A 54,273-nucleotide genomic window follows, 5' to 3' on the forward strand; every position below is an offset into this window, starting at 1 on the left:
CGGAAGATGGCCATCCGCGACCTCCTCGTGGCGATCGCCATCTTCGTCAATGGTGTCAAAGGTCATAGCGCCCTGCAACTGTCCCGCGATCTCGATTGCCAATACAAGACTGCCTTTGTCCTGGCCCACAAGCTGCGCGAGGCCTTGGGCGCCGAAACCAAGGAGCGGCAGGCTACTGGAACGGTGGAAATCGACGGCGCCTATTTCGGCGGCTACGTGAAGCCCTCCAACTATGTCGAGAACCGCCGCGACCGACGCCTAGCCCGCAACCAGACCGGCAAGCGCCAGGTGGTGGCCGTCATGCGGGAACGTGGAGGAAGGACACTTCCTTTCGTGGTGCCCAAGGAGTCCCTATCGGTCCCGATCATGGAGAAGCGGATCAGGCTGGACAGCATCATCCATGCCGACGAGGCTTATGGCTGGGATCCGTTGCACCTCTTCTACGAGGTCAAGCGTATCAATCACCAAGAGGCCTATTCGCATGACGGTGCTTCGACCAACCAGGCCGAGAGCTTTTTCTCGCGCATTCGGCGGGCCGAGATCGGCATGCACCACCACATCGCCGGCCCATATCTGGAGTCCTATGCCCTGGAGATGGCCTGGCGCGAGGACACCCGGCAGATCAATAACGGCGAGCAGTTCCTGCTGATGATCCTCGCCAGCCTCTCCCACCCTGTCTCCAGGGTCTGGAAGGGCTACTGGGAGCGTCGGAAAGTATCGTCGCCGGGTCAGGAAGCGCCAGCCTAACATCATCCACCTTGAATTTTTCGATTATTTCAGTTATTTCAGATGAAGCGAAAAACAGAGGAGCTGATCATGAGCACTTCGCAGGTCAAGTTCGACAGTTTCGACGAGCCTACGCGCAACCAGGCGATGGCGGCGTTAAAGGTGTTGAACGCCAACGACGGACATGACGTCAAGCTGCCCGTGGGCAGTAGTTTGGCCCAGATACTTCGCCGGTTCGTGCAAGTGGCGCTGGATGCCGGTGGCGTTGCCTATGGCCCGCTCTCGTCCGATCTGTCGCCGGAACAGGCGGGGAAGATCCTGGGCATCTCCCGACCTCTCGTCGTCCAACGCATGGAGGATGGTCGCCTACCGTTCCACTATGTAGGGGCGCATCGCCGTTGCTCCTTGAAGGATGTTCTCGAGCTGAAAGCCGTCGAGGAAAAGCAGAACCAGATCATGCACCAACTCTACGATGAACTCGATGCCCTTGAACCCGACCACAAGCCGTGAGCGCATAACGGTCCTGGCCGATGCCAACGTTCTCTATTCCAACGACCAGCGGAACATCCTGATGACCTTCGGCGTCGAAGGGGTGATCCGTCTGCGCTGGACGGACGAAATCGAGGACGAGTGGGTAAAGAATCTCGTCCGGAACAATCCTGGGGTTCTTCGGGAAAACATCGAGCGCACCTGCCGGCTCATGCGCAATGCGATATCGGACTATGACGTTTCAGGGTACGCAACCCTAACGGCGGCAACTGGCGACACGGACGCCAAAGACAGGCTGCCGCGGCCATAGCTTGCAAACCATCTACATTGATCACTTGGAACATTAAGGACTTCGACAAGCGGACTTTGTCGAATGAAGGAGTCAGTGTCGAAACACCTGACCATCTCCTCTGCCGTGTGTTCGATGGCAATCCCGCCTTAGTTCATGCTGCCGCCGAGAAGGCCTACGGGTTTGTGAGGAAGAATGGTGGGAAACCCAGTTGGCCGGATTATCTCGATATTCTTGCAACAAGGGGAGCGCCGTCGTCGCTGAGGGAATTTGCGAAAAGGTTGCGCACATTCATTCCCGAAGATGTGCCTGAGCAGATATCCACCAGCGAGATGGATATCGATTTAGTCGAAGTGGAAGAAGTCGTCGAGCCGCCCGCCGGTGGCCCCAAAGGAGGTAAGTGACCTCATTCGTGATCCTGGCCCGCCAAGGCACCTTGATGGTGGCGTTGTCCTGTATGATCGGCAAGCTTCCACACTACCACGTTCGACACCTTGCCGATCCGCTGGATACGACCGCCTCGCTTCTCCTGCAGTCTCAGTGCCTGAACGACGCGGAACGCGACTGACGTCTTCAGATGTCGGTCGGGATTGGGAAATTCCTTCCTGTCGATGATCCAGTCAGACAGCTGGCGTGTATCCAGCGGACCAGCCTGCAGCGCCTCTGTGCAGTAACTCACGATCTCTCGGCGCTTGAAGAGCTGCGCCATGTTGTAATGCGTCGGGAATTCTTCTCCGGCCCGTGGAGGCTGGAACATGTGCATCGTCGCCAGGACGTGCGACAGGGCGGCCTTCGTCTGCTCCAACTCGCGTTCTAGACGTACGATATGGCTCCTCAGATCGTCAGCCTTCGTATTCAGCGTATTGATGACCTGTAGTTCGGGCATTGGGGACTCCTGACCGTGACGCCGGAATGCTGCCATGCTCGAGAGGACACCTGAATATCAGACTACATGCGTTTCCTACATAATGCCGCACATTTGCCGGTGCCGTCGCCTACGTTGAGTTTACCACCCGCGATCTGCTGCCCAAGCAATAAGCTGGCACGCCGCCAAGCCTTACCGAAACGTCATGTTGTGGGGCTTGCACGCGTGACGCGGGAGGTCCATGTCGAGGAGCAGTGAACCTCCTCGGGATCGACCATGACCACCCCGCCACCCGCCCGACGCCGCGCCCTCATGCTGGTCAATCCCAACGCCCGGCGGGGGACCGAGGCGCTTGAGGGGGTAGTCGAGCGCCTGCGCAACGGTGGGGTGGATGCGGTCATCGAACGCTTCGCCACGCCCGACGAGGTCTCTGCCGACATCGCCCGCCGCCGCCATGAGGCCGATCTGGTGATCGTTTGCGGCGGCGACGGCACCATCAATTCGGCCGCTAAGGGCGTGCTCGAAACCGGCTTGCCCATCGGGATCATGCCCATGGGCACCGCCAACGATCTGGCGCGAACTCTGGGCATCCCCGATGATCTCGGTCGCGCCGCGGATGTCGTCATCGCCGGGCATACCAGCCGCATCGATCTGGGCGAGGTCAATGGCCACCCCTTCTTCAACGTCGCCAGCATGGGCGTCGGTGCCGATCTCGCCCGCGGTCTCACGCCCGAGGTGAAACGCCGTTGGGGCAAGCTGGGCTATAGCCTTGCCGCGCTCAAGGTGATGCTCAAGGCGCGCCCCTTCACTGCCGAAATCTTCAGCGATGCCGGTCGGGTGACGGTCAAGACCTTGCAGATCGCCGTGGGCAATGGCGTCCACTATGGCGGCGGCTCGGTCATCCACTCCGATGCCACCATCGAGGATGGGCACCTCGATCTCTATAGCCTCGAGCTCAAGAATGTCTGGAAGTTCGTCCTCATGCTCGGCGCTTTCCGTCGCGGTGAGCATGGCCTCTGGGATGAGGTCCGCACCAACAAAAGCACCGAGTTCGACATCCGCACTCGCCAACCCAAGCCTATCAACACCGACGGGGATATCGTCACCCACACCCCCGCACACTTCGTCATTCGCCCCAAGGCCATCGAAGTCTTCGCGCCTGTCGGGAAGTAATCTCTACCCTTCCTCACGCGTCCGTGAAAAACCGTCTTGGCAAAGCCGCGTCAACTCTTTACAAAACCTCTACCGCTTCAGATCGAACCAAGGGGAGGCGTTGTATGGCAGCATTCATCGAGCTTCCCGCAGGCAACCCTCGCGGTTGACCACCTGCCTTAGGCAGCACGCCATTTAGGCCTGCCGCCCAGCGGTTTCCCTCCACGACCATCTCGATCTTGCGGGATCATTTACTCTCCCGCTCCGGTTGTGGCTTTTTCAATCTCTCCTTTTCGAGGGCCGGTTTGCCGGAGAACGGCACCGGGCTGACATATGAGTCGCAAGAAGCTCGATTTCCGCGCCGACGCGTTCCGCGATGTGCTCGGGTTCACGTTCCGCCATTGGCGCCAGCAACGCTGGCTCGTCGTCCTCATTGCCATCCTGGTGATGGGCGCCACTATTGCCGAAGTGCTGACGCCGCTCTTTGCCGGACAATTGGTTGACGCCATCGCCAGTGGTGGTTCGGCCGACGACACCGTCCGGGGCAGTGCCGTTACGGCGTTAAGCGTCATCATCTTGTTGGGCATCACCTCGGTGGTGCTGCGGCAGTTCACCTTTCTGGGGATCATCCGGCTGACCCTGGTGATGATGAGCCGCATCGCCGGCAACTCCTTTCACCGCGTGCAGCGGTTCTCCACCGATTGGCATGCCAACAGCTTCGCCGGCTCCACCGTCCGCAAGATCACCCGCGGCATGTGGGCGCTCGACCTGCTCAACGACACGCTGCTGGTGGCACTCTTGCCCAGCTTCGTCATGCTGGTGGGGGCAACGCTCCTGCTCGGCTGGCAGTGGCCGGTCATGGGTCTGGTGGTGGGTCTGGGTTCCATCATCTACATCGCTGTCACCGTTGCGGTCTCCATGGGCTTTGTCGCCCCGGCCGCGACGCTCGCCAATGCTTGGGACACCAAGCTGGGTGGAGCGCTGGCCGATGCGGTGAGCTGCAATTCCGTCGTCAAGGCTTTCGGTGCCGAGTCGCGCGAGGAAGACCGGCTTACCCGTGTCGTCGACAAGTGGCGCCACCGCACGCGCCGGCTTTGGCGTCGCGGCACGCTCAATGGCGGCCTGCAAGGTCTGATGATGATCATGATGCAGGCCGGCATCCTGGGAACGGGATTGATCCTCTGGCAGCAGGGCGCCGCCAGCGCGGGTGACATTACCTTCGTGCTGTCGATGTTCTTTGTCCTGCAGGGCCATCTGCGCGATGTTGGCATGCACATCCGCAACCTCCAGCGCTCGGTCAACGACATGGAGGAATTGGTGGGGCTCGAAAGCCAGTCCCTGGGTGTCGACGATCAACCCGGTGCCAGGCCGATCCGCATCACGCAAGGCGAGATCGCCTTCGACCACGTCACCTTCCGCTATGGCGCGCACCAGACGCCGCTTTATCGGGATTTCTCGGTGCGGATCGCGCCTGGCGAGCGGGTTGGCTTGGTAGGCCATTCGGGGTCGGGTAAGACCACTTTCGTGAAGCTGATCCAGCGGCTCTATGACGTCACCGATGGGCGTATCCTTATCGATGGGCAGAACATCGCGGAGGTGCAACAGGCCGCTTTGCGCAGCCAGATCGCCATTGTCCAGCAGGAGCCGATCCTGTTTCATCGAACGCTGGCCGAGAACATCGCCTATGCTCGTCCATCCGCCTCCCGCGCCGAGATCGAGGAAGCCGCTTTTCAGGCCAACGCCCACGACTTCATCCTTGGTCTGCCCAAGGGCTACGAGACCCTGGTGGGTGAGCGCGGCGTGAAGCTCTCGGGTGGCGAACGCCAGCGGGTTGCGATCGCCCGCGCATTCCTCGCCAACGCACCAATCCTCATCCTGGATGAGGCGACCTCCAGCCTCGACAGCGAGAGCGAGGTGCAGATTCAGGAGGCGATGGAGCGGCTGATGGTCGGCCGCACTACCCTGGTCGTCGCGCATCGGCTCTCGACGGTTCGTGCCCTCGATCGCCTGCTGGTTTTCGACAAGGGCAAGATTGTCGAGGAGGGCGATCATGCCGCGCTGATCACCCTCAAGGGTGGCATTTATCGCCGCCTCTTCGAACGTCAGGCGCTGGAGCTGACCAAGGGGCTCGTCGCTTGAGATAAAAGTTGACCTCCCCCTCACGAGGGGGAGGTCGTTGAAGGCATCAACCCTCGATCATCTCGCGGATGCGACTCGCCAGCGTTTCCATGGGGAAAGGTTTGGTGATCATTTGCATGCCCGGCTCGAGGAAACCCGATGCCAAGGTCGCGTTCTCGGCATAGCCGGTCATGAACAGGATCCTGAGCTCGGGGCGCTGCTGCCGCGCCGCATCCGCTACCTGCCTTCCGTTGAGACCGGGCAAGCCGATATCGGTGATCAACAGGTCGATCTTGCGCTTGGATTGGAGGATGGCGAGCCCGGAAGGCCCTTCGCTGGCTTCGATGGCCGTGTAGCCAAGTTCGGTCAGCACCTCGACCACGAGGTCGCGCACCACGGACTCGTCCTCGATCACCAGCACGGTTTCCCCGGCATGCGACTGGTGCTCCTCGGTCAGGAGCGGCAGGTCCTCGGCATCCTCGCCTTCGCCATAAAAGCGCGGCAGATAGAGCTTTACGGTCGTGCCGGTGCCGACCTCGCTATAGATCTTGGCATAGCCCTCGGACTGGCGCGCAAAGCCATAGATCATCGACAGCCCCAGACCAGTGCCCTGGCCGATTGGCTTGGTGGTGAAGAACGGCTCGAACGCCTTGGCAATTGTATCGGCCGACATGCCGGTGCCCGTATCAGTGACGCAGATGCACACATACTGCCCCGGCTTTACCTCACGATCCCGCGCCGCATAGGCATTGTCGAGATGGGCATTGCAGGTCTCGATGGTGAGCTTGCCACCCATCGGCATGGCGTCCCGCGCATTGATGGCGAGGTTGAGAATGGCGCTCTCGAGTTGGTGCGGGTCGCAGCGTGTGGTCCAGAGCCCACCCGCCAACACCATTTCGAGCTCGATATTCTCCCCCATGGTGCGGCGCAGCAAATCTTCCATCTGGCTGACGAGATGGTTAGATTTCACCGGCCTTGGATCCAGCGGCTGCCGGCGCGAAAAGGCCAGGAGCCGGTGCGTCAATGCAGCGGCGCGATTGGCCGTCGTCGTGGCGGCGCTGAGGAAACGGTCGACCTCGCCGGTGCGGCCCTGCGCAATCCGGCGCTGCGCAATGTCGAGCGAGCCGACGATACCCTGCAGCAAATTATTGAAATCGTGCGCAATGCCGCCCGTCAGCTGCCCCACCGCTTCCATCTTCTGCGCCTGGCGCAAGGCCTCTTCGGTCTGTCTCAAGGCTTCGCGCGCGTCTTTTTCATCGGTGACATCGCGCGCCACGGCATGGATGTGCTCTTCATAGGGCACGGCAGTCCAGCTCAGCGTGCGATAGCTGCCGTCGCGGTGGCGATAGCGGTTCTCGAAGGCGAGGGTGGTCTGCCCCTGGCCGAGCTTTCCCACCTCTGCAGCGGTGCTGGCGATGTCTTCAGGGTGGATGAACTCTGCGATGGATCGCCCCACCATCTCGTGCTCGTCCCAGTTCAGCAGGCGCTTGGCGGTCGGATTAACCGAGGTGATGATGCCCTCGTAATCGGCCACCAGCATCAGCTCCTGCGAGATGCGCCACAGCCGGTCGTGGTCGCGGGTGCGGGCCTGCACATTGGCGTGGAGTTCCCGATTGGCGTCTTCGAGCGCCGACCGCGAGCGCGATAGTTCCTCGCGTGCAGCCACCATGTCGTTGATGTCGGCGTTGAGCCCGAGCCAGCTGACCTGGCCGTCGACTTCGCTGACGATGGGCTGGGCCCGGATCAGGAACCAGCGGTAGCTGCCGTCTCGGCGGCGCAAACGCGCCTCGATCTCATAGAGGTCTCCCCGCTGTCGTGCATTATTCCAGGTGGCGAGGAGGGCATCCCGGTCTTCGGGATGGATGATCTCGATCCACCCATCCGGCAGTGCTTCATCCAAGGCTTGCCCCGAAAATTCAGACCAGCGCTCGTTGATATAGCTCAGCGTGCCATCCTGATTGCCGAACCATACAATCGCCGGCGACAACTCGGTCAGTTTGCGAAAGCGGTCCTCGCTCTGTCGCAGTGCATCTTCCGTACGCTTGCGGTCGGAAATGTCTTGCACGACTGCATAAAAACCATCGACCTCCCCCTCCTCATTGCGGTGTGGGATGTGGAGGATGGTCGTATGCACCGCTCCTTCGGGACGGGGCATGTCGATGTCGTAGTGCACCGTTTCCCCGGCCAGTGCGCGCTCGACATATGGACGGCGCGCCGAAAACACTTCCTCCCCCATGACGTCGACCAGCCTCGCCCCGAGCAATTGCTCGCGCGGGCGGTTGAACCAGGTTTCATAAGGCTTGTTGACGAACCGGAAGCGCTGCTCGGCGTCGACATAGGAGAGCAGGATAGGCACGGCATCGGTGATGTCCCGCAGTCGTTCCTCGGAGGCGCGGAGCGCATCGCGGACGGCGCGTTGCTGGGTAATATCGCGGTAGAAGAGGGCCAGCCCGTCGGTGGCGGGATAGGCACGAATTTCGAACCAAGCCATGCGCCCGTCCGGCCATTCATAGCAATGCTCTAGGCTGGCCGGCTGCTGGCTCGCAAAGGCTTGCTTATAGGCGCGGCCAAGTTCGGTCTCTTCTGATCCAGGCCACACTTCCCAGTGCGAGCGTCCGAGAACCTCACCGCGCGAGCGGCCATCGCTGCGCAGCCCTTCCGGGTTGATTTCAACGATCCTGAAGTCCGCATCCAGCAGCAGGAAAGCCTCGCCCATGCTTTCCAGAACGTCGGCTATGCGCTGCTCAGCCGATTTCTGCGCAGCCTGGGCGCGGGCACGCTCCACCGCCGACCAGGTACGCTCGGCCACGTCCTGCACCAGTTTGACTTGTTCGTCGCTCCAGTTGCGCGGCCGATGATCATGCACATAAAGCGCCGCAATCATGCGCTCGTTCTTGATCAGGCTCGCCGTGATGGCTGTCGCCATCTCGATCGCACTGAAGGCGGCGATGATCTCCGGCGTCGCGGTGCGGGGGTCGGTCGTGACGTCTCGAACCACCAGGGCGTCGCCGCGCTTGAGCGCAGCATGAACTTCAGGGCCGAACCCGGCAAGGTCATGCGTGCCATTGTGGTGGCCGACGCTGCCATTGGTCCAGTTGTTGGCGGTGGTGAAATAGCGCTCGCTCTCTTCCACCTCGCCATAGCCGACCCGGCTCACCTGCAGGTACTCTCCCAGCGCCCGCTGCGCCGTGGCTATGATGTCGGCGGGGTCGCTGAGTTCGCGCAGCTGCGCTTCAAGGTCCAAATGGAACTGATGCGTCCGTGCCGCCAGCACTGTTTCGGTGGTTTCCGTTGCCGCGCAGATCATGCCGACGATCTCGGAACCATCGTAGATGGGCGTGTAGGAAAAGCTGAACCAGGCTTCCTCCAGATAGCCCTTGCGCTGCATGGGGATCAGCAGGTTCTCGTACCAGCTTCCCTCTCCGGCCAGCGTGCGCTCCACGATGGGTCCGATCTGTTCCCAGATGTCGCTCCACACGTGGGGAAAGGGACGCCCCATGGCGGCGGGATGCTTCTTGCCCAGAATGGGAGCATAGGCATCGTTGTAGAGAAAGGTGAGATGCGGTCCCCACGCAATGAACATGGGCTGCCGGGCCGCTAGAATAAGATGGAGATAGCTCTGGAGCGTTATCGGCCAATCGGCAGGGTCGCCCAGATCATGGGTCGCCCAGTCTATGCTGTACAGAAGCGCCTTTGCCCCTGCACCCGCGGCGGCCAATGGCCCGCCGGCCGATCCGTCGATGGATTCTGACACCTAGTTCGCTACCCTTTATTTCGTCGGCTACCCGCCTGCTGCGATGTACTGATAGAGGTCTGTCGCAGCAAGTTCTTCTCCCGGTCCGGTGGAACTATGTGGCCGCGCTTTTGTTCCTGCGGGACGAAACTGGACGCAGGGCAGATGGGGACAGAATGCGAGCATCCTTAATGATCCTGGCAGCCGCCATTGGTGCCGGCGCTTTCGCACTGGTTCGTACGCAGCAGCAGCGCAGCCAGACAAAGTCGCCGCGTCACCATACAGCGATTGCCCACGATGATCCGGCCGCCGAGGTGCGAGCAAACGTCTATGGCACCGTCCGCAATGCCGGGCCCGCAAGCATGCAGGATGGCGAGGACCTCGATTGGGATAAGGTCGATGAAGCCTCCGACGAGTCGTTCCCAGCCAGCGATCCGCCGTCCTATTCTCCCAGCCGTGTGTAGCCGTTCGTTAAAGCTTTAGCGATCCACGCAAGCCTTCATTGACCGGTCAGGCGTAGGCTAAGTGCCGAGTGACAGGGGATGCGAATGCGAGCACCGTCAGAGCGTCGAGCGGCTGCACGGCGGAGAGTTGATCTTTCAGCGACCGCCGTCTTCGACGAGGGCTGCGCCCGCGTTTCCGCTCACGTCCGCAACGTGTCCGAGAGCGGCGCCAAGGTCGACATATCCCCCGATCACAAGCTCCCCGAGACGTTCTACATGCTGATGCCACAGCACCAGCTGCAACCCTGCCGAGTAGTATGGCGTCGCGATGGCGCCCTCGGCCTGGCTTTCCTCCCTTAGCGCCACGTCAACTTTTTTCGTTGCGCTCGATTTCGTGATCGAAACGACGGGAACGAGCTCCTTAACAGCGAGTTAATCGTGAACAGGTTTGCCCCTGTGACCTCCAAAGACTTTTGCCCCGGTCGATGCACACGGCCGGGGCTTTTCTTTGCCCGCTCTTCGTTGCCGAATGCCGACCAGTGCGTCCGCTGAGTTCTGCTAGGCCCCGTCACTGCTCGATACTACCTTTGCACCAGTTGGCGCGGTTCGTTGAGAAATCCGTCGCCCTTTCGGGACAATGCCTCATGATCGACGCCAGTGTGCAAACCGACATCCGCTCGCAGCCCCTGCTGCCGCTGACCACCACGCTGGGCCCGGTGCGTTTGGCGGTGACCGACCGCGTCCGCGCCCTCTCCATCTGGCAGGATGTCGTGGGTTTGGAGCTTTTAAATGAGCGAGGAGGCGAGCTGGTCCTGGGCGCTGGTGGCAAGCCGCTGATCGTGCTCGAGACGGGTGCGACGCGTCCGGTGGTGCCGGGCAGCATCGGCCTCTATCACCTGGCGATCCATGTGCCGCATCGCGCCGATCTGGCGCAGATGGCCGTACGGGCCCTCCAGCGCAATGTACGCATTGCGCCGACCGATCATCTGGTTTCCGAAGCAATCTATCTCTGGGATTTCGATGGCAATGGCATCGAGATCACCTTCGAAACGCCCTGGCGCGGCACGCTCGGCGACCCCGACAAGGGCTTCTACGCCATCACGGCCGGTGGGCAGCCCCATTCCGGCCGCGATCCCATCGACCTTGATGGCCTGCTTGCCGAACTCGGTCCCCAGCCCGTGCTCGCGGCCCACATGCCGGCGGGCACGCGCATCGGTCACGTGCATCTGCATGTCACCGACCTTGCCGGCGCCATGACCTTTTATCGGGACGTGGTCGGCTTTGCGGGATTCCTTTTGATCCACTCCTTCGGCATGGGCGATGTGGGGCTCGACTACATGCCGCACACCATTGCCTTCAACATCTGGTCGGGTACCTCAGCGAGCCTGCCACCTGCTGGTTCTGCCGGATTGCGCTGGTTTACGTTGGTCTTGCCCGACGCCGAGGGCCTAGCGGCCGTGCGCCAACGCCTCTCAGGCGCCGGTGCGCCCCTAAGTGAGGTCACGGGTGGCTTCGAAACCGAGGACCCGTTCGGCAACCGGCTGCGCCTCCTGCTCGCCTGAAGCATCGACCAGCGCCGGCTTTATGGGTTAGCGTGCTTGCAGGCGAAAGGACAATGACATGCACAGTGCCGAGGACGTCATCCATTTCTGGTTCCAACAGCACGGGCCGGACGATTGGTTTGCCGGCAAGCCCGAGTTCGACGCCAAGATCGCCGAGCGTTTCGCCGAAACCCACACCCATGTCGCCAAGGGCGAAGCCTGGGAATGGCGGCGTACGCCGGCGGGTCGCCTTGCGGAAATCATCGTCCTAGACCAATTCTCGCGGCAGCTGTTCCGCCAGTCACCACGCGCCTTCGCGCAGGACGGCATGGCCCTGGTGTTGGCGCAGGAGGCGATTGCCGACGACGCCGACCACCATGTCGATGCCGCCTGGCGCGGCTTTTTCTATCTACCCTATATGCATGCCGAGTCCCTCGTAATCCAGCGTGAGGGCGTGCGCCTCTACCAGGGCCTGGGGGATGCCGAGCAGCTCGACTATATGCTCAAGCACCTCCACGCCATCGAGCGCTTCGGCCGCTTCCCCTTCCGCAATGCGGCACTCGGACGGCAGTCGACTGCCGAAGAGGAGGCCTATATGGCCGACGCGGGCGATCGGGCCTTCTGATCGCAACCATGACCTTTCCTTTCCCGTTGAACCGGAAAGGAGACTACAGCATGGAAACCATCGCCGGACCGAGCCTTTGGCTCATTCTCTTAACTGTTGGCGTTGTCGTGCTCGGATTGGCAGCCGTTTTCGGCATCATGCGCAACCGCAAGCTCACCCGCGGTGAACATGCCGCCAGGGATGCCGGAACGGTCAGGGAATATAAGGTCGAGGACCGCGACCCCGAGCGGCCTAGGTAAGCAGCTTAGGCTCAATCAACGCGCCCTTGTGCTCGATGACGATGCCGGCGACGCGATGTCCCGCCTCCGCAGCCTCGACGAGCGACTTGCCGGCGAGCCGCGCCGAGAGGTAGCCTCCATTGAAGCTGTCGCCCGCCCCCGTCGCATCGACCACGCTGCGGGCTGGCGTCGGCGCGACCCGCACCCGGTCCGTCGCAGTAGCGATCAGCGCTTCGCCCGGGCCATCTTTGACCACCACTTCCTCGACACCCAGTTCCAGATACCGATCGGCCGTATTGTCGATCGAGCGATCGCCGAACAGGGGCGCCTCGTCGGTATGGGTGGGCAGCACGATGTCGCAAAGACTGGCTGCGGCCGTAAGGACCGAGGCCATAACCCGCGGACTGCTCCACAGGGCCGGCCGCAAATTGGTGTCGAACGCGATCCGGGCGCCATTGTCGCGCGCTTTGACGATGGACCCGAGCAGCCGGCCACGGGCCCGCGGCGCCAGGATTGCCAGCGTAATCCCCGAGAAATACACCATCGCCGCGCCTTCCACGGCTGCATGAAGGGCGTTCTTGTCCTCGGCAAGCAGCTTGGCCGCGGAAGTGTCGCGCCAATAGGTGAAGTGCCGGTCGCCACCCTCTTGATGGATCATGTAGAGGCCGGGCCGCCGCTCGGGCACGGTGCGGATATGACGCGTACCGATGCGGTTGGCTTCGAGAAAGGCGCGGATATCGCCGGAATAGCGATCTTGGCCCAACCCGGTGAAATAGTCGACGGACCAATCCTCGCCCAGCAGGGCACGCATATACCAGGCGGTGTTGAGCGTATCGCCAGCGTAGCCCAACCGGTAGAGGCGGTCTTCGCCCCCACTCATCTCGATCATGCATTCCCCGATGCTGACGAAACGCTGTGCCACTCTGGTTGCCCCCGCTTGCTTGCCGAAGGCTTATGCCGGTAAAGCCAAGCCACTCGCAAGCCCTCTGCTGCATCTTCCATACAAGTTCAGGAGGCATTATGGTGCCCCCGATTTGCTCGGAGACTTTCTGCCCATGATGCGCCTCAGCGCCACCATCCTCGCCCAGCCCCATTCAGGTCTTGCCCTTCCTGCCTATGATCGCAGCAAGATCACCCCCGGCATCGTCCATCTGGGCATCGGCGCTTTCCATCGCGCGCACATGGCTGTTTACGTCGACGACCTCCTGGGAGAGCACTCCGACTGGGCTATTGTCGGGGCCAGCCTCCGCCGCCCCGACACCAAGGAGGCCCTTGCGCCACAGGAAGGGCTCTATACGGTCGCCGTCCGCGATGCTGCCGGCACCCACCCCCGCATCATCGGCTCCATCCTCGATGTGCTCGATGCCAATACTGAGCGCGAGGACCTGCTGGCCCTTCTGGCCGACCCTCAGATCCGCATCGTCTCGCTGACGGTCACTGAAAAGGGCTACTGCCATGACCCCGCAACCGGCGAGCTTGACGAAAATCATCCCGACATCGTCCACGACCTCGCCAACCCGAGTGCGCCCAGTTCGGCACCCGGCATGCTGGTCGAAGCCCTCACGCGCCGGCGCAACAACGGAATTGCCCCCTTCGCGGTGATGAGTTGTGACAATTTGCCGTCCAACGGTGCAACAGTCCGTCGCATCGTTTCGCGGTTTGCGCTGCTGCGCGAGGAGGCTCTGGGCGCCTGGGTTGCCGAGGAAGTGGCCTTTCCCGGCACCATGGTGGACCGCATCGTCCCCTCCACGACCGACGCCGACCGCGCCGCTGTTGCCGAGCTCATCGGGGCCGAAGACGCCTGGCCGATCATGACCGAGCCCTTCACCCAATGGGTGATCGAGGACAATTTTCCCCAGGGCCGCCCGCCTTTCGAGACAGTCGGCGCCCAGCTGGTCAACGATGTCGAGCCGTTCGAACGCATGAAGCTGCGCATGCTCAATGGCAGCCATTCGAGCATGGCATATCTCGGCTATCTCGCTGGTTACGAATACATTTCTGACGTTATGGGCGACGACAACTACGTCAAGCTCATCCATGGCCTGATGACCGAAGAGGTCATGCCTACCCTCCACATGGAAGGGGTGGACCTGGGCTCCTATCGGGACCAGCTGCTTGACCGCTTCCGCAATCCGGCCCTCCAGCACCGCACCTGGCAGATCGCCATGGATGGCAGCCAGAAGCTGCCGCAGCGCCTGCTCGGCACCATTCGCGACCGGCTCGCGGCCAATCAGCCCATCGACCGGCTGGGCCTCGGCGTCGCCGCCTGGATGCGCTATGTGACCGGCGTTGACGAAAAGGGCGAGAACATCGACGTGCGCGATCCGCTCGCTATGCGCATGCTCGCCATTGCGGCCGACGCCGGTGACGACCCCAAGGCTCTATTCACCGGGCTCGTGGCACTGACGGAGATCTTCGGCAGCGATTTGGCCGACAACGAAGTCTTCGCGTCCACCGTCACCCGCCATCTCGAGAGTCTATTTGACCAGGGCGCCGCCGAGACGGTGGCGCAGCTTGTGAGCTAGCCGAACCGCTCGCTACGGCGCGCCTGCCGCGCCGTCTGCAAACATGTTGCGATCCGGCCGGACCAGAAGTTGACGCCGGTCGGATCGAGGATTTCGTCGTGCCTGATCTCGATCATGGTGGCCTCGAGCCCGCGTCCATCGCCATGCCGTTCCAGGGTGAGCGTGATGCCCTGCAATGCGGCGTACGGCAGGTTCCAGCCCACATTCATGGCGGGGTCCTCCGCCTGGAGGGCATCGAAGAAGGCTTGCGTGAAGCGGATGTCTACTCCGTGGATGACGCCAATTGGCCATGGACGCGCCACGCCGTGGTAAACCGGCGTGAAGGAGTGCATACACACAAGAATGGTCTCCTGCCCCGCATGCCTTCGTGCCTCCAGCAGCGTTTCGATAGACGCATGGTAAGGCCGGTGGAAGTGATCGATCCGGAACTGCCGTTCTTCGGCCGAGATGTTCTCGTTACCCGGAATGCGGGTTGCCTCCGACAGGGTCCAGATCAGGTCCGGCGCTTCCAGGGAGCGGTTGGGATCGACGATCAGCCGAGAAAAGGTCGACTGCACCAGCGGCGCGTCCAGCATTTCCGAGAGGTGACGACTGACGGCGAGGGCCCCGGGATCCCAGGCGATGTGACTGAGCCGTTGGCTCGGAGTCAGGCCGAGATCGCCATATTGCGCCGGGAGGTGGTTGGAGGCGTGGTCGCACACAATGACGAAAGGGGAGGGCCCCCGTGCGTTCGAGACCAGCACCGATTTTTCTGCCAGCACGTCGAGTGAATTCCAGAGCGAGAAGGGTGACGAGGGCTTGCTAGTCCCCTGTCATGTTGAGTGTCAACGCTGCTCCGCCGCTATTGTTCACCGGGCCTAAGCTGGGTGAAGCCGCTAGCACTGAGCACGATGTTGCGGTCGATATGCCCCACCGCTTCTTCGTCCTTGCCAGCATAGTCCAGACGCGACAGGACACTGCGAATGAGATTGAGCCGGGCGCGTTTCTTATCGTTGGACCTGATGATCGTCCAGGGTGCATGCGGGCAGTCGGCCCGGCGCAGCATCTCGTCGCGCGCTTCAGAATAGGCGTCCCACTTGGACAGTGCCTCGAGGTCGATCGGCGACAGCTTCCACTGCTTGAGCGGATCGTGGCGGCGATCGTGGAAGCGCTGGAGCTGCATCTCGCGCCCGATCGACAGCCAGAACTTGAATAGATGAATGCCGTCTTTGGTAATCCGCTTCTCGAACTCGGGCGCCTCTTCGAGAAAGTGGTCGACCTCCTCGGGAGTGGCAAAGCCCATAACCCGCTCGACGCCAGCCCGATTATACCAGGAGCGGTCAAACAGCACCGTTTCCCCTGCTGCCGGCATCCAGTCGACATAACGCTGGAAGTACCACTGCGTTCGCTCCCGATCGTTGGGCTTGGGCAGAGCGGCGATGGTGGTGTAGCGTGGGTTTAGGTTTTCGAGATAGCGCTTGATGGTTCCGCCTTTGCCGGCGGCATCGCGTCCCTCGAAGACAATCATGATGCGTTCGCCGCTTTGCGCCAGATGCGCCTGAAGCCGCACAAGCTGCACCTGCAGAGCATACATCTCCGCCTCATAGGTCTTCTTGTCGAGCTTGTCCGCGTAGGGGTAGCCGCCCGAAGTCAGTGCCTCGTCCTTGATGAAGGCTGGCAGCTCGGGGTTCTCGATGTCGAATTGCTCGAAAGGGTCACTCACGCCTGTTGCTCCGTTGTCATATTTACCGTGCTATACGATTAGCCTCGTCCGCAAGGGGCGCGGCACCACCCCGATCTGCAAAGTGAACATGGACGAGCCCAGTTCAAGCCAGCCATCCCATCGCCTGTCGACGCTAGCCGCCCGCATGGTCGCGCAGGCGGGGCTGGTTGCCGGGCTGGGCGGCATCTTCTTCGCTTTGGCGCTGTTTGGAGATCTCAGCGTAGGCGGCGCCGTTGTCGGCTTCATCGCTTCGGCCGCAGCAATCGCCGTCATTCCCTCTGGCATCGTCACCATCACCCGCACCATCGAACGGCAGCGCGAACAGCAGCCGCAGCAGCCTGCCATTACCGATTTCGCCGATGCGCTCACCGAACCCTGCATGATCCTTGATCGTCGTGCCGTTGTCGTTCACGCCAATGCCGCAGCCGTGCGCCAGTTCCCAGCCGTGACGCGTGCCATCCCCATAACGCTCTTTCTGCGCAATCCCGAACTGCTGCAGGCGATCGAAGCCGTTGTCCGCAACGGCGAAACGCGCTCGGTGGAACTTCATGAAACGGTACCCTCCGAAACCTGGGACAAGGTCATGGTGGCGCCGCTCCGCCGGGCAGGCGTGGAGTGGCTCAACGACGACAACCGCCAACTGGTCATCACGGTGCAAAGCCTAACCGAACTCAAGCGGGTCGATGCGCTGCGGACCGACTTCATCGCCAATGCCAGCCATGAGCTGCGCACCCCGCTGGCTTCCCTCTTGGGCTTCATCGATACGCTGCTGGGGCCGGCCGCCAAGGACGCAGTCGCCCGTGAGAAATTCCTTGGCATCATGCGGGGCCAGGCGGAGCGGATGAGCAAGCTCATCGATGATCTCCTATCGCTGTCGCGCATCGAGATGCATCAGCACGTCAGACCCACAGCCACCATTGACCTAGCAGGCCTGCTGCGCGAAGTCCGGGAGGGCCTTTCGATCCAGGCCAAGGCCTCGGACGTGGAAATCCGACTGACTCTGTTCGAGGGCCCCACCACCACGACCGGTGATCGGGGGCAGCTCTATGAAGTCTTTGAGAACCTGCTCGAAAACGCCATCAAATACGGCGGAGAGGGCAAGCCTGTCGAAATCAGCCTGGAACCCGCCGGTAAGCCCGGCTTTCAGCATCAGGTGACGGTGATCGATCATGGGCCCGGCGTCGAGCCGGAGCATGTACCGCGCCTCACCGAACGCTTCTACCGCATCGACGCAGATGCCAGCCGCAAGAAAAAGGGCACCGGGCTGGGCCTCGCCATCGTCAAGCACATCGTTCAGCGCCACCGCGGGCAGCTAACCATCAAGAGCAAGCCCGGCGAGGGCCTGCGCGTCGAAGTCTTACTGCCTTGAGGAAGCCTCCGCGGGTGCAGGCGCCCGGCCTTTCAGCCACCAGCTTCTGGCAGAACCGCCGTCTCCGGGCCTCACCGGCTCGTGCGGCGACTTGAACCAGTGGAACGGCCGCACCACCAATTCATGCAGCGCGCGTATTGTCGCTAGCGACATCAGAAGCCAGTAAACCGGCAGCAGCATCTGCTGCGCGACCAGGTGGAGGCGCTTGCGGCGGGCGAGCCCGGCGCTCGTTATGGCGAGCGCACTGCCATAGCCGATCATCAGCACCGCCACAAAGAACGCCGACCAGAGGTCGGGGCTGATCAGCGCCTGTCCTGTCACCAGCCGCGCCAGCACCACCATCGCCAAGCCGGTGTGGAGGATGGGCGCCAGGATCATGCCCAGCACCATCACTTCGAAGCAAACCATGGCGGGTAGGCCCATCTCGGCCAGCAGCTTCCCCGGATCGCGATTGTGCACGATAAAGGTTTGCATCCAGCCCTTCATCCAGCGCGTCCGCTGCCCGATCCAGGGTAGGAGCCGGAACGGTGCCGTTTCGTGGGTGGTGGAGTCCAGCAAGTCCACCAGCATGCGACGCCGCGCCATGCGCATGCCCAGATCGGCATCCTCGGTGACGTTGAAGGCGTCCCAGCCGCCCAGCTCCCGCAGTGTCGCCAGGCGGAAATGGTTGGAGGTGCCGCCCAGCGGCATCGGCATACGCCAGTGAGCCAGTGCCGGCAACAGCACGCCGAAGAGCCCGGCATATTCTCCGGCGAAGAGCGCCGTTAGCCAGTTCTGACGGCCATTGTCGATCTCCAGCCGGGCTTGGAGGCATTCCAGATCCGGCGCGTCACGGAAGCGCGCGGCTGCTTTCCACAACTGGTCAGGATCGGGAATATCCTCGGCGTCATACACCACCACAAACTCGCCGCGACAGAGCGGCAAGACATAGTCGAGCGCCTTGGGCTTGGTGCGCGGCATGGCGTCGGGCACCGCCACCAGCGAGAAGCGGATATCGTCCGGCTCGGCCGCTGCCGCTACCAGGGTCTCCGGCGACGTCGCTTCCACCACGAATTTGATGTCGAGCTTGTCGGCGGGATAATCGCGGCATTATGTAGGAAACGCATGTAGTCTGATATTCAGGTGTCCTCTCGAGCATGGCAGCATTCCGGCGTCACGGTCAGGAGTCCCCAATGCCCGAACTACAGGTCATCAATACGCTGAATACGAAGGCTGACGATCTGAGGAGCCATATCGTACGTCTAGAACGCGAGTTGGAGCAGACGAAGGCCGCCCTGTCGCACGTCCTGGCGACGATGCACATGTTCCAGCCTCCACGGGCCGGAGAAGAATTCCCGACGCATTACAACATGGCGCAGCTCTTCAAGCGCCGAGAGATCGTGAGTTACTGCACAGAGGCGCTGCAGGCTGGTCCGCTGGATACACGCCAGCTGTCTGACTGGATCATCGACAGGAAGGAATTTCCCAATCCCGACCGACATCTGAAGACGTCAGTCGCGTTCCGCGTCGTTCAGGCACTGAGACTGCAGGAGAAGCGAGGCGGTCGTATCCAGCGGATCGGCAAGGTGTCGAACGTGGTAGTGTGGAAGCTTGCCGATCATACAGGACAACGCCACCATCAAGGTGCCTTGGCGGGCCAGGATCACGAATGAGGTCACTTACCTCCTTTGGGGCCACCGGCGGGCGGCTCGACGACTTCTTCCACTTCGACTAAATCGATATCCATCTCGCTGGTGGATATCTGCTCAGGCACATCTTCGGGAATGAATGTGCGCAACCTTTTCGCAAATTCCCTCAGCGACGACGGCGCTCCCCTTGTTGCAAGAATATCGAGATAATCCGGCCAACTGGGTTTCCCACCATTCTTCCTCACAAACCCGTAGGCCTTCTCGGCGGCAGCATGAACTAAGGCGGGATTGCCATCGAACACACGGCAGAGGAGATGGTCAGGTGTTTCGACACTGACTCCTTCATTCGACAAAGTCCGCTTGTCGAAGTCCTTAATGTTCCAAGTGATCAATGTAGATGGTTTGCAAGCTATGGCCGCGGCAGCCTGTCTTTGGCGTCCGTGTCGCCAGTTGCCGCCGTTAGGGTTGCGTACCCTGAAACGTCATAGTCCGATATCGCATTGCGCATGAGCCGGCAGGTGCGCTCGATGTTTTCCCGAAGAACCCCAGGATTGTTCCGGACGAGATTCTTTACCCACTCGTCCTCGATTTCGTCCGTCCAGCGCAGACGGATCACCCCTTCGACGCCGAAGGTCATCAGGATGTTCCGCTGGTCGTTGGAATAGAGAACGTTGGCATCGGCCAGGACCGTTATGCGCTCACGGCTTGTGGTCGGGTTCAAGGGCATCGAGTTCATCGTAGAGTTGGTGCATGATCTGGTTCTGCTTTTCCTCGACGGCTTTCAGCTCGAGAACATCCTTCAAGGAGCAACGGCGATGCGCCCCTACATAGTGGAACGGTAGGCGACCATCCTCCATGCGTTGGACGACGAGAGGTCGGGAGATGCCCAGGATCTTCCCCGCCTGTTCCGGCGACAGATCGGACGAGAGCGGGCCATAGGCAACGCCACCGGCATCCAGCGCCACTTGCACGAACCGGCGAAGTATCTGGGCCAAACTACTGCCCACGGGCAGCTTGACGTCATGTCCGTCGTTGGCGTTCAACACCTTTAACGCCGCCATCGCCTGGTTGCGCGTAGGCTCGTCGAAACTGTCGAACTTGACCTGCGAAGTGCTCATGATCAGCTCCTCTGTTTTTCGCTTCATCTGAAATAACTGAAATAATCGAAAAATTCAAGGTGGATGATGTTAGGCTGGCGCTTCCTGACCCGGCGACGATACTTTCCGACGCTCCCAGTAGCCCTTCCAGACCCTGGAGACAGGGTGGGAGAGGCTGGCGAGGATCATCAGCAGGAACTGCTCGCCGTTATTGATCTGCCGGGTGTCCTCGCGCCAGGCCATCTCCAGGGCATAGGACTCCAGATATGGGCCGGCGATGTGGTGGTGCATGCCGATCTCGGCCCGCCGAATGCGCGAGAAAAAGCTCTCGGCCTGGTTGGTCGAAGCACCGTCATGCGAATAGGCCTCTTGGTGATTGATACGCTTGACCTCGTAGAAGAGGTGCAACGGATCCCAGCCATAAGCCTCGTCGGCATGGATGATGCTGTCCAGCCTGATCCGCTTCTCCATGATCGGGACCGATAGGGACTCCTTGGGCACCACGAAAGGAAGTGTCCTTCCTCCACGTTCCCGCATGACGGCCACCACCTGGCGCTTGCCGGTCTGGTTGCGGGCTAGGCGTCGGTCGCGGCGGTTCTCGACATAGTTGGAGGGCTTCACGTAGCCGCCGAAATAGGCGCCGTCGATTTCCACCGTTCCAGTAGCCTGCCGCTCCTTGGTTTCGGCGCCCAAGGCCTCGCGCAGCTTGTGGGCCAGGACAAAGGCAGTCTTGTATTGGCAATCGAGATCGCGGGACAGTTGCAGGGCGCTATGACCTTTGACACCATTGACGAAGATGGCGATCGCCACGAGGAGGTCGCGGATGGCCATCTTCCGGCTGGCGAAGATCGTGCCGCTGGTCACGCTGAACTGTCGGCCGCAGGCCTGGCAACTAAAGATCTTCCTGGACTTGTGGCGATAGGTGGCCAAGGAACCGCAATCAGGACAGTAAGGTTCACCGTCCGTCTCGGACCAGCGGATCGCCCGGAACAGGTTCCATGCCTCCTCCTCGCCCATCCTGGCGACCTTCGCCACGGATAGCGTCCGCGCTGCAGCAGAGAGCAGGAAGTGCTGGCCCATTTCCAGTCCAACGGTTATCGTTGGGGTTGGAGATAAGCGTCGATTCGCCCAATGCCAGTGCTATTCGTTGACGTTGGTTAATATAGTTGTCAGATGTCACAGATCACCCCTGAGCAAAGCCGAGCTGCCCGCGGCTGGCTGGACTGGACCCAGCAGCAGTTGGCCGAGGCCGCAAATGTATCGTTGAGCACGGTGCGGGACTTCGAGAAGCGACGCCGCTCGCCGATCCCGAATAACCTGGTCGCGATGCAGCAAGCCCTTGAAAAAGCTGGTGTGCGGATGATTTTTGACGACGCCGGTGCACCGTTGGGAATCTCCCGGAACAAGCTGACTTGACAACGCCACCTTGTTCCGGGAGAAATGGAGCGAACGACGGGGCTCGGACCCGCAACCTTTTAGGTGGGCAACCTAAATGCTCTACCAGTTGAGCTACGTTCGCTGACTGTTGGGCATTGAAAAAACGCTGGGTTTTACCCGGCGTTTTTTTCTGCCAATTTCCAGACGCCATTCTCCTTGACGATTTTATTGTCCCTATCGGCCAGCCGCCCCAACTGCGGGGATAGGCTTTTAGGCTGAATTTCCTGGCCGAACCTGGACCTGATAGCCTCAAAGATGCCGCTGTTGCTTAGACCGTCAGGATGATCTGCCAGCACGGCCAAAGCCATCTGCTTGATGGTCATTCCTCCGGCCCCTCGGCCGTCAGTTGCACCGTTCGCCGCGGATCCGCTGTCTCCTTCCTGCTGCCTCGTCCCTTCCTGTTGGGTGGGCCCCGACTTCTGCAGACGGTTCTCGCGGATGATCTTGGAGGCCAAGTCGCGCTCGTCTTCCATCTCCTTTAGGGCCGCCCGCGCAAGCTCGATCGCGCTTTCCAGTTCGGAAAGGCGACGATGCAACATAGCGTGGATGGATTCCTGCGGGACGATAGACATCGGGTATCTCCTTGGACGTGACGGTATCCGCACGACGTCTCAGGAGTCAACACGTCTTTCAAAAGAATCTTTCCTGTACGTCCAGTCCACTGCGCCCGCCCTTTGTGGCGTGGATTCAGCTACATGCGTTTCCTACATAATGCCGCAAATGTGCCGAAAATGCCAAAAAGGGCGAGAAGGACGAGGTGAAGATTGGCCATGGGAGCCTCCCGATTGATGTCGAGGACGAAAGTGCTCCACACGAGCCCTTCTCGCCTTGATCGAGATCAAACCTTGGGCGGTTTTGCCCCGCTGGCATCGCGCCGCGCAGGGCGCTAGGGTCGGCTCAGCGAATCCGAAAACAAGAGGCTAATGCCCAATGACGATCGACCTTAAAAAGTTGGACAAGCTCGCCGAAGTCGCCATCAAGGTCGGCCTGCAGCTGCAGGACGGACAGGATCTGGTGATGACCGCGCCGATGACAGCGGCGCCGCTGGTCCGCCGCATCACCGAGCACGCCTATAAGGCAGGTGCCGGGCTGGTCACGACCATCTATTCGGACGAGGAAGCCACGCTCGCCCGCTACAAACATGCCAACGACAAGAGCTTCGACAGGGCGGCCAGCTGGCTCTATGCGGGCATGGCGGAGGCGTTCAAGAACAATGCCGCGCGGCTCGCCATTGCGGGCGACAACCCAATGATGCTGGCCGGCCAGGACCCCGACAAGGTCAGCCGGGCCATGCGCGCCAATTCAGCCGCCTATAAACCTGCCCTGCAGCTCATCACCGGGTTCGACATCAACTGGAACATCGTTTCCTATCCAAGCCCCGCCTGGGCCAAGCTGATGTTCCCTGATGACAGCGAAGAGGTGGCCGTGGGCAAGCTCGCCGACGCCATCTTCAAGGCCTCCCGCGTCGACAATGACGATCCGGTAGGCGCCTGGAAGGCGCACAATGCCGAGCTCAAGAAGCGCTGGACCTGGCTCAACGAGAAGCAGTTCGCATCGCTGCACTATACCGGACCGGGCACGGATCTCACCATTGGACTTGCCGACGGGCATCGCTGGAAGGGTGGCGCCTCGGAAGCCAAGAACGGCATCACCTGCAATCCTAACATTCCGACCGAGGAAGTGTTCACCACGCCGCATCGCCTGCGCGTAGAGGGCCATGTCAGCGGCACCAAGCCGCTCAGCCACAATGGCGCGCTGATCCGGGACATGTATGCCCGGTTTGAGGGCGGCAGACTGGTGGAGTTCAAGTCATCGGAAGGGCAGGACATCTTCAACAAGGTGCTCGACACCGATGAAGGCGCGCGACACCTGGGTGAAGTGGCGCTGGTGCCCCATTCCTCGCCGATCTCAGCCTCGGGGCTGCTGTTCTACAACACGCTTTACGACGAAAACGCCGCTAGCCACATCGCCATGGGTCAGTGCTATGCGGACTGTTTCGAGGGTGGCAAGGACCTGACGCCCGACCAGATCTATGCGCAGGGCGGCAACCGCAGCTTGATCCATATCGACTGGATGATCGGCTCGGACAATATCGATATCGATGGCGTCCATGCCGATGGCTCGCGTGAGCCGGTGATGCGTGCCGGCGAGTGGGCGAACTGATCCCTAGACGAACGCAAGAGGCCCCCCACCCTACCCTCTCCTTGAGGGGGGGTGAACGGGGTACCACCGAAATTCGACAGAGTGGAGCGACACCTCCCCCTCTCAGGGGGAGGCTGGGTAGGGGTCTCCCGCCTAGTGCTTGAACTGGTAGTCGCGGATTGTTTCCGGCTTCATCTGGATCGAAAAACCCGGCAGCCTGGGCGGCATGTAGGCTGCGTCTTCGATGACGCAAGGGTAGATAAAGTGCTCGTGCAGGTGATCGACATATTCGATCACCCGGCCCTCTTTCGTTCCTGACACCACAAGATAGTCGATCATCGAGAGGTGCTGCACATATTCGCATAGCCCCACCCCGCCGGCATGAGGCCAGACGGGCAGGTTGAACTTAGCGGCCATCAGGAGCACCGAAAGCACCTCGTTGAGTCCGCCGATGCGGCAGGCATCGATCTGGACGATGTCGATGGCGCCTTCGGTGATGAACTGCTTGAAGAGGATGCGGTTCTGGCACATTTCGCCGGTCGCCACCTTGATGGGGTGGATGGCGTTGCGGATGGTGCGGTGGCCCAGAACATCGTCGGGGCTGGTCGGCTCCTCGATGAAGAAGGGATTGAAGCGGCTGAGCGCCTTGACCCAATCGACGGCCTCATCCACTTCCCAGACCTGGTTGGCGTCGATCATCAGATAACGCTCCGGCCCCATGATAGCGCGGACGATTTCGAGGCGGCGGATGTCGTCGTCGAGGTCGCGGCCCACCTTCATCTTGATGTGGTCAAAGCCCGCTTCGACCGCCTCGGTGGCGAGCCGCGTCAGCTTTTCATTGCTGTAGCCCAGCCAGCCGGCCGAGGTGGTGTAGCACTGGTAGCCTTCCCGCTCGAGGGTAGCGATGCGCTCCGCCTTGCCCTCCTGGGCGCGGGTGAAGATGGCGAGCGCCTCGTCGGGCGTTAAGGCGTCGGTGAGATAACGGAAATCGATGATGGAAACGAGTTGCTCGGGTGTCATGTCGGCGACATAGCGCCAGACCGGCTTGCCGGCCTCCTTGGCGAGCAGGTCCCAGGCGGCGTTGACCACAGCGCCGGTCGCCAGATGCATGGCCCCCTTGTCCGGGCCGATCCAGCGCAGCTGGCTGTCGCCGGTCATGTGGCGCCAGAACCGGCCGGGGTCTTCGGCAATCCAGGCGGTATCGAGCCCAACGATGCGACCGCGCAGGGCTTCGATTGCGGCGACCACGACCTCGTTGCCGCGGCCGATGGTGAAAGTGAGGCCATGGCCTTCATGCTCTCCATCGGTCCGAAGGATGACATAGGCGGCCGAGTAATCCGGATCGGGGTTCATGGCGTCCGAACCATCAAGCGTCTGGGAGGTCGGAAAGCGCAGATCGAAAGTGGCGATATCGGTGATGGTCGTCATGAAAGCCCCGGGCGTGAAAAAGCCGGGCTGAACACGTCGTCCAGCCCGGCTCGTGGTTGTTAGTCGTAGAGAACGGCCGCGATCTCGGGGTCGTTCATGTTGGAAGCGTCGTAGTAGTAGAAGCCCGTGTCGATGACTTCGGGCAATTCTTCGCCGTTGAGCGCGCCGACGGCGGCCTTGACGGTCTCGTAGCCGATGCCGACCGGGTTCTGGGTAATGGCGCCGGCCATCAGACCGGACTCGACCATGCCCTTCTGAGCGGCGCCGGAGTCAAAGCCGATCACCACGACCTCGCTGCCCAGTTCCTGCTTGCCATTGGCAACGCCGATGGCCGAGCCTTCATTGGCACCGAAGATGCCGTCGAGCTCGGGATTGGCGAGTAGGATCGACTTGGTGATCTCGGTCGACTGCAACTGGTCGCCGCCGCCGTACTGGACCGTCACCACTTCGATGTTGGGATAGGCTTCTTCGATGCGGTTGACGAAGCCCTCGACGCGGTCGATGCCGGTGCGGCTGGTCTGGTCGTGCGCGACGACGGCGACCTGGCCTTCTTCGCCGATGAGCTCTGCCATCTTGTCGGCGGCGAGCGCTGCAGCGGCGACGTTGTCGGTGGTGGCGGTGCTGAGCGGAATGTCGCTCTCGACCCCGGAGTCAAAAGCGATGATCGGGATGCCGGCATCGTCAGCCTGCTGCAGCAGCGGGGTTGCGGCCTGCGAATCAAGCGCGGCAAAGCCGATGGCATCGGGCTGGCGCGAGAGTGCTGCGGCCAGCATGTCCATCTGGCGATCGACCTGCGACTCGCTCTCGGGGCCTTCGAAGGTGACGGTGACGCCGAGTTCTTCGGCAGCCTGATCGGCACCGGCCTTCACAGCCTGCCAGAACTGGTGCTGGAAACCCTTGGAGATGAGGGCGATGTCGTAGTTCTCCTGCGCAGAGACGGCGGTGCCGCCGGCGGTGAGGAGTGCGAGGGCGCTGATGGCGCCGAGCAGGGTACGTCTGGTAAGCATGGGGTCCTCCCTAGTGTGTAGGTCTTCGTATGGGCGGGGCTTGTTGCCCTCTTGTTGGCGCCGGTGAGGCGCAGTTTCGGTCGGCGCCTATAATGAGCGGCGCCGCAGGATATCGGCATAGACGGCCAGGATGATGATGGAGCCGGTCACCACCGTCTGCCATTCCTGAGCCACCGAAAGGATGCGCAGGCCATTAGCCAGCACGGAGATGATGAGCGCACCGATCAGCGTGCCCAGAATGGTGCCGCGACCGCCCGACAGCGAGGTGCCGCCGATAACCACGGCTGCGATGGCGTCGAGTTCATAACCCTGGCCCAGCGCCGGCTGTGCGGAGTTGAGGCGGCTGGCGATCAGGAGACCCGCCACGCCGACGATGCTGCCCGAGAGCGCATAGACGCCGATCTTCCAGCGGTCGACGTTGACACCAGACAGCCGGACAGCCTCTTCATTGCTGCCGAGCGCAAAGGTATAGCGGCCCAGCGCAGTCTTGCCGAGAATGAAGGCGGCGAGCAGCGCAACGGCAAAAAGGATCAGCACACCATTGGGCACCGGTACAGCCGGGATGATGGTGCCAACGATGGAGCCCTGCGCGATCTGGGTGAAGCCTGGGGTGTCGTTGAAATAGATGGGGCGGGTGCCCGAGATGACCAGCGACAGCCCTTTGAGGATCAGCATCATGCCCAGGGTGGCAATGAAGGGCGGCACCTTGAGTTTAGCAACGATACTGCCCGAGATCAGACCGCTGGTGGTCCCCGCAAGAATGGAGGCGAGGATGCCCAGCGGCAGCGGCAGACCCAGATAGGTCAACACCACGCCCGTGATCACCGCACAGAAGGTCATGAGCGTGCCGACCGAGAGATCGATGCCGCCGGTGATGATGACGAGCGTTGCGGCGATAGCCAGCACACCATTGACCGAGGTGGCCTGCAGGATTGCCAGCACGTTCTGCGTTTGCATGAAATTGGGAGACGCCAGGCTGAACACCAGGATCAGCGCGATCAAGCCGGAAAAGGCGAGGAGCTTATGGAAAGCACCCGAGACCTGGATGCCGTTGGGCTTGCCCGCGGGCGCTGCTGTGTCGGTCATGCCGTCCTCCGTTCCGTTTGCGTGGGCGCCATGGCACTTTCTCGCTGAGTGGCGAGCCGCATGATTTCTTGCTGGCTGGCGCCGCCCGGCAGAAAACCGGTGAGCCGGCCCTCACACATCACCGCGATGCGGTGGCTAAGGCGCAGCACCTCGGGGAGTTCAGAGGAGATCACGATGATCGCCTTCCCATCGGCCGCCAGATTGTTGAGCAGTTTGTAGATTTCAGACTTGGCGCCAACATCGATGCCGCGGGTCGGTTCATCGAAGATCAGGATGTCGCAGTCGCGCAGCAGCCATTTGGCAATGACGACCTTCTGCTGGTTGCCGCCCGACAGCAGCCGGGCTTCCTGCACGTCGCTCGGTGTCTTGATCGATAGCTGGCTGATATATTTCTTAGCCGTGTCACGCATGGCGCCGTCATCGATCAGGCCACCGGCGCGCATGAACTGGTTGAGGCTGGCCAGCGCGATATTGTTGCGGACATCAAGCCCGGTCGCGAGACCAAAGTGCTTCCGATCCTCGGAGAGATAGCCGATGCCGGCGGCGACTGCATCCTGCGGCGAGGAAATGCCGACCCGCTGCCCATGGACCCAGATCTCGCCTCCTTCACGGCGGTCGGCGCCAAAGATCGCGCGCGCTACCTCGGTCCGGCCAGCCCCCATGAGGCCAGCAAACCCGAGAATTTCCCCTTGGCGCACTGAAAAGCTGACATCGCGTATTTCGCGGCCACGACGGAGATTACGTACTTCGAGCGCGACGGGTGCATCAGCGAGATTGGGTATTTCGAGCCGCTCGGTGGTGAGGGTGCGACCAACCATCATGGAAATGATGGTCTCGATCGGGGTATCTGCCGCCGGCGCGGTGCCGACATATTCGCCATCCCGCATGACGGTGACGCGGTCCGAGATACGTTTGATCTCGTCCATCTTGTGGCTGATATAGACGATGCCAACGCCCTCTGCCTTGAGGCGGTTGATGATGGTGAAGAGCTCGGCGATTTCGGCATCATTGAGCGCCGCTGTCGGCTCATCCATGATGAGTACGCGGCTCTTGTAGGAAAGTGCCTTGGCGATCTCCACCATCTGCTGCTTGGCAATGGTGAGCGTCTCGACCTTGACCCGCGGATCGAGCTTCAGGTTCATGGAATCGAAGATTGCCTGCGTCTGGCGATTGAGCGCGCCTTCATCAAGGAGGAACCCACGGCGCGGCTCGCGACCGATAAAGATGTTCTGCGCCGCCGTCAGGTCGCGCATCAGCGCGAGTTCCTGGTGGATGATGCCGATGCCCATGTCCTGGGCCTCGCGCGGCGAGGTGATGTCCACTGGCTTGCCATCGAGGCGGACTACGCCGCCATCCTTGCCGTAGACGCCCGACAGGATCTTCATCAGCGTCGACTTGCCGGCGCCGTTCTCGCCCATCAGCGCATGGACCTCGCCCGGCAGCAGTTCGAAGCGCACCCTGCTTAGCGCCTTGACGCCGGGGAAGCTCTTGTCGATGTCGATCATTTCGACGAGCGGTGTCATGGGGTGCCTCAGATCGTCACGCCGCCATCGACCAGCATGGTCTGGCCGGAGACAAAGCGGGATTCGTCCGATAGGAGGAACACCACCATGGGCGCGATGTCCTCGACCGTGGCGAGGCGCCCCATCGGTTGGCGGGCGACGAAGTCCTTCTCGGCCTGCACCGGATCAGGTGAAGCGGCGATGCGGCCGCGCAGCGATGGCGTGTCCACTGTGCCCGGGCAGACGGCGTTTACCCGCAGCCCCTGTTTGACGAAATCGGCTGCCATGGCCTTAGTGAAACCAATCACCGCCGCCTTGGTGGTGCCGTAGAGCAGGCGGTTGGGAAAGCCCTTTATTGATCCTGCCATGGAGGCCATGTTGACCACACTGGCGCCGCCGGTCGCCTCAGCGCGTTCGAGCAGGCCCGGCAGCAGCGACTTGGTCACGCGGAACATGGAGCGGACGTTGAGATCAAAGCTGAAGTCCCAATCGGCATCGGTGACGTCGCGAATGGTCCCATTGTGCACGAAACCAACGCAATTGAAGATGCCGTCGAACGGGACTTGGCTGGCGGCGAAACTCTCCACCGCAGCTGCGTCAGTAACGTCGAGTTGCACCGTCGTGATGTTCGGGTTTTCCCCGGCGAGGCTAGCGAGGGTATCCCGATTGACGTCCGTTGCGACGACTTCGGCGCCTTCCGCGGCACAGGCCAAAGCACTGGCGCGACCGATGCCTTGACCAGCAGCCGAAACAAAGACGCGCTTACCCGAAAGCCGCATATTTCCTCCCATCGCAGTCTTGGCGCTGCGCATATACGAACAGTCTATTCACAAATGAACTAGGCTGTCCACGCCTAACATGTCAGTATGCGCCAAACCGGACTGACCGGAGGTCGGCAGATTGCGGCAGGGGAGCAGCGGATCGAATGATCGGTGACGAGGTGGAGCGCTATCGCGCCCCGGCGCTGGACAAGGGTCTGGATATTCTCGAACTGCTCGCGGGCAGTGATAACGGGCTCAGCCAGGCCGAAATTGCCAAGGCGCTCGACCGCTCGCCCAACGAGATCTACCGCATGCTCGACCGGCTAGTCCGGCGGGATTATGTGCGCCGCACCCCAGAGGATCGCTACGAAATCACCCTCAAGCTGTTCGAGCTGGCGCATCGCAAGCCGCCACTGCACCGGCTGATCAGCCAGGCGACACCGGTGATGCGGACCTTCGCTCTCAAAAGCGAACAGGCGGTTCACCTCGTGGTGCAGGACCGCAATATCCTTGTCGTCGTGGCCCAGGTGGATGGGCCGGGCTACTGGAACGTTTCGATCCGGGTGGGCTCCCGTATCAGTCTCGTCAACACCGGCTCCGGCCATGTTTTCCTTGCCTTCGCCACGCCGGAAGAGCGGCTGCTAATGCTAGAGGAGCAGGATTTCGGTAGCCCTGAGACGATGCCGCGGGAGCTCGAAAGCCGACTGGGCGCGGTTCGCGCGCAGGGCTATGAGGCCATGCCAAGCGCCCAGGTGCCGGGCGTCTCCAACCTCTCGGTGCCGATCCTGGGCCCACTCGGGACGGTGATCGCCGTTCTGACCTGCCCGTTTACCCAGCGCCTCGACACGGAAGCCGCACCCGATTTCCAGACTTCGCTGGAATTGCTGCGCCAAGCAGGGCACGAGATTTCACAGCGGGCACCCGCAGCCGTCGAGGAGAGAACATGAAAATCATCGATACTCACCTCCACCTCATCTATCGGGGTCGCTTCTCCTATCCTTGGATTGCCGGGAAGCCGCTCGACCGCGACTGGACTGCCGAGCAGTACTGGGCGGAAGCCACCAGTCTGGGCATCGAAGCGGCGCTGCATATGGAGGTAGACGTCGCCGAAAAGGACATGCAGGCGGAAACCGAGTTCGTGCTGGAGCTGCCGCAGGTCGTGGGGGCGATTGCCGCGTGCCGGCCGGAGAGTGCTGATTTTCCTCGGCATCTGGAGCGGGTCGCGGCGATGCCGAGCGTAAAAGGATTGCGCCGCATTCTGCATGAGGTACCCGATGAGGTCAGCCAGCCAGAGCTGTTCGCGGAGAACATCCGCCGCTTGGCCGAGCATGATCTCAGCTTTGATCTCTGCCTTCGGGCCGATCAACTGCACCTGGGACCAGCGCTCGCCAAGAAGGCCCCCGAGGTGCGGTTTATCCTTGATCATTGCGGCAATCCCGATGTCGCCCACGATAGGCTGGACCCTTGGCGGGAGGACATCAAGTGCTTGGCAGAGCTCCCCAATGTGAGCGTCAAGATGTCGGGGATCGTCACCAATGCGCGGGCCGATTGGACGGTGGAGACCATCCGCCCCTATGTCGAACATCTGATCGAAAGCTTTGGCTGGGACCGAGTGGTGTGGGGTTCGGACCATCCGGTGGTAACCCTTAATGGGTCGCTGACGCGGTGGGTGGATGCCTCACTTGAGCTGGTGAGAGGGGCCAGTGCGGACGAGCAGGCGCAGCTCTTTCATCGTAATGCAACAAGGATTTACCGGATCTGAGCGCGGTTCCGTCAGCGAAGATGAAGGGATTCTGAACGCATTTTGCGCTGTGCACGGCGCGTTTTGTCGCCTTGCTGCGGACAACCTGCCGGTCCAGACTGTCTCTCAACAAGAACGAAACAAGAGTCCGGGAAGAGACAATGGCCACCATCAGTGCCGACCGCATCGCCGTATCCACCTGGTCGCTCCACCGCCTCCTGGGCACCACCTATCCGCACGATCTGACCACTCTGGACGTGGGACCGGAGGATGCGACCTACGGGGAGGGCGAGGAATCGCTGCTGGGCCTGCCTTCGGTGCTGGCCAATCACGGCTACCATCGGCTGGAAATCGTCTCCTTCCACCTGCGCAGCCGCGACCCGGTCTATTTGGGAGAACTCCGCGACCAGCTCCGGGTCGCCAATGTGCGACTGCAGACCTTTCTCGTTGATGCCGGCGATATCAGCCATCCCGAGCATGGGGCGCGCGACACGGCCTGGGTCGCCAGCTGGCTGGAAGTCGCCCGGGAACTGGGGGCCGAGAATGCGCGCATCATCGCCGGCAAGCAGAAGCCGACGCGCGATGCACTGGATCGCTCGGTCAAGGCGCTGACGGCGCTGAGCGACGCTAATGCAGGCTCCTCGATGCGGCTGGTTACCGAGAACTGGTTCGACCTCCTAGCCGAACCGGCCCATGTACACTTCCTGCTCGACAAGCTCGACGGCCGGATCGGCCTTCTCGGCGATTTCGGCAATTGGAGCGGCCCCAACAAATATCCTGACCTGCAGTCGATCTTCGGGCGGGCGGAGCTCTGCCACGCCAAGGCACAGTTCATCGACGGGCAGCTCGATGCGGGAGATTACGGCCGCTGCGTCAGGCTTGCCGAAGCGACGGGCTATAGCGGCCCCTATACGCTGATCTTCGACAGCGAAAGCCATGGCGAATGGCATGGCCTTGGCATGGAGCGGGACTTCATCACGTCGCTCGAGCTCGATAGCGCGTCGTAGCAGGCCAGATGATCACGCGCTGGCCGAGAATATCAACCGTACCTACGGTTTAGCTGCGCCCGCCGTTAGTGTTAACAAAGTGTTTCGATTTCCTCTGGTGCTCAGTGGGGTATCTTCTCCGTGAGCCAAGGAGGTGGACCATGGACTGGCAGATCATTGCGATGGCAGCGCTCAGCCTAAGCGCTTTGCTTGGGTTCTTTGCCCTTGGGCCAGAGCCGCGCCAGCCGGCCAAGGCGCCGAGCCGTAGGAGAGATAGCGCGGCTATAGCACCGCATCGCGCCGCACCGGCGACTGCTGCCTCGCAGGGCTTGCCGGCAGACCCGGAGATCTCCGCCCGCTTTGCCCGCGCGCTCCAAGCGCTGCAGTAGGATCTGGCAGCCCCCTTCCTTACCCTCACCGCGAGAGGGAGGGTAAGGAGAATATGGTGCCAGGTGGGAGCCTACTGCTTGTCGTCGAGCGGCTGGAGATTAGCGAAGAGGCTGGGCAGGAGTTCGGTCACCGTTGGGTGGATGAACATGGTGTTGGTGAGCGTGGTGTAGGGCAGATCGCCCGTCATCAGCAGCAACATGGATTGCACTACCTCGTCGGCCTGGATGCCCAGGAGCGAGGCCCCGAGGATGCGCTTGGTGTCGGCGTCGACCAGCACCTTCATCAGGCCCTCGGTTTCGCCGCGCTCACGAGCGCGCGCCACCTTGCTCATGGGCATAGTGGCTGAGAGCACCTGCCTGCCCGACTGGCGCGCCTCGGCCTCGTTCATGCCGATGCGGCCGAGCGGTGGGTCGATATAGAGGGCGTAGACCGGGACCCGGCCGCCGATGGAGCGGCTACCGCCCTCGATCACATTGTCGGCGACAGTCTCGAAGTCGTTGTAGGAGGTATGGGTGAAGGCGCCGCGGCCGTTGACGTCCCCCATGGCCCAGATGCCATCGATCTTGGTACGAAGATGATCATCGACGGGGATATAGCCGTGTTTGTCGGGCTCGAGGCCGGCGGCAGCCAGATTGAGTTCGGCCGTGTTGGGCTTGCGACCCAACGCGATCAACAGGTGTGAACCCTCCACCGAAGCTCTCCGCTCCCCCGTCTTGAGCGACAGCAGCTGGCCATTTCCGGCGCGAGCGACCGCTTCAACCGTCGTGTTGAAGAGGAAGCTAACACCCTCGGCTTCGCAGATCTTGCGCACGGCCGCCGAAATGTCCTCATCCTCCCGGCTGGCGGGGCGTGAGCCGCGGTCGATGACGGTAACCTTGGAGCCGAAGCGGGCATACATCTGCGCAAATTCCAGCCCCACATAGCTGGCGCCGATGATGATCAGATGGCTTGGTAAGACATCAAGCTCGAGAATGGAGCTGTTGGTGAGGTAGGATACCCGATCGAGGCCTGGCCAGTCGGGGATCATCGGGCTGGCGCCGGTATTGATGAAAATCTGGGGTGCGGTGAGCGTGCGGCCATTCACCGTCACTTCGGTGGGCGAGACGAAGCTGCCAGAGCCCTTGATGTATTCGAGCGTCTCAAGTCCGCCGATCCACTCGTGGAGGCTCTTGACCGAAGCGCCGACCACCTTGTCCTTGCGCGCCATCACCGCCTTCATGTCGACGGTGACCGTTCCCTTGATGCCGACGCCGTAGTCACCGGCACGCCGCGCCATCCAAGCCGCGCGGGCGCTGGCCACCAGCGTCTTGGTGGGCGTGCAGCCATCATTGACGCAGGTACCGCCAAGATGCTCGCGCTCGATCAGCGCGACCTTCTTGTTGGCGCTCGCCAGCTTGGCTCCAAGAAACGGGCCGGATTGGCCCGCACCGATGATGATGGCGTCGACGTGTTCGCTCATGAGGTTCTTGTTCCGCAACGCAGCGATCCTACGCCTTGCCGGCGCCAGGACGCCAGTGGGTCCTGTGCTTACGCATGACCTTGCGCGATAGGCGTCTGGTGCGGCATGCGGTTCCAGGCGTCGAGCGCGGCGATCTTGTAGGCTTCGGCAAGGGTGGGATAGTTGAAGGCGTTCTCGACGAAATAATCGAGCGTGCCGCCGAGGTTGAGCACCGCCTGGCCGATATGGACCAGTTCGGTCGCCCCTTCGCCAACGATATGGACGCCGAGGAGCTTTCGCGTCTCAAGCGAGAAGATCATCTTCATCATGCCCGACTGCAGCCCCATGATGTGGCCGCGCGACGTCTCCCGGAAGCGGGCGACGCCGCTCTCATAGGGAACTCCCTGCTCGCGCACTTCGGCTTCGGTCAGCCCGACCGTAGAAATTTCGGGCACTGCATAGATGCCATAGGGGAAGAACTCGGGTGCCGGCGGCATGGCGGCGCCGCAGGCGTGGAGGGCGGCGATGCGCCCCTGCTCCATGGAGGTGGAGGCTAGCGAGGGCCAGCCGATGACGTCACCGGTGGCATAGATGTTGCGGATTTCGGTCTGAAAGGTCAGCGGATCGACCTTGAGCCGGCCGCGGGCGTCGGGCACCACGCCACAGCAATCGAGACCCAGATCGGCCGTGGCCCCGACCCGGCCAGCGGCATAGAGCAGCATGTCGGAGCGCAACTGGCGGCCATCGGCAAGGATGGCATTGGGGTGGCCATCTTCGTCGAGTTCGACCTTGTCGACGCGGGCGCCCAGGCGCAACGTGACACCGCGCTGGCGCAGTTCCGAAATGAATTCCTCGATGATCTCGCGATCAATGAAATCGAGGATGGTTTCGCGCGGCTCGACGATGGTAACGGGCACATCGAGCGCCGAATAAATGGTGGCATATTCAATGCCGATAACGCCAGCACCTACCACAGTGAGGCTGCGCGGCACTCGCGGCTCCTCGGCAACGCTGTCGCTGTCGAGCACGGAATGGCTGTTGAAGGGGATATGAGGCGGCCGATAGGGCGCGGTGCCCACGGCAATCACGGCATGGTCGAAGCCGAAGGTGTGCTCTTCGCCCTCATGATCGGTGACGCAGATGCGCTTGGCGTCGAGAAACCGCGCCTTGCCGCCGAAGGTCTTGACGCCATTGCGGGCGAATTGGTGCTCGAGCACCTCGATTTCATAATCCAGCGTCTTTTTGAGGCGGACGCCGAGATCCTTGCCCTGGATGTCCTTCTTGACCCGGTAGGAGAGCCCATAAAAGCCCCGCTCGCGCCAGCCGGAGAGGTTGAGCACCGTCTCGCGCAGCGTTTTGGAGGGAATGGTGCCGGTATGCACGGACACGCCACCCAAGCGCAGGCGGTTCTCCACCACGAGCACCGACTTGCCGAGCTTGGCTGCCTGCACGGCGGCGCGACGTCCGGCAGGGCCACTGCCGATGACCACCATTTCATAGTGCTGCACGGATGCTACTCCTGTTTGAGGAAGATCAAGGGGGCCAGCGCGCGGCAAAGGCGGGTCTGGTGAGATAATGAGGGAGCAGGCCGCCGGTTCAATCGCCCAGGAACACGTCCTCGGTGGGCTCAAGTCCATAGAAGCGACAGACCACGTCCCAGCCTTCCTCAGCACTATCGACCACGGTGAAGAGCTCGGGGTCATCAGGAGCAATGGTGCCGGCATCGGCCAGCGCCTGAAAATCGATGACCTTGCCCCAGAAATCAGCGCCGAACAGCAACACCGGCACCCGGTCCATGCGGCCGGTCTGGATCAGCGTCAGCGCTTCGAAGAACTCGTCCAGCGTGCCGAAGCCGCCCGGGAAGACGGCAATGGCCTTGGCGCGCATCAGGAAGTGGATCTTGCGGGTGGCGAAATAGTGGAAATTAAACGAGAGGTCGGGGGTGACGAAGCTGTTGGGGGCCTGCTCGTGCGGCAGCACGATATTGAGCCCGATAGACGGTGCGCACACATCGGCGGCACCGCGATTGCCCGCCTCCATGACACCGGGACCACCGCCGGTGGTGACGACGAACTCCTTGTAGTCGAGCATCTTGGCTGTCTCGGAGGCAAGGCGCGCGAAGCGGCGGGCCTCCTCGTAGTAGCGGGCGGAATTTTCGAGATTGGCTTTCTGCGTCTCGTTCTTGGCCGCCCAGGCCGGCTTTCCCGGCTCGGGAATGCGGGCACCACCAAACAGCACCACGGTGGAATTGATGCCGCGCTCGCGCAGGTGGAATTCGGGCTTGAGATATTCGAGTTGGAAGCGGACGCCGCGAATATCCTCGGAAGTGAGGAAATCATCGTCGGCAAAGGCCAGCTTATAGGTGGGGGATTCGGTCTGCGGGGTCTGCGGGGCGCGCTTGGAGGCGGCAATATCTTCAACGGACGTACGCAGGGATGTCGGGCGGCGTCTGGCCACGGGGCACTCTCACTTGTATGGGAGGCCGTACGGGGACGGCCACAATTCGGCGCTCTTGGAAAGGGCATAAACAGCCGCACCTCTGGGGGCAAGGGCGGGCATGGCAATTCGGTTCACCAGCGTCGAGGCGGAGATCGACCGGGCCGCGCATCGCGTGCTCGCGCGACTGCCGCGCGGACGGGTCGCCGACGGCGTGGTGGAGTTCATCGTCTTCGGGCTTAAGCAGGCCTGGGCATGCCTATTTGGCGGGTTGATGCTAGCCATGATCCTCCTGACGCGCCTCTGGTGGCCCGAGCTGGGCCTCAACCGCTACGACTTCTGGTTCCTCGCGGCGCTGGCGATCCAACTGGGCATGATTGCGTTCCGGCTGGAGACGTTGGAAGAGGCGCGGGTCATCCTCATCTTCCATCTGGTCGGGACGGGCATGGAAGTGTTCAAGACCGCCGTTGGTTCCTGGGTCTATCCCGAAGCAGCGCTGCTGCGCATCGGTGGCGTGCCGCTATTTTCCGGGTTCATGTATGCCTGTGTCGGCAGCTACATGGCGCGCACGCAGCGCATTTTCGACGTCACCTTCTCGCGTTACCCCCCGGTGTGGATGACGGCGATCCTTGCGGTCGCGGTCTACATCAACTTCTTCAGCCACCACTATATCTACGACTTCCGCTGGGTGCTGTTCGGCGCAACTGCCCTGCTCTATTGGCGCACCACCATGCATTATCGAGTGTTCCGCTTCAGGCATCGCATGCCGATCCTGCTGGCGTTTCTTCTTGTGGCGGTCTTTATCTGGATTGCGGAGAACATCGGCACCTGGTCGCGGGCCTGGATCTATCCGGGCCAGGAAGACAGTTGGTCGTTGGTTAGCTGGAGCAAGCTGGGCTCCTGGTACCTCTTGATGTTGATCTCGGTTGTGCTGGTGACGCTGGTGCATCCACCGCGCGAGCACCGCTTGTTATAACGATGTTGTAACGAACAACGTCCGGGGCTAGATTGTCACCATGGAAACGGCAGTCAAAAAAATCGGCAATTCAGCCGGCGTGGTCATTCCCAAGCCCATGCTGCAGGAGATTGGCGCGGGCGCAGGCGACAAGGTCGATTTGAGCGTAGTCGACGGCAAAATCGTCATCGAACCGTTGCGCAAGTCTGTTCGGGAAGGCTGGGCGGAAGACGCTGCGCGTCTGGCTGCGCTGGGCGATGATGAACTGGTTTGGCCCGAGTTCGCGAATGACGCGGATGAGGACTGGACTTGGTAGCTCGCGGGGAGGTCTGGCTGACCAAGCTTGACCCGACCGTTGGGGCCGAGATCCAAAAGACCCGTCCGGTAGTCGTTGTCTCTCCCGACGACATCAATCGACACCTGCGGCTGGCGACCGTGGCTCCTTTGACTTCGGGCAGCAGGCTTACGCGCTTTCGGGTCGCTACCGCGTTCCAGGGTAAGGACGGGCTGCTGTTGCTGGACCAGTTGCGCTCGGTGGACCACGCTAAATTTGTGCGGCGCCTCGGCACCATTGATCCCCAAACCTTGCATCACGCGCTCGCGGTATTGCGCGACCTCTTCGCAGAGTGAGGCCTTGCGTTCGGGCCCATAAATTCGCATATAGCCCCTCGGGAGGTTGGCGCGGACGTGTTCCTCGCCAACCGGGTCAGGTCCGGAAGGAAGCAGCCCCAACGAGATCCTCACGGGTCGTTGCCAGCCTCCTACCACGCCCTATGATGATCGGATGATCACAGGCAGATTCCCGATAAACCAGAGGATGGAAGGGCAGGATGGCTGACGCTGCGACCTCGCCCTATTTGGTGCTCGCCCGCAAATACCGCCCGCGCGATTTCACGACGCTGGTCGGACAGGATGCGATGGTGCAGACGCTGGACAATGCGTTCAAGCAGAACCGCATCCACCATGCCTTTATCCTGACCGGGGTGCGCGGCGTGGGCAAGACCACCACCGCGCGCATTCTGGCGCGGGCCTTCAACTATGAAGACGCCGCTGGCCGCCGGCCGACCCTCGATCTCAGCGTGGAAGGCGAGCATTGCCGCGCCATCATCGAGGGGCGCCATGTCGACGTGGTCGAGATGGACGCCGCGTCCAATACCGGCATTGGCGACATCCGCGAGATCATCGACTCGGTGAAGTATGGACCGGTGTCGGCGCCCTACAAGGTCTACGTGATCGACGAGGTGCATATGCTCTCGACGGCGGCCTTCAACGGACTGCTGAAGACGCTCGAAGAGCCGCCGCCCTATGTGAAGTTCATCTTTGCCACCACCGAGATCCGCAAGGTGCCGGTGACAATCCTGTCGCGCTGCATGCGGTTCGATCTGCGACGCATCACGCCCGAGGTGATGACGGCTTATCTCGAATCCATCCTCAATCAGGAAGGCATCGGCTTCGAGCCCGAGGCGCTGGCGATGATCGTTCGGGCGGGCGAAGGCTCGGCGCGGGACAATCTCTCCCTCCTCGACCAGGCGATTGCGCACGGCAATGGCATGGTGACCGCTGCAACGGTCAAGGCGATGCTGGGCCTGGGTGACCGGGCCCGGGTGATCGATCTCTTTGAGGACGTGATGGGCGGGCGCATCGCGGATGGGCTGACCACGCTGAAGGCGCTCTACGACATGGGCGCCGATCCACAGACGCTGCTCGCCGATCTCGCCGAATTCACGCATCTGGTGACGCGCATCAAGGTGGTGCCGGCGGCGGCCGATGATCTGTCGCTGACGCCCGACGAGCGGACGCGCGGCGCCGATCTTGCCGGCAAGCTAGCCATGCGCGCCCTGACACGCGCCTGGCAGATCCTCTTCAAGGGCCATGAGGAAGTCGCCCGCGCCAGCAATGCGCTGCAGGCGGCAGAGATGACGCTGATCCGGCTGGCCTATGCTGCCGACCTCCCCAGCCCCGACGAATTGATCGCCAAGCTCTCCAACCAGCCGGCTCCCGCGCCGGCGCTGCCCCCATCAGCCCAGCCCAGCCGCTCTTTGCCCAGCGGCAATGGCGGAGCCAGCGGGGGCGGCGGTGGCAATGCCTTGCGGATCGAATCGTCGCAGCCGGAGCCGGTGAACGCCGTTGCGCCGCAACCTGATGCACCACAGGCCCAGGCGGCGCTGGCGACCGTTTCGAGCTACAAGGAATTGATTGCGTTGGCCACGGCCAAGCGCGACGTTCTGGTAAAGCTGGCGCTTGAAGGCTCGATGCGGCCGGTCTCGTTCGAGCAGGGCCGTATCGAGGTGGTCCTCACCGAGGGCGTGGACCCCGGCATAATCGGCACTCTCTCAGCGCGCCTCCAGGCCTGGACCGGACAGCGCTGGCTGGTCACCGTTTCGACCAAGGCGCCCGAGGGGCTGACCTTGCGGCAAGAAAAAGAACAGCGGCAGCAGGCGGCAACCGCCGCCGCGCATGACGACCCGCTGGTGAAGGCCATTCTGGAAACCTGGCCGGGCGCCAAGGTTGTCAATGTCACCGTGCGGGACGACCCCGCCACACCCGAAACCGAGCTACCCCCGCCACCACCCGAGGAGGACGACGAATGAAAGACATCATGGGCATGATGAAGGCCGCCAACGAGATGAAAGACAAGATGGAGGCCATGCAGGCCGAGCTTGCCGAGCTCGTGGTGGAAGGCCGCTCCGGTGGCGGCATGGTGACCGTGTCGCTGAGCGGCAAGGGCGACATGAAGGGCCTCAAGATCGACCCCAGCCTGTTCAAGGATGACGATGTCGAGGTGCTCGAGGACCTGATCATCGCCGCGCATAACGACGCCAAATCGCGCAGCGAGGAGGAAATGCAGAAGAAGATGGCCGAAGTGACCTCCGGCCTGCCCATTCCGCCGGGCATGAAGTTCCCGTTCTAGGACTGACCCGCACGGGAGGGCTCCGCCACTAAAATACCGATGAGTTCCTGAGATGCCATCCGGCGGACCCGAGATTGAACAGCTGATTCAGCTAATGGCCCGCCTGCCGGGCCTGGGGCCGCGCTCGGCCCGCCGTGCCGTGCTGCAGCTGATCAAGAAAAAGGATCAGCTGATGATCCCGTTGTCGGCGGCGCTCGACCGGGCCGTGGCCGCGGTGCGCACCTGCGAGGTGTGCGGCAATGTCGATACGATCAGCCCCTGCTCGATCTGCTCGGACCCGCGCCGAGGCGAGAGCGGCATGCTGATCGTGGTGGAAGACGTGGCCGATCTCTGGGCGCTGGAACGTGCCGGAGTCGGCGCCGTAAAATACCATGTGCTGGGGGGCGTGTTATCGCCGCTCGATGGCGTGGGCCCGGACGATCTCAGCATCGATGCCCTAGTCGGGCGCGCTGGCGCGTTCAAGGAAATCGTCTTGGCGATCAACGCCACGGTGGAAGGGCAGACCACGGCGCACTTTGTCACCGACCGGCTGGGCGGGATGGAGCTCAAGGTCACCCGCTTGGCGCATGGCGTACCGGTAGGGGGCGAGCTGGATTATCTCGACGAGGGAACGCTGAGCCAGGCGTTGCGCGCGCGAACGGTTATTTAGGCGCTTCGATCATGCTTGGCGAGCCCCCTTACTTACCCTCCCCCCCGAGGGGGAGGGTGGATGATGACTTGCTAGCCTAGATTACTGCACGCCCTTTTCGGGGCGGAAGTCGTCGCCTTCGTCCCATTCGGCGACGTCAAGCGGGCCGAGATCATCGTTCTCCCCTTCGCCTTCGTTCTCGTCGCCCTCAATGGCGTGACGGGTGTCCTCGTCGTCGGGCGAGAGGGCGTCCAGCCGTTCGTTGGGGTCCACGTTCAGGGTCGGGGCGAGCTCGCCATAGGTCTCGGTCTCGTCCGAATTGGCGATCATGGCGCTGAGCTCATCGATGGCACGGTCGATTTCAGACAGAGCCGCGGCGGGATCCTGACCGCCCCAGTCACCGCTTTCCCGCATGGCTGCGTCGTCGCGCAACTCCCGCAGCTTGGCCAAGCGTGCATGGGCGGAGCGATCGTCGCCGTAAAGCAGGTCCTCGATCTCGTCGAGCGTATAGGTTTCCTGCAGATTGGTGCCATCAGCAGCGTCGAAGGTGGTATCGCGCGTGACCAGCGGATCATGCGTATCGCGGTGTTGAGCCATTTGGGTCTCCGGCTTCCTTTGTTGTCTTGAGCACCTAACGCCCCGCCCCTGCTCTGGTTCGCCGCGCGGAACGAACGTGATCGCCCATCGCTTATCCCGGCCAAAGCAAGGAGGTCGGCATGGGCGGATTTCGTAAAGGCTCGAAGGTCAGCTGGAACTGGGCGGGCAGCAAGGCGCACGGCAAAATCGTTGAACGCTTCACCAGCCGGGTCACCCGCACCATCAAGGGCACCGAAGTGGTGCGAGAGGCCAGCCAAAAGGAGCCCGCCTATCTGATCGAGCAGGCTCATGGCGACAAGGTGCTCAAGAGCCGAAGCGAACTCAGCCGCGACTAGGGATCCTGCCGGTGCTGACTGGCACCAACCACAGGCACCAGCCAAGGCTCACGCCGCTTGATCCAGCCTTCGCGGGTGGGCAGGAACGCGGCCGGTACCTCATCGAGCGAGCCGAGCACGATCTCTGCATGATCCTCACTGAGATGAAAGACCGGGCTGCCGCAGATCGAGCAAAAGCTACGGCCCTCCCAGGTGGAGAATTCGCCAGTCTGCGTAAAGCGGTCTAGTGGCCAGTCGGCGTAATAGAGGAAGGTCGATCCGGTCTCACGCCGACAATCGGCGCAGTGGCAGAGCCCAGTTGTCTGCGGCTCGCCACGCACCTCGTAGCGCACCGCACCGCACCGGCAACCACCTTGATGAATTTCTTCCATCGCCATTCTCCTTGGGGCGAGAAACGACAGCAGCAGAGTGCGGTTCCGGCGGCGCAGTTGACCCAGGGGCGAGAAAATACCATATCGTGGGCAATCCTAATCCCGCTGGAATTTTCTCATGGCCGTTCGCCCAATTCTCGTCATTCCCGATGCAAGGCTGCGCGCCGTTGCCGACCCCGTGCAAGGCGTCGATGACGAGATCAAGACGCTGGCCCAGGACATGCTCGACACTATGTATGATGCGCCCGGCATTGGGCTGGCCGCGCCGCAGATCGGCGTGATGAAGCGCGTAGTGGTGATGGATCTGGCCGGCGAGGACGAAAAGCCTGAGCCGATGGTGCTGATCAATCCCGAGATCACCAAGTTCGGCGACGAGATGCAGGTGACCGAGGAGGGGTGCCTGTCCATCCCTGAGCTATTCTACGAGGTCGAGCGCCCCAATGCGGTGACAGTGAAATATACCGACCTCGATGGCAATGAGGTGGAGAAGGCGGCCGAGGGCAAGCTGGCGGTGTGCATCCAGCATGAGCTCGATCACCTCGATGGCGTGCTCTATATCGACTATCTCAGCCGCCTCAAGCGCGACCGGGTGCTCAAGAAATTCGAAAAGGCCGCCAAGCGCGCCGCTGGCTAGCTCGTCATCACTACCCTTCTTCCCTTGTGGGAGAAAGTGGCTCGCGCAGCGAGACGGATGGGGGGTCCGCATTTGCTGCATCGCCCCTCACCCGCCTTCGGGCACCCTCTCCCGCCCAGGGAAGAGGGCAGGATTGGAAGTGACTGCAAATGCGCGTCGTCTTCATGGGTACGCCCGAATTTTCCGTCCCCACCCTGACCGAGATCGTCTCGTCCGGCCATGAGGTCGTCGCCTGCTATACTCGGGCGCCCAAGCCGGCGGGACGCGGCCAGGCCGAGCGCAAGTCGCCGGTGCACGAAGCTGCCGAAGGGTTCGGCATCCCCGTTTTCACCCCGCGATCGCTCAAGGGCGAGGCCGAGCAAATCATCTTTGCCAGCCACGATGCCGATGTTGCCGTGGTGGTGGCCTATGGCCTCTTGCTGCCCAAGCCGATCCTCGAAGCGCCGCAGCTGGGGTGCCTCAATCTGCATGGTTCGCTCCTGCCACGCTGGCGGGGGGCCGCGCCGATCCAGCGCGCGGTGATGGCGGGCGATGCGCAGACCGGCGTCATGGTCATGCAGATGGAGGAAGGGCTCGACACCGGCCCGGTTGCTGTGGGTGAGGTGATCCCCATCGGACCGGAGATGACCGCCGGCGAGTTGCACGACCAGATGATGCGGGTGGGTGCCGATCTCATAGGCCGGGCACTGGCGGCATTGGAACGAGGCAGTCTTGATTTCACACCCCAGCCCGATGACGGCGCTGTCTACGCCAGGAAGATCGAAAAAGCGGAAAGCCGCATCGATTGGTCGCGCACGGCCGCCGAGGTGCACAACCATATTCGTGGGCTCTCCCCCTTTCCCGGCGCGTGGTTCGAGATCGAGCTCGGGGGCAAACCGGTGCGGGTCAAGGCGCTACGCTCGAGCCTCGCCGAAGGTAGCGGAATGCCCGGTGCGCTCCTGCGCGATCTCACCATTGCCTGCGGCAATGGCGCCGTGCGGCTGACGCAGGTGCAGCGCGAGGGCAAGTCTGCCATGGATGCGGCAACCTTCCTGCGTGGCGCGGGGCCCCTGCCCAGCGTCGTCAGCTAGATGCCGCGCTACAAGCTCACCCTTGAATATGACGGAACTCCGTTCTGCGGCTGGCAGCGGCAGGCCGATCGCCTGAGCGTGCAGGAGGCGCTGGAAATCGCCATTGAAGCCATGAGCGGCGAGGCGGTGACCACGCAGGCCGCCGGTCGCACCGATGCCGGTGTCCACGCGCTAGGGCAGGTGGTGCATTTCGAACTGTCCAAGGAATGGGACCCGTTCCGCATCCGCGAGGCCCTCAACTATCATCTGCGACCACAGCTGGTGGCAGTGACCGCGGCCGAGGCTGTAGGGGAGGAGTTCGAAGCGCGGTTTTCGGCCGTAGCGCGGCATTACGAGTACCGCATCCTGACGCGCCGGGCGCCGCCAGTGATCGAACGCAACCATGTCTGGCATGTGCCCAAAAAGCTCGATGCAGATGCAATGGATTATGCGGCGAGCCTGATCCTGGGCCGGCATGATTTCACCACCTTTCGCTCGTCCGAGTGCCAGGCCAATTCGCCCGAGCGAACGCTTGATGCTTTTGCGGTGCGGGCCGAGCCCGAGCACATCATCGTCACGGCCAGCGCGCGCAGTTTCCTCCACCATCAAGTGCGCTCCATGGTGGGATCGCTGAAGCTGGTGGGCGAAGGCAAGTGGAAGCCCCGCGACTTTCGCGCGGCTCTGGACGCTCGCGACCGGCGTCGTTGCGGTCCGATGGCGCCTTCGACGGGGCTATATCTGACGCAGGTGGACTATTAGGCGACGGCTGGCGGCCCGAGCAGGACCGCCACGATGCCCAGCGCCAGAAAGACGCCTACGGCCTGCGATACAAAGAGCAGCGCGATTTGCAGCGGGCTCAGCGTGACAATAAAGCGTCCCACATTGATGAAGGTCGTGATCGCCATCACCATGACCACCACCAGAATGACAATGCCCGCCGGCCCTAATAGAGTCGAGAGCAGCAGCAGAATGGCAGAGACGAAGGTCACCCAGTTCGACGCCACCAGATAAGGGACGAAACCGTCCTGCCGCCCCATCTGGCGCAGCACGATCCAGGCCATGGCGAGTTGCGCGACGAACAGGACGGCGTTGACGATGATCGACTGCGTCGCCGCGCCAGGAGGCAAAGGGACGCCGATAAGCAGAGGCCCGAAGCCGGCGAGGCCAACGGCAAAGACCACCCCGATCAGGCTGCCAACAAGGCCGCGCTGGCTGAAATCGAAATAGGAAGGCGCGTCGCGCTTGCCCACGAGCAGGGCAACGACCCCTCGCGCTGCCGTCGACATTTCCTCAAAGAAGCTGGCATTGGGCGTGGGCAAGGCAGGTCTCGGATCAGCTCGGCGCCGGAAGTGCGCTCGAGAGCATGTAGAGCCCAAGGCGCATGGCGACAAGCAGGACTACGGTTAAAACTGCAAAGGCGGCCGCCACGCCGACGCTCCAGCCGCGCGCTAATCGGGTAAGGCGGAACAGAAAATAGCCGAGGGCGAGCCAGGACAGCATCACCACCGGACCGAACATGGCGAGGAACCCCTCGACCAGGAGGAAGGCGGTGAGTGCGTAGACGCCGGGCACCAGAACCGGCAGGAGCGGCTCGTCGCGCTTAAGCATAGAGCGGGTGAGTTGGAGCGCGAAGAACAGCGCCGCGATTGGGATTGCCAGCACCAGCATGGCCATGATGACGCCTGGGAGGCTCGGCATGCCGATGCTCATGGAGGCGAAGCCAACAGCCAGAAAGGCGGCAAAGGCGAAGATGGCGAGTGCGGTGGTGAGGCCTGCTGCCGTGAGGGAGAAGTAGGCGCGCCAACCCTCCTCGCCACGCAGGATCAGCAGCCACCCGCGGGCAGCGCTGGCGAGTGCTGCCCAAAGCTTCATGGCCGAGCTCCACCGAAGAAGCTCATGATAAAGGTGCGATAGATATCGGTGAGCCCGTGCAGATCATCGAGGGCGATGTGCTCGTCGGCCTTGTGCATGGAAGGGCCGACCAAGCCGCATTCCACCACCGGCCCATATTGAGCGATGAAGCGGGCGTCCGAGGTGCCGCCGCCCGTCGAGGTCTGGGGCTTGCTGCCGGTGACCTGGGCAATGGCGCTTGTTAGCGTCGCCACATCATCGCTCAGCGGCGAGAGAAAGGAACGGGAGGGCGCGCCGGAGCGGGCGTAGGTGATCCTGGTACCCGCAGGATCGACACTGGCGATGCGTTCCGCGATCCACTCCTCCAGCGCCTCGGGCGTCCACAGATCGTTGTAGCGGATATTGAACCGCAGCGTGCCGCTGGCGGGGATCACATTGCCGGTGGGATTGCCGACATCGATGGAGGTGACTTCGAGATTGGTCGCCGGGAAATGCTCGGTGCCCTGATCGATCGAGGAGGTCAGCGCGGTGACGACGGCTGCGAGCGTCGGCAGCGGGTTATTGGCCCGCTCGGGATAGGCAACGTGGCCTTGCGTGCCAGTGACTTTGATCGTGCCCGACAGGGAGCCTCGGCGGCCGATCTTGATGCTGTCGCCCAGCACGCTGGCAGAGCTGGGTTCGCCGACAATAGCGAAATCGAAATGGTGTTGATGCTCCTGCGCCCACGCCATGAGCTTGTCGGTGCCATTGATCGCATCGGCTTCCTCGTCATTGGTGATGGCAAGGAGAATGGTGCCGGCGTCCGCGGGGATATCAGCCGCGGCGGCGACAAAGGCGGCAATGCCCGATTTCATGTCGGCGGCGCCGCGCCCGTAGAGCTTGCCATCGTCCTCGCGTGGGGTGAATGGATCGCCGGTCCAGTTCGCCAGATCACCCGGCGGCACCACATCGGTATGCCCGGCAAACAGGAGACGGCGGCCGCCCGAGCCGCGGACGGCAAAGATGTTGTCGACCGGATAGGACTTGTCGCCTTCAAAGCGCAGGCGATGGACGGTGAAGCCCAGCGTCTCGAGCTCCGTCCCGAGCAGGCTGAGCACGCCGGCCTCCTCGGGCGTGACCGAGGGACAGGCAATCAGGCGCTTGAGGAGGGCGACGGGATCGATGGTCAATCGCGGAGCAGTTCGTTAATGCCGGTCTTGGAGCGGGTCTGCGCATCCACCGTCTTGACGATCACGGCGCAGTAAAGATTTGGGCCGGGCTGGCCATTGGGCAGCGGCTTGCCGGGAAGGCTGCCTGAAACCACCACGGAGTACGGTGGGACCTTGCCGATGTGAACTTCGCCAGTGTTGCGGTCGACGATCTTGGTCGAAGCGCCAATGAAGACACCCATGGAGATAACCGAGCCCTCGCCCACCACCACGCCTTCGACGACCTCGGAACGAGCGCCGATAAAACAATTGTCCTCGATGATCACCGGCCCGGCCTGCAACGGCTCGAGCACGCCGCCAATGCCAACGCCACCAGAGATATGGACGTTCTTGCCGATCTGCGCGCAGGAGCCGACGGTCGCCCAAGTGTCCACCATCACGCCGTCATCCACATAGGCGCCGACATTGACGAAACTCGGCATGAGGACAACGTTGCGGCCGATATGGGCCGGCCGCCGCACCACGGCCCCGGGGACGGCGCGGAAGCCGGCCTCGCGGAACCGGTTCTCGCCCCAGCCCACGAACTTGGTGGGCACCTTGTCCCAGAAGGAGGAGCCGCCCGGCGCGCCTTCGATCAGCTTGTTGTCGTTGAGGCGGAAGCTCAGCAAAACGGCCTTTTTGAGCCATTGGTTGACCTGCCAGGCGCCGTCACGCTTTTCGGCCACGCGCAGGGCGCCACTGTCGAGCAGGTTCAGCGCCTCGGCCACCGCCTCGCGCACCGCGCCCTGCGTGCCCGAACTCACCTCGGCGCGAGCCTCCCAAGCGGCGTCAATGGTCTGGGCGAGATCGGCGTGGGACATGAGAGGTTCCAGTGTTCGTGGGTGTCGGGGCGGACCATAGTCAGGCGCAATTGGCTGTCAATCGCGCCCGCACCGGGCCCGACTAGTGGTTCTCGGTCTTGGGGTAGACGCCCAGGATGCGGAAATAGTCGGTGAAGAAGCCAAGTTCCTCGAACGCTAGCTGGACGCTGCGGTCTTCGGGATGCCCCTCGATATCGGCATAGAACTGAGTGGCGGTGAAGGCGCCGCCCACCATGTAGCTTTCGAGCTTGGTCATGTTGACCCCATTGGTCGCAAACCCGCCCATGGCTTTATAAAGCGCGGCAGGCACGTTGCGCACGCGGAAGACAAAGGTCGTCTTGACCTTGCCCGTTGCCGACGATGCTTCAACCTTGTCGCGCGAGAGCACGAGGAAACGGGTCGTGTTGTGCTCGGCGTCTTCGATATTGGAGGCGAGCACATCCAGATTGTAGATTTCCGCGGCAAAGCGGGAGGCGATGGCGGCGACGCTCCGATCACCGGCTTCCGAGACCTGGCGCGCCGACCCGGCGGTATCCACACCATTAATTGTGCGCAGGCCGCGCTCGGCGATAAAGCGACGGCATTGGCCGAGCGCCACGGAAAGCGACTGCACCGCGCGAATGTCCTCGAGGCGCGTTCCCGGCAACCCCAGCAGGTTCATCTCGACGCGCAGATAGGTCTCGCCAATAATAAAGAGACCGCTTTCGGGCAGCAGATGATGGATATCGGTGATCCGGCCGTAGAGTGAATTTTCCACCGGCACCACCGCTAGATCTGCCCGACCTGTCTGCACCGCAGCAATGGTCTCCTCGAAGGTGACGCAGCCGACCGCCTCTTCGTCGGGAAACAAATTGTGGGCGGCCGCGTGGCTGAAGGCGCCGGGCTCGCCCTGAAAGGCGATCTTCTTGGTCATGGTGCTGTCCTGCGGTTGGCGGGCAAAGGCTTTTGAACCGGGGGGAAAGCGGAGTCAATTCGCCGGGCCCACGGTTGCCCGGCGGGGCACAGGCGCGCAATCGTCGCACTTGAAGTTTGCCCTGTTGCGCGCCCCGGACCTTTGCGACTATGTTCCGCGCGCGTTTGCCCCCCGCGTTGAGGCGATTTCCTTCGGGACCATCGCAGTGTTAGGGGCTCGCGTATCGTCCAAGGGGATGGACCGGCAGAGAGACCAAATGGATTCGTTCGAGCTAAACAAGATCATGGGCGCCGTGCTGGGCACGCTGTTGTTCGTCATGGGCGCCGGCTTTGTCGCTGAAGCCATCTACCATCCCATCGAGAACCGTGGGCCTGGCTACAATCTGCCTGAGCCCGAGGCGATTACCGGTGACGGCGGCGTCGCCGAAGTCGCCGAGGAAGTACCGCTTGGCCTGCTGCTCGCCAGCGCCGACGTCGACGCCGGCGCAGCAGCCGTGCGCAAGTGCCAGTCTTGTCACACTTTTGGCGAGGGCGAGCCGCACAAGCAGGGGCCAAACCTCTATGGAGTGGTTGGCCGCTTGGAGGGTTCGGCTGAAGGCTATTCCTATTCAGAGGCGCTTCTGGCCCACAACGCCGCCGGCGATATCTGGAGCTATGAGAACCTCAACGCCTTCCTGATCCGCCCGACCGATTATGCGCCCGGTACCAAGATGAACTTCGCCGGTATCCGTACCCCCGAAGAGCGCGCCGACATCCTGGCCTATCTCCAGACACTCGCGACCGATCCGGTACCGTTCCCCGATCCCGAAGTGGCTGCCGCTACGCCGGCGGACGGTGCGGAAGACGCAGACGCTATCCCGACCGAAAGCGATGAACTGCAAGTGGTCGACCCGGCCGACCCGACCAACCCTGCAATCACGGCGCCCGAAAACGTGACGGTTCCCGTGTCGCCCGAGGGTGGTTTGGATACGCCGACCGAAACCCGCACGGAGACACCGGTCGTGGGCACGCCTACTACGAGCGGCACCCCGGCCGTCACCGAACTCCCAGGAAACGACGTCAACCGCCCTGAAAACGCGGTGGCGCCGATGGAGCCGGTCAATCCGGCTACCCCTCCCGCGGCTCAGTAAATAGAGCAATGCCTATCCAGGCCGCACCCCACCGGGTGCGGCTTTTTCTTTGAGGGGGACCCCTGACCATGCTTTTGCTGCACCTCTCCGATGTCGATGAAGCAAGCTGGGCGGACAAGCTCGCGGCGGCGCTGGCGCCCTATCCCGTCGTGCGTCGGGGCGACGCGTTCGATCCGGCAGAGGTGCACTATGTCTTTGTGTGGAAGCCCAAGCCCGAAGCCTTCGATGGGCTGACAGGGCTCAAGGCTATCCTGTCGCTGGGCGCGGGCGTCGATGCCCTCCTCAAGCACCCCAAGTTGCCGGACGTACCGATGGTACGGTTCGTCGATACTGATCTCAGTCAGCGCATGAGCGACTATGTGGTGGCGCAGGTGACCATGCATCACCGCCTCTACACCCGTTTCCGTGCCGATCAGAAGGCACGCCGATGGAGCCAGCTTTATCCGCCAGCCGCCTCGGAAACCAGCGTGGGCATAATGGGCATGGGCGTGCTTGGCCAGGATGCCGCCAAGCGCCTCTTACCCTTGGGATTTACCCTGCGCAGCTGGAGCCGCACACCCAAGTCGCTCGAAGGCGTGGAGGGCTTTGCGGGAGACGCCCAGTTCGACGCCTTTCTGCGTGGCACCGACATATTGGTGAACTTGCTGCCGCTGACGCCCGAAACCACGGGCGTTCTCAACTACGAGACCTTCGGCAAGCTCCGCCGGAAGCTCGATGGTGGGCCGGTGATCGTCAATGCGGCACGAGGCGGTCACCAGAAGGAAGCCGATATCGTTCGCGCGCTGGAGGATGGCACGCTGGGAGCGGCCAGTCTCGACGTGTTCGAAACCGAGCCACTGCCCCAGGACAGCCCGCTCTGGGACATCGAGAACTGCTATATCACGCCACATATTGCCGCCATCTCCGACGAGAAGAGCGGGGTGTCCTACTATGCTGGCATCATCCGCGACCATGAAGCGGGCAAGCCGCTGCCCAATGTGGTGGATCGCCAGCGCGGCTACTAACTACGCCGCAGGATAGCGCTGCTTGAGGACGCCGTAGACGGCGCGGATGCCCTGATCGGTACCGCCTTGCGAGCGGGCGAGCCGCGCTTCGGGCGCCCAGCCGAAAATGTCGAGGTGCACCCAGGCGGCGGCATTATCAACAAAGCGCCGGAGGAACAGCGCGGCCGTGACCGAGCCGGCAAAGCCGCCCGTACCGGCATTGTTCACATCGGCGACCTTGGAACTCATCATCGCGTCATAGGGCGACCAGAGCGGCATCTGCCAGAGCGGATCATCGCTGGCGGTCCCCGCCGCCATTAGGGCGCGGGCGAGTTCATCGTCGGTGGAATAAAGCGGCGGCAGTTCGGGGCCGAGCGCCACGCGGGCGGCGCCGGTGAGCGTCGCCATGTCGAGCAGCAATGCGGGGCTTTCCTCGTCGGCCAGCGCCAAGGCGTCGGCGAGAATGAGCCGGCCTTCAGCGTCGGTATTGCCGATCTCCACCGTCAGGCCTTTGCGGGATGTGAGCACGTCGCTCGGGCGGAAGGAGGTGCCCGAGATGGCGTTCTCCACCACCGGGATCAGCACCCGCAGCCGCAGCCGCAGCTTGGCCGAGACGATGGCGTGGGCGAGGCCTAGCACATTGGCGGCGCCCCCCATGTCCTTTTTCATCAGCAGCATGCCCGAGGCCGGCTTGATATCGAGGCCACCGGTGTCGAAGGTCACGCCCTTGCCCACCAGCGTCACCTTAGGATCGTCGGGATTGCCCCAGGTGAGATCAAGCAGGCGCGGCGCTTGCGCACTGGCCCTGCCCACGGCGTGGATCATCGGAAAGCCCGCGGCAAGGAGGTCGTCGCCCACAATCGCGCGGCACTCCATGCCACGATCTGCCGCGAAGCTGCGGATTGTTTGGTCGAGAGCATCGGGGCCGAGATCGTTGGCCGGGGTGTTGATGAGGTCGCGCGCCAAGGCGGCGCCGCTCACGAGGCGATCGACTTCGTCCGCGTCGGCCCCGGCGGGCAAATCGAGCACTGGCGCGGGCTTGCCCGCGCGATAACGGTCGAACCGGTAGGCGCCGAGGCGGAAGCCGAGCGCTGCCAGCGTTGGATCGCCAGATGCGCCTTGGAAGTGGAATTGCCCGGGACCAATGACGGCGCCGGCCTGCGCCGCAACCAGTGGCGGACGGTCTGCCACCGGACCGGTGCCAAATAGGTGCCCGGCCAATCCGCCCTGCGGATCAGGCAGGGCGAGGAGGCGCCCGCGCTGCCCCGTAAAGCCATTGGCATCGGCCCAGGCGCGATGCGCGGCGGAAAGGTTGGCTGCGGCAAGCGCGCCCTCTTCCACGAAGATGATGGGCAGGGAGGTGGCGCTGGACATGAAGAGCTCCGCTTTTGATCGTCTCCTTCTAGCGAGCACAAGAGAGGGGAGCAACCTTGGCGAACCCAGCCTTAACCGCCCGTTAGGGTTAATGATTTATTGAGAGAAGCAACTGGGCTGACCGCCCGAGGAGTTGCCAGAGTGATCGCGCCCGTCCCCTTTGCCAAGTCAATGCGCGCGCTGCTGTTCGCGAGCGTCGCGGCAGTGGCAATGACTGCCTGCGCCAGCAATCGCACCAGCATCCCCTCCCCTGATTATTCCGGAATGCCGATGGCAGAGAGCCATCAGAACCTCGCCGAACTGGGTGCACGCTACAAGCAGCACCCCAAGGACAAAGCCGCCATCATCCACTATGCGGCAGCTTTGCGTGCTGTGGGCCAAAGCAGCCAGGCGGTGGCGGTGCTCGAAGCCGGCATGGCCTACCACCCCACGGACGCCGAAGTGCGGGTCGCCTATGCCAAAGCTTTGACCGCGGCGGGTCGGCTGGAGCAGTCGCTCCAGGTGATCGACAATACCATCCGCTCCGACATACCCGACTGGAATGCGCTCCTGGTCAAAGGCGCGACGCTAGACCAGATGGGCCGCAATCAGGAAGCCCGGATGCTCTACCAGCAAGCATTGACCATTGCCCCCGGCGAAGCCTCGATCGCCGCCAATCTCGGCCTCTCCTACGCGATGAGCAATGATCTCGCACAAGCCGAGCAACACCTGCGTCAGGCAGTGCAGATGCGCGGTGCCAATAGCCGCCATCGGCAGAATCTGGCACTGGTCGTGGGGCTGCAAGGGCGCTTCGAGGAGTGCCGGGCGCTCTATGCCGCCGAACTGCCGCCCGAGCAGGTTGAAAACAACATGAACTATGTACGGGCTTTGCTGACCCAGCAGAATCGCTGGGAGGTGATCGCGCAGGGCTAGGAGCAGGCATGCGATCTTCACGCTTTGTTAAAGCGATGGGATAAGCCTGGGCGGCATGAAGATCGGCAGGAAACCGCTCACTCCATACCAGCAGATGCAGGTCGCCAGCCATAAGCGCAAGCAGGCGGCCCAAAAGGCCATGGACAATTCGCAGATGACGCGAAACGTCTTGGCGTCCACCTTCAACGACAAACTCAACGGACAGGTGAAGCTGGTCGAGCAGATCCTGCGCTCACGCTCAGGCATCAACAAGAAGGTCTAGGCGCCGTTAGCCGCCCAGGCCCGGCGTGGCGAAGACCTTGATCATGGCCGGCGCCATGATGACGATGAAGAGCACCGGCAGGAAGAACAGGATCAGCGGCACGGTCAGCTTGGGCGGCAGCGATGCCGCCTTCTTTTCGGCGTCCATCATGCGCATCTCGCGACCTTCTTCAGCCATGACTCGCAGCGCCTGCCCGACAGAGGTGCCGTAGCGATCGGCCTGGATCAGCGCCGTCATCACCGATTTGACGCCATCAAGGCCCGTCCGGCGCCCGAGATTTTCGTAAGCTCGGCCACGATCTTCGAGGAAGGACAATTCGGCCGTGGTGAGGGTCAGTTCTTCGGCTAGCTCGGCGCTCTGCTGTCCGATCTCTTTGCCGACACGTTTGAAGGCGTGCTCCATGGACATGCCCGCCTCGACGCAGAGCAGCAGCAGATCGAGACAATCGGGCCAGGCGCGCTTGATCGAGACCTGCCGTTTGGTCGTG

Annotated in this window: 62 protein-coding genes, 1 tRNA gene and 1 other RNA gene (2 of these 64 cut by a window edge); 35 read left to right on the top strand and 29 right to left on the bottom strand. The window is 62.4% G+C overall.

Annotation, left to right across the window (positions count from 1 at the left end; genetic code table 11):
- The 4 genes from QOV41_RS17670 to QOV41_RS17685 form a co-directional block, all read left to right on the top strand.
- Nucleotides 1-747: the 3' portion of an IS1595 family transposase gene (locus tag QOV41_RS17670; RefSeq protein ID WP_284578160.1), read on the top strand. It extends 243 nt beyond the left edge of the window; only the last 747 of its 990 coding nucleotides appear in the window; the start codon falls outside the window, past its left edge; the stop codon is at nucleotides 745-747.
- A 69-nt stretch (nucleotides 748-816) separates the two neighbouring features.
- Nucleotides 817-1,236 (top strand): MerR family transcriptional regulator, encoded by a 420-nt coding sequence (locus QOV41_RS17675; RefSeq protein ID WP_284578162.1) that lies wholly within the window; start codon nucleotides 817-819, stop codon nucleotides 1,234-1,236.
- Complete coding sequence (locus QOV41_RS17680; protein ID WP_284578164.1) at nucleotides 1,214-1,525, top strand: hypothetical protein; 312 nt, start codon at nucleotides 1,214-1,216, stop codon at nucleotides 1,523-1,525. The genes QOV41_RS17675 and QOV41_RS17680 overlap by 23 nt, the downstream gene beginning before the upstream one ends.
- Nucleotides 1,526-1,542: 17 nt before the next feature.
- The gene (locus tag QOV41_RS17685; protein ID WP_284578165.1) at nucleotides 1,543-1,908 is read left to right on the top strand and encodes a hypothetical protein; all 366 of its coding nucleotides are present in this window, start codon (nucleotides 1,543-1,545) and stop codon (nucleotides 1,906-1,908) included.
- 2 nt (nucleotides 1,909-1,910) lie between these two features.
- On the opposite strand, the gene QOV41_RS17690 is transcribed toward QOV41_RS17685, so the two are convergent.
- Nucleotides 1,911-2,390, bottom strand: a complete 480-nt coding sequence (locus QOV41_RS17690) for a hypothetical protein (protein WP_284578166.1) — start codon at nucleotides 2,388-2,390, stop codon at nucleotides 1,911-1,913.
- Nucleotides 2,391-2,645: 255 nt separating this feature from the next.
- Between QOV41_RS17690 and QOV41_RS17695 the strand changes: the two genes are divergently transcribed.
- Both QOV41_RS17695 and QOV41_RS17700 read left to right on the top strand, forming a co-directional pair.
- Nucleotides 2,646-3,542: a lipid kinase gene (locus QOV41_RS17695; RefSeq protein WP_284578168.1), complete on the top strand. Its 897-nt coding sequence runs from the start codon at nucleotides 2,646-2,648 to the stop codon at nucleotides 3,540-3,542.
- Nucleotides 3,543-3,854: 312 nt separating this feature from the next.
- Complete coding sequence (locus QOV41_RS17700; protein ID WP_284578169.1) at nucleotides 3,855-5,660, top strand: ABC transporter ATP-binding protein; 1,806 nt, start codon at nucleotides 3,855-3,857, stop codon at nucleotides 5,658-5,660.
- 46 nt (nucleotides 5,661-5,706) lie between these two features.
- Here QOV41_RS17700 and QOV41_RS17705 read toward each other — a convergent pair whose 3' ends face one another.
- Nucleotides 5,707-9,393, bottom strand: a complete 3,687-nt coding sequence (locus tag QOV41_RS17705; protein ID WP_284578170.1) for a PAS domain S-box protein — start codon at nucleotides 9,391-9,393, stop codon at nucleotides 5,707-5,709.
- Nucleotides 9,394-9,563: 170 nt separating this feature from the next.
- On the opposite strand from QOV41_RS17705, the gene QOV41_RS17710 reads away from it, so the two are divergent.
- The 5 genes from QOV41_RS17710 (at nucleotide 9,564) to QOV41_RS17730 (ending at nucleotide 12,220) form a co-directional block, all read left to right on the top strand.
- Entirely contained in the window at nucleotides 9,564-9,836 is a 273-nt protein-coding gene (locus QOV41_RS17710; RefSeq protein ID WP_284578172.1) for a hypothetical protein, read from the top strand.
- An 84-nt stretch (nucleotides 9,837-9,920) separates the two neighbouring features.
- Nucleotides 9,921-10,175, top strand: a complete 255-nt coding sequence (locus QOV41_RS19815; protein ID WP_350150127.1) for a PilZ domain-containing protein — start codon at nucleotides 9,921-9,923, stop codon at nucleotides 10,173-10,175.
- Between the two features lie 284 nt (nucleotides 10,176-10,459).
- On the top strand, nucleotides 10,460-11,377 hold the full coding sequence (locus tag QOV41_RS17720) for a VOC family protein (protein ID WP_284578174.1): 918 nt from the start codon (nucleotides 10,460-10,462) through the stop codon (nucleotides 11,375-11,377).
- A 58-nt stretch (nucleotides 11,378-11,435) separates the two neighbouring features.
- Entirely contained in the window at nucleotides 11,436-11,981 is a 546-nt protein-coding gene (locus tag QOV41_RS17725; protein WP_284578176.1) for a DUF924 family protein, read from the top strand.
- Between the two features lie 50 nt (nucleotides 11,982-12,031).
- Nucleotides 12,032-12,220: a hypothetical protein gene (locus QOV41_RS17730; protein WP_284578178.1), complete on the top strand. Its 189-nt coding sequence runs from the start codon at nucleotides 12,032-12,034 to the stop codon at nucleotides 12,218-12,220.
- Here the strand turns inward: QOV41_RS17730 and QOV41_RS17735 are convergent.
- Nucleotides 12,213-13,121, bottom strand: coding sequence for a sugar kinase (locus QOV41_RS17735; RefSeq protein ID WP_284578179.1), 909 nt, complete (start codon nucleotides 13,119-13,121; stop codon nucleotides 12,213-12,215). The genes QOV41_RS17730 and QOV41_RS17735 overlap by 8 nt on opposite strands.
- A gap of 136 nt (nucleotides 13,122-13,257) precedes the next feature.
- On the opposite strand from QOV41_RS17735, the gene QOV41_RS17740 reads away from it, so the two are divergent.
- Nucleotides 13,258-14,724: a mannitol dehydrogenase family protein gene (locus QOV41_RS17740; RefSeq protein WP_284581369.1), complete on the top strand. Its 1,467-nt coding sequence runs from the start codon at nucleotides 13,258-13,260 to the stop codon at nucleotides 14,722-14,724.
- Here the strand turns inward: QOV41_RS17740 and QOV41_RS17745 are convergent.
- Both QOV41_RS17745 and ppk2 read right to left on the bottom strand, forming a co-directional pair.
- Nucleotides 14,721-15,485, bottom strand: coding sequence for an N-formylglutamate amidohydrolase (locus QOV41_RS17745; RefSeq protein ID WP_284578180.1), 765 nt, complete (start codon nucleotides 15,483-15,485; stop codon nucleotides 14,721-14,723). The two genes, QOV41_RS17740 and QOV41_RS17745, sit on opposite strands and share 4 nt — an antisense overlap.
- An 80-nt stretch (nucleotides 15,486-15,565) precedes the next feature.
- The gene (gene ppk2 / locus QOV41_RS17750) at nucleotides 15,566-16,426 is read right to left on the bottom strand and encodes a polyphosphate kinase 2 (protein WP_284578181.1); all 861 of its coding nucleotides are present in this window, start codon (nucleotides 16,424-16,426) and stop codon (nucleotides 15,566-15,568) included.
- Between the two features lie 88 nt (nucleotides 16,427-16,514).
- On the opposite strand from ppk2, the gene QOV41_RS17755 reads away from it, so the two are divergent.
- On the top strand, nucleotides 16,515-17,795 hold the full coding sequence (locus tag QOV41_RS17755; protein WP_284578182.1) for a sensor histidine kinase: 1,281 nt from the start codon (nucleotides 16,515-16,517) through the stop codon (nucleotides 17,793-17,795).
- Here the strand turns inward: QOV41_RS17755 and QOV41_RS17760 are convergent.
- Nucleotides 17,784-18,842: a glycosyltransferase family 2 protein gene (locus QOV41_RS17760; protein ID WP_284578183.1), complete on the bottom strand. Its 1,059-nt coding sequence runs from the start codon at nucleotides 18,840-18,842 to the stop codon at nucleotides 17,784-17,786. The two genes, QOV41_RS17755 and QOV41_RS17760, sit on opposite strands and share 12 nt — an antisense overlap.
- 125 nt (nucleotides 18,843-18,967) lie before the next feature.
- On the opposite strand from QOV41_RS17760, the gene QOV41_RS17765 reads away from it, so the two are divergent.
- Nucleotides 18,968-19,447, top strand: a complete 480-nt coding sequence (locus QOV41_RS17765; protein WP_284578166.1) for a hypothetical protein — start codon at nucleotides 18,968-18,970, stop codon at nucleotides 19,445-19,447.
- A 2-nt stretch (nucleotides 19,448-19,449) separates the two neighbouring features.
- Here the strand turns inward: QOV41_RS17765 and QOV41_RS17770 are convergent, their stop codons facing one another.
- The 4 genes from QOV41_RS17770 to QOV41_RS17785 all read right to left on the bottom strand — a co-directional run bounded on the left by QOV41_RS17770 (nucleotide 19,450) and on the right by QOV41_RS17785 (nucleotide 21,600).
- Entirely contained in the window at nucleotides 19,450-19,815 is a 366-nt protein-coding gene (locus tag QOV41_RS17770) for a hypothetical protein (RefSeq protein WP_284578165.1), read from the bottom strand.
- A 17-nt stretch (nucleotides 19,816-19,832) separates the two neighbouring features.
- A complete protein-coding gene (locus QOV41_RS17775; RefSeq protein WP_284578164.1) occupies nucleotides 19,833-20,144 on the bottom strand; it encodes a hypothetical protein in 312 nt (103 codons plus the stop codon).
- Nucleotides 20,122-20,541: a MerR family transcriptional regulator gene (locus QOV41_RS17780; protein ID WP_284578162.1), complete on the bottom strand. Its 420-nt coding sequence runs from the start codon at nucleotides 20,539-20,541 to the stop codon at nucleotides 20,122-20,124. Before QOV41_RS17780 ends, QOV41_RS17775 begins: the two co-directional genes overlap by 23 nt.
- 69 nt (nucleotides 20,542-20,610) lie before the next feature.
- A complete protein-coding gene (locus QOV41_RS17785) occupies nucleotides 20,611-21,600 on the bottom strand; it encodes an IS1595 family transposase (protein WP_284578160.1) in 990 nt (329 codons plus the stop codon).
- A gap of 93 nt (nucleotides 21,601-21,693) precedes the next feature.
- Here QOV41_RS17785 and QOV41_RS17790 point away from each other — a divergent pair, with 93 nt between their 5' ends.
- Entirely contained in the window at nucleotides 21,694-21,936 is a 243-nt protein-coding gene (locus QOV41_RS17790; protein ID WP_284578159.1) for a helix-turn-helix domain-containing protein, read from the top strand.
- 25 nt (nucleotides 21,937-21,961) lie between these two features.
- On the opposite strand, the gene QOV41_RS17795 is transcribed toward QOV41_RS17790, so the two are convergent.
- Nucleotides 21,962-22,039, bottom strand: a tRNA-Gly gene (locus tag QOV41_RS17795).
- 31 nt (nucleotides 22,040-22,070) lie between these two features.
- Nucleotides 22,071-22,529, bottom strand: coding sequence for a hypothetical protein (locus tag QOV41_RS17800; RefSeq protein ID WP_284578157.1), 459 nt, complete (start codon nucleotides 22,527-22,529; stop codon nucleotides 22,071-22,073).
- A 358-nt stretch (nucleotides 22,530-22,887) separates the two neighbouring features.
- Between QOV41_RS17800 and QOV41_RS17805 the strand changes: the two genes are divergently transcribed.
- Nucleotides 22,888-24,120, top strand: a complete 1,233-nt coding sequence (locus tag QOV41_RS17805; protein ID WP_284578184.1) for an aminopeptidase — start codon at nucleotides 22,888-22,890, stop codon at nucleotides 24,118-24,120.
- Nucleotides 24,121-24,252: 132 nt separating this feature from the next.
- Here the strand turns inward: QOV41_RS17805 and QOV41_RS17810 are convergent, their stop codons facing one another.
- The 5 genes from QOV41_RS17810 to QOV41_RS17830 all read right to left on the bottom strand — a co-directional run bounded on the left by QOV41_RS17810 (nucleotide 24,253) and on the right by QOV41_RS17830 (nucleotide 29,901).
- Nucleotides 24,253-25,527 (bottom strand): L-fuconate dehydratase, encoded by a 1,275-nt coding sequence (locus QOV41_RS17810; protein WP_284578185.1) that lies wholly within the window; start codon nucleotides 25,525-25,527, stop codon nucleotides 24,253-24,255.
- Nucleotides 25,528-25,586: 59 nt separating this feature from the next.
- Nucleotides 25,587-26,534, bottom strand: a complete 948-nt coding sequence (locus tag QOV41_RS17815) for an ABC transporter substrate-binding protein (protein ID WP_284578186.1) — start codon at nucleotides 26,532-26,534, stop codon at nucleotides 25,587-25,589.
- Nucleotides 26,535-26,621: 87 nt separating this feature from the next.
- The gene (locus tag QOV41_RS17820; protein WP_284578187.1) at nucleotides 26,622-27,620 is read right to left on the bottom strand and encodes an ABC transporter permease; all 999 of its coding nucleotides are present in this window, start codon (nucleotides 27,618-27,620) and stop codon (nucleotides 26,622-26,624) included.
- Entirely contained in the window at nucleotides 27,617-29,143 is a 1,527-nt protein-coding gene (locus QOV41_RS17825) for a sugar ABC transporter ATP-binding protein (protein ID WP_284578188.1), read from the bottom strand. The genes QOV41_RS17820 and QOV41_RS17825 overlap by 4 nt, the downstream gene beginning before the upstream one ends.
- A gap of 8 nt (nucleotides 29,144-29,151) precedes the next feature.
- Complete coding sequence (locus QOV41_RS17830; RefSeq protein WP_284578189.1) at nucleotides 29,152-29,901, bottom strand: SDR family oxidoreductase; 750 nt, start codon at nucleotides 29,899-29,901, stop codon at nucleotides 29,152-29,154.
- 146 nt (nucleotides 29,902-30,047) lie between these two features.
- Between QOV41_RS17830 and QOV41_RS17835 the strand changes: the two genes are divergently transcribed.
- The 4 genes from QOV41_RS17835 (at nucleotide 30,048) to QOV41_RS17850 (ending at nucleotide 32,999) form a co-directional block, all read left to right on the top strand.
- A complete protein-coding gene (locus QOV41_RS17835) occupies nucleotides 30,048-30,830 on the top strand; it encodes an IclR family transcriptional regulator (protein WP_284578190.1) in 783 nt (260 codons plus the stop codon).
- A complete protein-coding gene (locus tag QOV41_RS17840) occupies nucleotides 30,827-31,645 on the top strand; it encodes an amidohydrolase family protein (protein ID WP_284578191.1) in 819 nt (272 codons plus the stop codon). Before QOV41_RS17835 ends, QOV41_RS17840 begins: the two co-directional genes overlap by 4 nt.
- 140 nt (nucleotides 31,646-31,785) lie before the next feature.
- Entirely contained in the window at nucleotides 31,786-32,631 is an 846-nt protein-coding gene (locus QOV41_RS17845; protein WP_284578192.1) for a sugar phosphate isomerase/epimerase family protein, read from the top strand.
- A 140-nt stretch (nucleotides 32,632-32,771) separates the two neighbouring features.
- Nucleotides 32,772-32,999, top strand: coding sequence for a hypothetical protein (locus QOV41_RS17850; protein ID WP_284578193.1), 228 nt, complete (start codon nucleotides 32,772-32,774; stop codon nucleotides 32,997-32,999).
- A gap of 71 nt (nucleotides 33,000-33,070) precedes the next feature.
- Here QOV41_RS17850 and QOV41_RS17855 read toward each other — a convergent pair whose 3' ends face one another.
- From QOV41_RS17855 to QOV41_RS17865, 3 genes are all read right to left on the bottom strand, one after another.
- Complete coding sequence (locus QOV41_RS17855; RefSeq protein WP_284578194.1) at nucleotides 33,071-34,459, bottom strand: FAD-containing oxidoreductase; 1,389 nt, start codon at nucleotides 34,457-34,459, stop codon at nucleotides 33,071-33,073.
- A gap of 68 nt (nucleotides 34,460-34,527) precedes the next feature.
- Complete coding sequence (sthA, locus tag QOV41_RS17860; RefSeq protein ID WP_284578195.1) at nucleotides 34,528-35,946, bottom strand: Si-specific NAD(P)(+) transhydrogenase; 1,419 nt, start codon at nucleotides 35,944-35,946, stop codon at nucleotides 34,528-34,530.
- 88 nt (nucleotides 35,947-36,034) lie between these two features.
- The gene (locus QOV41_RS17865) at nucleotides 36,035-36,895 is read right to left on the bottom strand and encodes an LOG family protein (protein ID WP_284578196.1); all 861 of its coding nucleotides are present in this window, start codon (nucleotides 36,893-36,895) and stop codon (nucleotides 36,035-36,037) included.
- 100 nt (nucleotides 36,896-36,995) lie between these two features.
- Between QOV41_RS17865 and QOV41_RS17870 the strand changes: the two genes are divergently transcribed.
- From QOV41_RS17870 to recR, 7 genes are all read left to right on the top strand, one after another.
- Nucleotides 36,996-37,850 carry a DUF817 domain-containing protein gene (locus tag QOV41_RS17870; protein WP_284578197.1) on the top strand — a complete coding sequence of 285 codons (855 nt, stop codon included), beginning with the start codon at nucleotides 36,996-36,998 and terminating at the stop codon, nucleotides 37,848-37,850.
- A 40-nt stretch (nucleotides 37,851-37,890) separates the two neighbouring features.
- Nucleotides 37,891-38,145 (top strand): AbrB/MazE/SpoVT family DNA-binding domain-containing protein, encoded by a 255-nt coding sequence (locus QOV41_RS17875; RefSeq protein ID WP_284578198.1) that lies wholly within the window; start codon nucleotides 37,891-37,893, stop codon nucleotides 38,143-38,145.
- Entirely contained in the window at nucleotides 38,139-38,459 is a 321-nt protein-coding gene (locus QOV41_RS17880) for a type II toxin-antitoxin system PemK/MazF family toxin (RefSeq protein ID WP_284578199.1), read from the top strand. Before QOV41_RS17875 ends, QOV41_RS17880 begins: the two co-directional genes overlap by 7 nt.
- A 40-nt stretch (nucleotides 38,460-38,499) precedes the next feature.
- Nucleotides 38,500-38,595: signal recognition particle sRNA small type (ffs, locus tag QOV41_RS17885), an RNA gene on the top strand.
- A 64-nt stretch (nucleotides 38,596-38,659) separates the two neighbouring features.
- Nucleotides 38,660-40,420: a DNA polymerase III subunit gamma/tau gene (locus tag QOV41_RS17890; protein WP_284578201.1), complete on the top strand. Its 1,761-nt coding sequence runs from the start codon at nucleotides 38,660-38,662 to the stop codon at nucleotides 40,418-40,420.
- Entirely contained in the window at nucleotides 40,417-40,740 is a 324-nt protein-coding gene (locus QOV41_RS17895) for a YbaB/EbfC family nucleoid-associated protein (RefSeq protein WP_284578202.1), read from the top strand. The genes QOV41_RS17890 and QOV41_RS17895 overlap by 4 nt, the downstream gene beginning before the upstream one ends.
- A 52-nt stretch (nucleotides 40,741-40,792) precedes the next feature.
- Nucleotides 40,793-41,389, top strand: a complete 597-nt coding sequence (gene recR / locus QOV41_RS17900) for a recombination mediator RecR (protein WP_284578203.1) — start codon at nucleotides 40,793-40,795, stop codon at nucleotides 41,387-41,389.
- Nucleotides 41,390-41,470: 81 nt separating this feature from the next.
- Here recR and QOV41_RS17905 read toward each other — a convergent pair whose 3' ends face one another.
- Nucleotides 41,471-41,965, bottom strand: a complete 495-nt coding sequence (locus QOV41_RS17905) for a hypothetical protein (protein ID WP_284578205.1) — start codon at nucleotides 41,963-41,965, stop codon at nucleotides 41,471-41,473.
- A 119-nt stretch (nucleotides 41,966-42,084) separates the two neighbouring features.
- Between QOV41_RS17905 and QOV41_RS17910 the strand changes: the two genes are divergently transcribed.
- Nucleotides 42,085-42,300, top strand: coding sequence for a hypervirulence associated TUDOR domain-containing protein (locus tag QOV41_RS17910; RefSeq protein ID WP_284578207.1), 216 nt, complete (start codon nucleotides 42,085-42,087; stop codon nucleotides 42,298-42,300).
- Here the strand turns inward: QOV41_RS17910 and QOV41_RS17915 are convergent.
- Entirely contained in the window at nucleotides 42,297-42,671 is a 375-nt protein-coding gene (locus QOV41_RS17915) for a GFA family protein (RefSeq protein WP_284578209.1), read from the bottom strand. The two genes, QOV41_RS17910 and QOV41_RS17915, sit on opposite strands and share 4 nt — an antisense overlap.
- Nucleotides 42,672-42,789: 118 nt before the next feature.
- On the opposite strand from QOV41_RS17915, the gene def reads away from it, so the two are divergent.
- The 3 genes from def (at nucleotide 42,790) to truA (ending at nucleotide 45,113) form a co-directional block, all read left to right on the top strand.
- The gene (gene def, locus QOV41_RS17920) at nucleotides 42,790-43,305 is read left to right on the top strand and encodes a peptide deformylase (RefSeq protein ID WP_284578210.1); all 516 of its coding nucleotides are present in this window, start codon (nucleotides 42,790-42,792) and stop codon (nucleotides 43,303-43,305) included.
- Between the two features lie 149 nt (nucleotides 43,306-43,454).
- Nucleotides 43,455-44,375, top strand: a complete 921-nt coding sequence (gene fmt, locus QOV41_RS17925) for a methionyl-tRNA formyltransferase (RefSeq protein ID WP_284578211.1) — start codon at nucleotides 43,455-43,457, stop codon at nucleotides 44,373-44,375.
- Nucleotides 44,376-45,113, top strand: coding sequence for a tRNA pseudouridine(38-40) synthase TruA (truA, locus tag QOV41_RS17930; protein WP_284578213.1), 738 nt, complete (start codon nucleotides 44,376-44,378; stop codon nucleotides 45,111-45,113). It begins immediately after the preceding gene.
- Here truA and QOV41_RS17935 read toward each other — a convergent pair.
- The 5 genes from QOV41_RS17935 to QOV41_RS17955 form a co-directional block, all read right to left on the bottom strand.
- Nucleotides 45,110-45,673: a hypothetical protein gene (locus tag QOV41_RS17935; protein ID WP_284578214.1), complete on the bottom strand. Its 564-nt coding sequence runs from the start codon at nucleotides 45,671-45,673 to the stop codon at nucleotides 45,110-45,112. The genes truA and QOV41_RS17935 overlap by 4 nt on opposite strands.
- Nucleotides 45,674-45,686: 13 nt before the next feature.
- Nucleotides 45,687-46,226, bottom strand: a complete 540-nt coding sequence (locus tag QOV41_RS17940) for a hypothetical protein (protein WP_284578216.1) — start codon at nucleotides 46,224-46,226, stop codon at nucleotides 45,687-45,689.
- On the bottom strand, nucleotides 46,223-47,374 hold the full coding sequence (gene dapE, locus QOV41_RS17945) for a succinyl-diaminopimelate desuccinylase (RefSeq protein ID WP_284578218.1): 1,152 nt from the start codon (nucleotides 47,372-47,374) through the stop codon (nucleotides 46,223-46,225). Before dapE ends, QOV41_RS17940 begins: the two co-directional genes overlap by 4 nt.
- The gene (gene dapD, locus QOV41_RS17950) at nucleotides 47,371-48,213 is read right to left on the bottom strand and encodes a 2,3,4,5-tetrahydropyridine-2,6-dicarboxylate N-succinyltransferase (protein WP_284578220.1); all 843 of its coding nucleotides are present in this window, start codon (nucleotides 48,211-48,213) and stop codon (nucleotides 47,371-47,373) included. The genes dapE and dapD overlap by 4 nt, the downstream gene beginning before the upstream one ends.
- 82 nt (nucleotides 48,214-48,295) lie before the next feature.
- Nucleotides 48,296-49,126 (bottom strand): prephenate dehydratase, encoded by an 831-nt coding sequence (locus QOV41_RS17955; RefSeq protein WP_284578221.1) that lies wholly within the window; start codon nucleotides 49,124-49,126, stop codon nucleotides 48,296-48,298.
- A 256-nt stretch (nucleotides 49,127-49,382) separates the two neighbouring features.
- On the opposite strand from QOV41_RS17955, the gene QOV41_RS17960 reads away from it, so the two are divergent.
- A complete protein-coding gene (locus QOV41_RS17960; RefSeq protein WP_284578223.1) occupies nucleotides 49,383-50,255 on the top strand; it encodes a c-type cytochrome in 873 nt (290 codons plus the stop codon).
- Between the two features lie 68 nt (nucleotides 50,256-50,323).
- A complete protein-coding gene (locus QOV41_RS17965; RefSeq protein WP_284578225.1) occupies nucleotides 50,324-51,259 on the top strand; it encodes a 2-hydroxyacid dehydrogenase in 936 nt (311 codons plus the stop codon).
- On the opposite strand, the gene QOV41_RS17970 is transcribed toward QOV41_RS17965, so the two are convergent.
- Nucleotides 51,260-52,612, bottom strand: a complete 1,353-nt coding sequence (locus QOV41_RS17970; RefSeq protein ID WP_284578227.1) for a leucyl aminopeptidase family protein — start codon at nucleotides 52,610-52,612, stop codon at nucleotides 51,260-51,262.
- A 141-nt stretch (nucleotides 52,613-52,753) separates the two neighbouring features.
- Between QOV41_RS17970 and QOV41_RS17975 the strand changes: the two genes are divergently transcribed.
- Both QOV41_RS17975 and QOV41_RS17980 read left to right on the top strand, forming a co-directional pair.
- Entirely contained in the window at nucleotides 52,754-53,524 is a 771-nt protein-coding gene (locus tag QOV41_RS17975; protein ID WP_284578228.1) for a tetratricopeptide repeat protein, read from the top strand.
- Between the two features lie 55 nt (nucleotides 53,525-53,579).
- Nucleotides 53,580-53,786 (top strand): hypothetical protein, encoded by a 207-nt coding sequence (locus QOV41_RS17980; protein WP_284578229.1) that lies wholly within the window; start codon nucleotides 53,580-53,582, stop codon nucleotides 53,784-53,786.
- Between the two features lie 6 nt (nucleotides 53,787-53,792).
- On the opposite strand, the gene QOV41_RS17985 is transcribed toward QOV41_RS17980, so the two are convergent.
- On the bottom strand, nucleotides 53,793-54,273 hold the end of the coding sequence (locus QOV41_RS17985; protein ID WP_284578230.1) for a type II secretion system F family protein. It continues 518 nt past the right edge of the window; 481 of the gene's 999 nt are visible here — the last part of the coding sequence; its start codon lies off the right edge, out of view; its stop codon occupies nucleotides 53,793-53,795.

The organism is Devosia sp. RR2S18, assembly GCF_030177755.1.
Classification (GTDB): Bacteria; Pseudomonadota; Alphaproteobacteria; order Rhizobiales; family Devosiaceae; genus Devosia; species Devosia rhizosphaerae.

Excerpts from the sequence above, each read along its gene's own strand:
- QOV41_RS17960 (WP_284578223.1), top strand. The coding sequence starts at position 49,383 with ATGGATTCGTTCGAGCTAAACAAGATCATGGGCGCCGTGCTGGGCACG.
- QOV41_RS17875 (WP_284578198.1), top strand. The coding sequence starts at position 37,891 with ATGGAAACGGCAGTCAAAAAAATCGGCAATTCAGCCGGCGTGGTCATT.
- QOV41_RS17970 (WP_284578227.1), bottom strand. The coding sequence starts at position 52,612 with ATGTCCAGCGCCACCTCCCTGCCCATCATCTTCGTGGAAGAGGGCGCG.
- QOV41_RS17835 (WP_284578190.1), top strand. The coding sequence starts at position 30,048 with ATGATCGGTGACGAGGTGGAGCGCTATCGCGCCCCGGCGCTGGACAAG.
- QOV41_RS17855 (WP_284578194.1), bottom strand. The coding sequence starts at position 34,459 with ATGAGCGAACACGTCGACGCCATCATCATCGGTGCGGGCCAATCCGGC.
- QOV41_RS17730 (WP_284578178.1), top strand. The coding sequence starts at position 12,032 with ATGGAAACCATCGCCGGACCGAGCCTTTGGCTCATTCTCTTAACTGTT.
- QOV41_RS17700 (WP_284578169.1), top strand. The coding sequence starts at position 3,855 with ATGAGTCGCAAGAAGCTCGATTTCCGCGCCGACGCGTTCCGCGATGTG.
- QOV41_RS17830 (WP_284578189.1), bottom strand. The coding sequence starts at position 29,901 with ATGCGGCTTTCGGGTAAGCGCGTCTTTGTTTCGGCTGCTGGTCAAGGC.
- QOV41_RS17895 (WP_284578202.1), top strand. The coding sequence starts at position 40,417 with ATGAAAGACATCATGGGCATGATGAAGGCCGCCAACGAGATGAAAGAC.
- QOV41_RS17850 (WP_284578193.1), top strand. The coding sequence starts at position 32,772 with ATGGACTGGCAGATCATTGCGATGGCAGCGCTCAGCCTAAGCGCTTTG.
- QOV41_RS17690 (WP_284578166.1), bottom strand. The coding sequence starts at position 2,390 with ATGCCCGAACTACAGGTCATCAATACGCTGAATACGAAGGCTGACGAT.
- recR (WP_284578203.1), top strand. The coding sequence starts at position 40,793 with ATGCCATCCGGCGGACCCGAGATTGAACAGCTGATTCAGCTAATGGCC.
- fmt (WP_284578211.1), top strand. The coding sequence starts at position 43,455 with ATGCGCGTCGTCTTCATGGGTACGCCCGAATTTTCCGTCCCCACCCTG.
- QOV41_RS17965 (WP_284578225.1), top strand. The coding sequence starts at position 50,324 with ATGCTTTTGCTGCACCTCTCCGATGTCGATGAAGCAAGCTGGGCGGAC.
- QOV41_RS17940 (WP_284578216.1), bottom strand. The coding sequence starts at position 46,226 with ATGAAGCTTTGGGCAGCACTCGCCAGCGCTGCCCGCGGGTGGCTGCTG.
- truA (WP_284578213.1), top strand. The coding sequence starts at position 44,376 with ATGCCGCGCTACAAGCTCACCCTTGAATATGACGGAACTCCGTTCTGC.
- QOV41_RS17955 (WP_284578221.1), bottom strand. The coding sequence starts at position 49,126 with ATGACCAAGAAGATCGCCTTTCAGGGCGAGCCCGGCGCCTTCAGCCAC.
- QOV41_RS17915 (WP_284578209.1), bottom strand. The coding sequence starts at position 42,671 with ATGGAAGAAATTCATCAAGGTGGTTGCCGGTGCGGTGCGGTGCGCTAC.
- QOV41_RS17805 (WP_284578184.1), top strand. The coding sequence starts at position 22,888 with ATGACGATCGACCTTAAAAAGTTGGACAAGCTCGCCGAAGTCGCCATC.
- QOV41_RS17890 (WP_284578201.1), top strand. The coding sequence starts at position 38,660 with ATGGCTGACGCTGCGACCTCGCCCTATTTGGTGCTCGCCCGCAAATAC.
- def (WP_284578210.1), top strand. The coding sequence starts at position 42,790 with ATGGCCGTTCGCCCAATTCTCGTCATTCCCGATGCAAGGCTGCGCGCC.
- QOV41_RS17825 (WP_284578188.1), bottom strand. The coding sequence starts at position 29,143 with ATGACACCGCTCGTCGAAATGATCGACATCGACAAGAGCTTCCCCGGC.
- QOV41_RS17695 (WP_284578168.1), top strand. The coding sequence starts at position 2,646 with ATGACCACCCCGCCACCCGCCCGACGCCGCGCCCTCATGCTGGTCAAT.
- QOV41_RS17870 (WP_284578197.1), top strand. The coding sequence starts at position 36,996 with ATGGCAATTCGGTTCACCAGCGTCGAGGCGGAGATCGACCGGGCCGCG.
- dapD (WP_284578220.1), bottom strand. The coding sequence starts at position 48,213 with ATGTCCCACGCCGATCTCGCCCAGACCATTGACGCCGCTTGGGAGGCT.
- QOV41_RS17910 (WP_284578207.1), top strand. The coding sequence starts at position 42,085 with ATGGGCGGATTTCGTAAAGGCTCGAAGGTCAGCTGGAACTGGGCGGGC.
- QOV41_RS17765 (WP_284578166.1), top strand. The coding sequence starts at position 18,968 with ATGCCCGAACTACAGGTCATCAATACGCTGAATACGAAGGCTGACGAT.
- QOV41_RS17840 (WP_284578191.1), top strand. The coding sequence starts at position 30,827 with ATGAAAATCATCGATACTCACCTCCACCTCATCTATCGGGGTCGCTTC.
- QOV41_RS17845 (WP_284578192.1), top strand. The coding sequence starts at position 31,786 with ATGGCCACCATCAGTGCCGACCGCATCGCCGTATCCACCTGGTCGCTC.
- QOV41_RS17820 (WP_284578187.1), bottom strand. The coding sequence starts at position 27,620 with ATGACCGACACAGCAGCGCCCGCGGGCAAGCCCAACGGCATCCAGGTC.
- QOV41_RS17785 (WP_284578160.1), bottom strand. The coding sequence starts at position 21,600 with ATGGGCCAGCACTTCCTGCTCTCTGCTGCAGCGCGGACGCTATCCGTG.
- QOV41_RS17980 (WP_284578229.1), top strand. The coding sequence starts at position 53,580 with ATGAAGATCGGCAGGAAACCGCTCACTCCATACCAGCAGATGCAGGTC.
- QOV41_RS17800 (WP_284578157.1), bottom strand. The coding sequence starts at position 22,529 with ATGTCTATCGTCCCGCAGGAATCCATCCACGCTATGTTGCATCGTCGC.
- QOV41_RS17815 (WP_284578186.1), bottom strand. The coding sequence starts at position 26,534 with ATGCTTACCAGACGTACCCTGCTCGGCGCCATCAGCGCCCTCGCACTC.
- QOV41_RS19815 (WP_350150127.1), top strand. The coding sequence starts at position 9,921 with ATGCGAGCACCGTCAGAGCGTCGAGCGGCTGCACGGCGGAGAGTTGAT.
- QOV41_RS17675 (WP_284578162.1), top strand. The coding sequence starts at position 817 with ATGAGCACTTCGCAGGTCAAGTTCGACAGTTTCGACGAGCCTACGCGC.
- QOV41_RS17905 (WP_284578205.1), bottom strand. The coding sequence starts at position 41,965 with ATGGCTCAACACCGCGATACGCATGATCCGCTGGTCACGCGCGATACC.
- QOV41_RS17720 (WP_284578174.1), top strand. The coding sequence starts at position 10,460 with ATGATCGACGCCAGTGTGCAAACCGACATCCGCTCGCAGCCCCTGCTG.
- QOV41_RS17780 (WP_284578162.1), bottom strand. The coding sequence starts at position 20,541 with ATGAGCACTTCGCAGGTCAAGTTCGACAGTTTCGACGAGCCTACGCGC.
- QOV41_RS17790 (WP_284578159.1), top strand. The coding sequence starts at position 21,694 with ATGTCACAGATCACCCCTGAGCAAAGCCGAGCTGCCCGCGGCTGGCTG.
- QOV41_RS17755 (WP_284578182.1), top strand. The coding sequence starts at position 16,515 with ATGGACGAGCCCAGTTCAAGCCAGCCATCCCATCGCCTGTCGACGCTA.
- QOV41_RS17810 (WP_284578185.1), bottom strand. The coding sequence starts at position 25,527 with ATGACGACCATCACCGATATCGCCACTTTCGATCTGCGCTTTCCGACC.
- QOV41_RS17710 (WP_284578172.1), top strand. The coding sequence starts at position 9,564 with ATGATCCTGGCAGCCGCCATTGGTGCCGGCGCTTTCGCACTGGTTCGT.
- QOV41_RS17740 (WP_284581369.1), top strand. The coding sequence starts at position 13,258 with ATGCGCCTCAGCGCCACCATCCTCGCCCAGCCCCATTCAGGTCTTGCC.
- QOV41_RS17725 (WP_284578176.1), top strand. The coding sequence starts at position 11,436 with ATGCACAGTGCCGAGGACGTCATCCATTTCTGGTTCCAACAGCACGGG.